Raw genomic sequence first — 57,671 nt, forward strand, 5'->3', positions numbered from 1 at the left:
AACCTGATAATGATCGTAAAATGCATCTTTCGGGTACCCCCACGTTACAACCAAGCCTTTGTTAGAAAGTGAGTTAGCAACAAAATGGAAAAACTCTTGTGAGTAAAAATGAATCAACTTATCGGATAACAAACCAGGTAAATCAAGAACAATCAAATCGTATTTTTTTTTATTGTTCCTCAGGTAAGCAAAACCATCTTCGTAATAGGTATGAAGGTCCTGATAATAAAAAGCCTGCTGGTGCATATTTCTTAGCAGAGGATGGTGCTTCGTTAATTCTGTAAACTGCTTATCGATATCAACATGATCGATAGAAACCTGATAAGGCATCAACTGCTTAACGGGCAACCAGTCTCCACCACCTATCAGTAAAACGTTAAGCTTACGACCAGACTGTACCTCAGATAAGTACGCCATCGGCACATCAATTAAACCATGGTGATAGTCATCTACCCAACTACTGCACATTTGCACATGCTTATCGAGATTCATACACTGGTCGGGCTCATCTGAATAGCTGCGGTAAATATCGTAAAAAATAACTTCCTGGTAAGGAGTACGGTGATACCCTGTCACCTCAATTTCTTCTACCTCATCATCCATAGACCAGTAATCATCTGTAATCACTTTAGAGTAATACGTTTTGTAAGTTTGGTCTTCTAGGTTATCAATATCCGACCATAAGCTAGCGTATCCAACCACAATTATAGCCAATGCGATAACGATACCTCTTGCGGTATCACGGGCTGACATGAGCAAAAACAACATAGCTGCCACTAAGTTAAGCGCACCTATAATCACAGCAGTTTTAATTAAACCTAGTTCAGGGTAGAAATAAACGGCATACAGCACAGAGCCGATTAAACTACCAATATAATCAAACCCAAGCGTTGTCGAAAAAGCCCCGTCTTCCTGCTCCGACAAATCAGATAACAAAGGTAACTCTAAGCCAGACAATAAGCCTACTAAGGCAATTGGCAAGTGCGACAGAATTAACAATAGCAAATAACCGTTCTCTGAATAAAACGGTTCATAAGCAGTGCTATTTAAACCAATAATAAAAAACAAACCAGCTGGGCCAATGACACACAACATCAGCTCAACAAGAATAAAATTTCGTTTGATTTTATTAATATTTAGGAATCGATACAGTAAAGCTCCGACACCTAAAAATAATAAAAACAAACCAATAGTGATAGAATAGCGAACAACCGTGCCACCAAAAGTAATGGTTAACGCCTGGGCAAAAATAAGTTCATAGGTAATACTGCAAAGAGCAACAATAACTACCAAGAAACTATGATTTAACTTTTTAAATAAATTCAATTTTACACCGAGTGAAGACACAACCAAAATTACAACATATCAATACTAAAACAGATCATTACAATTACACATGAGAACGATCGAACAACTGAAACAAACCTGAGCAATAAACAATGTCAGAACTCAAAAACAAATTTCTTATTCAAAAGAATAAACTCCAACTACAATCTCCTATAGATAAGATAACATTTAGTTTACTTAGTACTCTTGACGTCCAATAAACAGCAGGAAGAATATAATCTAAAAATAATATTCAAATAAAATAATTTATTTTAAAAACGTTTACGATATATAAACTTCAATAAAAAATATAATAGAAAATAACATACTGAAAGCCCAATAAAATACTTAGCAATACTTCCCATCCAATCATGGTCAATATTTTTATAGTTAGAGGTTTTTCAATTTAGATATCAGCATCCTTAACTTCTATTTTAGCACTAGGAAAGCTACCTTTCAAAAAAACAAACATTAATTCAAATAAAGATCCAACTTCTTTTTCATTTATTTCATATACTGAAACAACAAATCGTTTTTTATCCATTAAATCAGAAACCTTAAACAACCTAAGATCATCTTCATTTCTTAGCTCATAGAGTATTGAGCTTAAACCACTCGGAAACTTCTTCGACTCATTTTGGATTGCTAACTTATTTCTATTCGCGAAATCCTGCACAACCTTAAACAACTCATCTGAAGACTCTTGCTCAAACTCAATATATATTGAGCTATCAGCATGAATATTTTCGTAAGAACACCCTGAATTAAACATAATAGAAACAGCCAGTAGAGTTTTAATCAAAGAATATTTACAAAATTTTATGACTTGTACGCTTCTGAGTACACTAATCATTAAAATGCGCTCCGAATATTATTATCCAAACTATCAAATCCTGACTTATATAAATCAATATTTAAGCCGGCTCTTAACGCTCTAGAAAAAGGAACACCACCTAACCTAAATGAGCTTGAGCTAGTAATTCCTTCTCCAATAGACTTAACATACACAGAGCCACCTCTTACATAAACCGAACGACTAACATAACCATCAGAGAAAATATGATCCGAATGTGTAACATTATAAAGAGTCATATTTGCATCATCCACAACATGGGAAACAGTGCCTCCATTCAGACCTGCAAATACAATTTTTGTCTCATCCCCTGTTGCCACCTGCTTTGAGTTATCCCACCCAGGAGCTGGATTTTTCTTTAATTCACCCCAAACGGCTCCAGCAGAGCAGGTCTCTGATAACGAACAAATTTCATTATTCATTTCATAGCGATGATAATAAGGATCATTTTCGTCGTAAGAAGATTCATACTTATGAGATTCAGAATTATACAAATGCACAATGGCTCCAATCATCGCTCCTTGAGCAAAGTCACCACCAGTAGCCGCAGAAGCTAAGCCTCCAAACGTGGCCGATACAGCTGTCCTTGCAGCCACATCCCCAAACCCTGCTCCATCAAGAAGACCTGCGCTTTGCATGGCAACACCAGACGCATGACCAGCAGCACCCGCTAACGCACTGCCCCAGAAATTTTTATTGCGCACCCAGCCTATGGTGCCCTGAGCTGCGCCGTGATACATCACTTTGTAAGCCCAGTCACTGTCACTGACATTGACATTACCAATCTTAAATGCAACGCCCGCCGCCACGGCCGAAAGTGCCGCTGACCGCAGTTCGGTGCCGGAAATGCGGCCAGACAAGGCTGCAGACGTCACCAAGGTTGTCGCACCCGCTGTAGCAGCAGCACCCGCAACGGTAGTTGGCTCAACAGCCCCCATGGTAGCCGCGGCTAACAAAACAGACGACAGTGTTTGATGAAACTGAGAGTCCGAGTAAGTGTGCGCCATTACAAAATAAATCGCAGCGATGGCCAACGGATTATGTCCGGATGGATCCGTATAAGTAGCAGGATTGTTATAGACATAACTATAGCGATTATAAGCTTGAGGTTTATTTACATCAGGAATGACGCTATCCGGTGTCATAAAGCGCCCCATCGCAGGGTCATAAATACGCGCATTCATATGAACCAGCTGTGAATCTTCCAGCATTTCATGGCCGGTAAAGCCACGCAGCCCATCAATAACACTGTTGACGGTTAACGCACGAGCCAATAGTTTGAACTCTTCATCAGATAATGGCACATCAGAAGCCTGCTCCGCCTGCTTCACCATTGCCTTAAAGAGGCCTGCAGACATACCACTGCTCATTATCTGATGCGTAGCCGCACGAGCTTTAGTCATGCCTGGCATTGTCGCACCACTGGATGCCGTCATCGCATTACCCGCTGAAGGTACCAACATATAATCTGGTAAAGCTTCCCCATAAGGTGTGAAACCCTTACGACTCAAGACTTCTGCTTTGGAGCCAGTAACAAGGACACCTGTTCCCAACATGTCTCTGTGGTAATAAGAAGCAAAATCGACAGGGCGTGAAATGTCATCACCTGCCGCATATTCATAGCGCTCAAGTGTTGCCACTGATTCGTAGCCATTACGAATATGGATACGGTGAATCACATCACCATTATTTTTAACGACTTGCTCATAACCAGGCGCGACATAATAAGTTGTACCGCTGCTATCAACACGTTTCACTCGGTTATTGCCAGCATCGTAACCAAAGGTAGTCACCTTGCCATTTGCATTAATACGCTTGGCCTTGCCAAAGCTACTCCAGTCGTAAGTTGATCCTTTAGCCGAGGTAACAAAGCCTTTCTCATCGAAAGTGATCGCTGCGCCTTTATGGCTGGTAATTTGATAAGGTTTGTCAACATCACCAAAATGGTTCAACTGCGTGCCTGATTGCTTATGGGTCAGATTACCTAACCTATCGTATTCATAATCGTAGCTATAGTTTTTTCCATGTCCGGCACGCGACCAAGAGTCGAGCATGTCTGCGTCATAGTTAAAAGTATCTGTATAGCCGCTAACACTATCCTCTATCGATTCAACATAGCCTCTGTCATTAAATTCATAATGTATATCGGACAGCACATGATCATTCGCATTCTGTGTTGTGATCGAATCTAAGCCGCCGGTGCTGTGATCAAACTTACGAATCGTGCGCAAGCCATTACCATAAATTTCATCCTTTAAGCGTCCGTCGGTATGCCAATTTAACGCAGACCAAACAATCAGTTTAGAATCCGAGCTCATCAACTCCGATTGGCTCTGTGCCAAGGACTTCAAGCGATCAATGGAGCCAAGTTGCTGCACCTGATTAAACAGAATATCGTAGGCTTTTTTCTCGGTGACTTTATCCTGACGTAAAGTCGCCAAGCCATCATTTTCGGTATCAAAACCCTTAGATTCGTTGGCGGCTAATCGAGAATAATGCTCAAACCGCTGTTTATAATGAGCCAACAACTGGCTAAGATTCGAAGCTTTGTAGTTGTCCACTGCTTCACTAAAGCCGCCACCATTATTGACTGCCAGCTTTTTAAGAGCTGTGGGGTTTTCACCCCTATAGTCTGTTTTAGGTAAACCGTTGATATACCATTTACCATCACTATGTTTTTTAATGTTGGCTGCTAAACTAGCTTCTGATTTTTTTGCGAAAGCGGTGTATTTTTTCTTTTTATCGTAGAGCGCTTTATAGTTATTAGCTATTTCTAAATATAATTCTTTTGGCAAATATTCTTTGACTTTACACCACTCATAAAATTTTGTGGTTACGTTCTTATATTTATAACCAGATTTTGCTGAACCTGTTTTAACACGTTTAGTTTCACTTCTTAGATACTTGCCCTGAGAGTATTTTGGATTAATCCTGGTACCACTCTTACCTGCGCTAATACGAAAATCACTCCACGTTGCGCGACACACTTTCGTATTTTTAGTTGTAGCAGATAACTGGTTAAATTCGAATTTTTCCATATTAACAGGGTAAGAATGATAGCGAGTACAACGCTTAAATATTCCAAGCGTTGTCTTCTTTTTCGCGCAGCCCCCTTGGTATTCAAACTTATGAGTATTGCCTTGTAATCCTTTATATATGAAACGGCGAACAGCATAATGTCCAGTATAGTTTTTGGATTTTTTCACATAGTCTTGCCACACTCTATAATTAGAAGACGCTTCATTAGAGTGCTGTAGTGCTTTTTTACGCAGATCTTTTACCAACTGATTGGCACTGCCGATGCTTCTTTCATACGTATCTGCTTTCGCCGAAAACTCGACTGCACGGGCTTCATGGGCAGTAACCCTTTGCAGCGCATCCGTAATCAATTTCTCTAAACTCTTGATACGAGCCAAAGTTTTAGTAAAGTCATCCTCTAAGCCATTAAAATCAAATGACTTTAATGCTGACGCAGGTAAAGAATAGCTTTGTAATCGACCGCCATCGTTATAGCTTTTATATAAAGGGGTTGGCATATCACCATCAGAGTTAAGTATCACCTGACTATTGCGACCAATTTGATCGTACTGGTGCTTGGTAACAATCTTTCGACCATCAATATTTAACGTGACTGTATTTAATCTTCCTTTTGGATCATAGGCATACAACCGTTCATTCCCGATCCCAACTTCTTTCTCAAGCTGACCAATGCCATTGCCAGAGTTGTGGTAATACCAAGATAAAGAGCCTTCAGGTGTGGACTCTTTTACTTTACGTCCAATAATGTCGTACTCAATTTCGATAACATTATTCTCTGCATCTTTCTGCCAATATAGCTCACCAAAAGCATTGTATTTGTATGCCCAAGTACCACTGGCAGAATCGCTCATGGATCGCTTATGGCCGCGATCGTCATAGAATATTTCTATTGTTTTCTCGCCCATATGGCTAGTTGTTGCTAATAAACCATCACTGTAAAAAGTATGAGAAACTGTCTTGCTATCTTCTGTGATAGATTCGGTCTTACCAAAAATATTAGTCTTGACTGATTTCTCAAAATCACCGAACGCAGTGGTAACGGTGAAACGGTTGTAATTTGATGTCGTAACCCTAATATTTTTATCAACTGATATATCCGTGATTGTATTTGCACGGCCGAAGTCATCGTAATTTGTGATAACCCATTCCGGTAACATTTCTGCGTCATTTTCGGAACGGACTGGGCGAGAAACCGCCTCAATTTGCCCATGACGATTATAGCTTTTGTAAACAATGGCCTTCGTCGTATCATGACCACTCTTTGATATTAAACTTGAAGATCTGATACCCCGTCCTGTACGGTCAAAGTAAGTAATAGCTTCTGCACCATCAGCTGACGTTTTGGTGACTCGATAAACAGCGGCTGAGCGAGTTGCACTAGTTGAGGAATAACGATTTTGGCTTACGCCAGGTAGCCTTTCAATTTTTGTTTCATTCCAGCTACCATCGTACATATCAGTTCGCTCGATACGACATGCATCATCATACTTATGCGTAGCAATTAATCGTTTTGCGATATCATATTGTTTCTCTACTGCGCCACAACGTGGGTGATACACTTGGCTTGAAATTAAACCTAACGCGTTTTTTTCACTCAAAAGCCTACCAACTGAATCGTACTCATATTGAGTGGTTCTAGATTGTGTCTTTGAATCATTAACCTTACCGGTTACGGTTGTGCTCTTAACCGTGCCGTTGTCATAGTATTGATAATCGGTTCTCAGGGTCATATTAGAATCTGCTTCAATCACCTGATATTGAAGTGAGCCATTATCATAATATTCAAAGTTTACCGTTTTCGTGACCTCAGACTGACCGGTGAAATTATGTCTAACTACTGTTTTAGTAGGCTTAGCCAACACCCATTTATCAAGGTTATGTCTAAATTTTGACGTCGTAATAATACTATTAACTTCAGTATCTTGCCGCGAAGTAACAATCGTTTTTCGTGGATAACCCAGCGTATCAATATCCTTAAACTCGGTAGTCACCTTCCTCAATTCTTCCTGTGACACTGGGTCATATTCAGTGGACTCTTTGGAAAGCGCATTCAATCTTTTAGACACACCTTCAGCTGTATCCGTAATAGCAACATTATTCACTTTATGAGAAACAAGAACACCGTTACTATAATTTGATATCTCGTATTCTTGACCCGCTAATTCACCCACGGTATAAAATTGTGAGGTCATTGTACGGTTAGCAGAAAGATCGTGTCGTTCTATCTTTTTAAATATAGCTTTACCTGTCTCGTTATCGTATTGAAGATCCGAGTATTTATACTCAACATGGTTATAAATAGGGTCCCCTGACTGATCATCCACGCCACTATCAACTCGAATGGTATCGACAAGTAATGATTTAGGTGTAATAGAATTACTCTGAGTTACTGCATAAATATTTTTTGATGATGCCGACGCGTAATCGAATTTTATCTTCGATTCCAAAGGCGTGATAACTTCGGTCAACAACGAGACAGGCTGAGCATGATGATTCGAATGACATTCGATGCCATTCACCGTTCTGGTACAAAATTCGCCCTTCTCATCCCCATTCAAATCATTAGTAAAAAGAGGAGCCGAATAGACACTTACTGATGAGAAGAAATAAAATTTGGTAGATACACCAAATCTTTCTCTAAGCCAATTTCCATAAATCTTAATTTTTTCTAGATGAACATCACTATCTACGACAAACCCAAAGCGTCTTTCTAAATCATGGAAAGAATCACCTTTATTGTAGGCACAATATTGGCCAGTATTATATTGGCTACAAATATCTTGATGTCCATCACCATTAACATCAGCAATGTGAATGCCACTTAGAAGAGCATCAACACTACCATCAGTTTGCTCATCTTTGAAACTAAGCACAGCCACTGGCGCCAAAAAGCTTTCTTCATTATTAAATGCGCAACGGTAAGTTTTTTCTGAATAAAAACAGTAATCTAGAAGGCCATCACCATTCACATCAAGAAAACGAAAACCGAGACTTACATCATTATTAACTTCTTTTTTTGCATTCGCTGACGGCTTATCATCAGCCCTAGAGATAGAGGAATAAATTGGCACATCAGAATCAAATATAGTATCAGAGAACTGATTCACACCGTTTTTATAGAAGCCAACATGACACTGAACTCTTCCACTGTCTTCAAAACAAATATCAAGAATGCCATCAGCTGTAATATCAACAAGAAGTGGAGAAAAGACACGGTAATCTGAAGTTTTAATATTAGGAACAGTGCGCCGCCCCTGCATTTTCATACCATCTTGATAGGCATATGATCGTTTATCACTCAGATTGCCAGTAAAATTGATCACTGTACCATCAAAACGAGAACCATTATTCTGGTAGCACTTCAGATTTTTATTCCCTGACTGCACACTACAAAAGTCAACGACCCCATCTTGTGTAACATCAGTAAACTGATAATAACGGTCTGCACTGATCCCTGTTTTCCATGTTGTTACTCGTCCGAAACGTTGAGAAGATTCGTCATATATTGCACAGCGAACATCATTTCTAACAACAATACACAAATCTTCTCTATTATCATTATTAAGATCAACAAAGTTTAGCCTTTTAAAATGCTCTGCATCCTCACTCAATATAGCTTGACGAAACCAGTTCATATCATGTTCTGAATACCCGAAACCTGAACCATAAGCCTTCAAGCTTGATGAGTCAGCCGCACCACTACGACAAAGAAGCTGATCATCTTTACTATAAAAACAAAACTCATCAACACCATCATCATCGAGATCTACCGTAGTAACCCCAAAAAATAAACCGTCATTGCCCGAAAACTTATTAGTCTCTAATTCGGAGTTGGTTATCACAACAGTGCGATCATCGGCGTCAGCGAATCCATTTCTTGGTTCAATATAATCTTGATACTTAAACTGCATAGGCTCAGTACAATTTGAATCACCAACAGCATAACAACGCTTAAGGGTGCTTAAGCGATCAACAACAACTGACTTATACCCATTAGTTTTCTCATATCCAAAAACATACTCATAGAGAAATACATCATCATCGGTGCTGATTTTTACATTATTGATAGGACCAACATGCCCAATTTGGTTCCCGCCGCCATATATTGGTGCATTATCCGCTACCTTTTTATAATCAATACTAACGACATAACCTGGGTACCGAATTTTTTCCAATTGTTGCTTGTCGCCGTATTCATATACAACAGCATTAGAGAAAACATCTTGCTTATTCGTTAACAGCCAAGATCTTGATATTTCACTATATCCAGCTTTAAAACCATAGGTATAACGAAATCCTTGCTCATCATAAACCTCCCATTCATCAGGATTAGCATGAGTACCTTGGGTAATAGTGACCTTAGTATTATCATCGATGTATTTACGATAACTGCCATCCGAATGCTTAACCAACACACTACCGTCGAGGCAGTACACAGAATTTTGCCCGATTTCAATTCCAGACATCACTCCGTGCGATAGTTTTTGAGTGGAACAGCGTCCAATTTTTTGGGTTAAACCCAAGGTAAAGCTCATACCAGCATTTGAGAGCCCACGACTTTGGTTGTAGCTCAATACTGCACTCGGCTGGATACCATGGAGGGTCTTAGGGAATTCAAGTGGAACAGAGTACGCCAGCTCTCCTTGAATGTTCGCAGCATCACCGACTATATCTTCAACTATTGGATTTTCAATCGCTGAAACTTTAGTCGAAATAACAACCAATAAAATAATGAGATAACAACGCATATTATTTAACAACTTCATTACTTACCACCAATCCCTGGGTATTCATTTTTGAACTCATCTGGAGTAATACCTAGATTTGAATCCATATCATTCATTCTTTCGATTAGTTCTGCGTCTGAATCTAGCAGTTGCTGACTTCTTATCTCGGCATCTTGATTTGACAATTCAGATTCATTTATCCATTGGTCAATTTCTTCTCCACGTTCGATGAAGTCCTGATACGACTCTTCTTGTTCTGAGGCGATTTGAAAGTCATTAATGAAGTAAAGTAAAGTGAAAATTAGTAAGCCTAAAGCAGCGACAAGCAAAGAAATTTTAATTCGGAGTGGAAATTTATGTGACAACTCAAAACATCCTTTTAATCGAGAGCTGCGCATAATAATTATACTTTTAGCAAAAAGCAATTTATGAAATGACTCACAATATAAAAGTGAAGGCGTTCTCAATAACTATGATTCCTTTATTGAGATATCTAAATATACGTAGAGTTAATAAATGTTATAATAATGGCCTTAACAGCAACAAGTAACATGGACGAAATTCAAATGAATAGCGCAGTCAAATCACAAAGTATTGGGTTAATGGAGCGCGACGGTAAAGAGTTTGCTGGACTGCATGTTATTGTTGATATTTATGGTGCTGAAAAGCTGGACGATCCAGACTACGTGGAGACTGTTCTACGCAAATGCATTGATCAATGTCAAGCTACCTTACTTAATATGACACTGCATACATTCCCCCCAACTAATGGTGTGACTGGTGTAGCATGTCTATCAGAGTCACACATCAGCGTACATACTTGGCCGGAGCATAAGTATGCTGCATTTGACATATTTATGTGCGGTAATTCTGAACCTGAAATAGCCGCCGATATAATTATCAAAGACTTTGGTGCTTCGTCTTATACAATTCAAAAAATTCAAAGAGGGGAGCCTATCGAAATGAATAAAAATAAGATTCTAGGCACGAAACATGATGTACAGATAATCAATAGTCATTCATAAGTATTAGTTTCGGCTAATTTAAAAAATAATTTGTGGCAAACGATTAATATTGCTTTAGTTGAATTAAATCTAATTCAAATGGGATACATCTAAAAAAAGGTAAATCAGCCTGGATTATTCATTATAATAAAACGACCTTAGATTCGGTTATAATTATGAGATAGGGCACATAAAAGATATTGTACTTGAGGCTGTAGATAAATCTGTGTAACTGCTTATCATCAAAGCCAGAAATGGCTAAGGATAGGCAGCAATGAACAAAGAAGCACTAGAAGCCTTTGCCCGCGAAGCGGCAAAGGGTATTAAAACAGAACAAGACCTTAATGAATTTCGTCAGATGCTCACTAAAGTGACAGTTGAGCGGGCTTTAAATACTGAGCTTGATGAGCACCTTGGTTATGAACGGAATGAAGAATCCTCTAACTCCAATAGCCGCAATGGCACCACCAGTAAAACTTTACGCACCGAAGATGGCCAGTTTCAACTAGATACCCCTAGGGATCGCGAAGGCTCTTTTAATCCTAAATTAGTAAAGAAAAATCAGACTCGGTTTACCTCGATGGACGATAAAATTTTATTTTTATACGCCCAAGGCATGACCACACGAGAAATCGTTAAAACGTTTAAAGAACTGTATAACGCAGATGCCTCTCCAAGCCTAATTTCAAAAGTCACTGATGCGGTCATTGAAGAAGTGATTGAATGGCAATCTCGTGAATTAGATGCGGTGTATCCCATTGTTTATCTTGATTGCATCGTGCTTAAAATTCGTCAGGACAAACAGGTGATCAATAAATCAGTTTACCTTGCCTTAGGCGTCAACATGGAAGGCCACAAGGAGTTATTGGGCATGTGGCTATCTGAAAACGAAGGGGCTAAGTTCTGGCTAAATGTTCTGACTGAGCTGCAGAATCGTGGTGTGAAAGACATTCTCATTGCTTGCGTGGATGGCCTGAAGGGCTTTCCAGATGCTATCAATGCCGTCTATCCAGAAACGCAAATTCAGCTGTGTATCGTGCACATGGTTCGTAACTCAGTGAAGTACGTTCCTTGGAAAGATTACAAAGCCGTCACCGCTGATTTAAAGAAAATTTACCAGGCCGCGACTGAGGAAAGTGCCTTGCAATCACTGTCTGATTTTAGTGAGAAGTGGGATGGTCAATATCCACAAATCAGCCGATCTTGGCGTAATCACTGGGAGAATTTAAATACGCTTTTTAACTATCCTGCTGATATCAGAAAAGCCATTTACACAACCAATGCCATTGAATCTCTGAACAGCGTTATTCGAAAAGCGACGAAAAAACGAAAAGTATTTCCAACAGAAGAGTCGGCTAAAAAAGTGGTTTACCTTGCGGTACGACAAGCTTCGGAAAAGTGGACTATGCCCATAAGAAACTGGAAAACGGCCTTGAACCGATTTATGATCATGTTCGAAGACCGTTTGAAAGATTACATTTAAAACTGGCGGTTACACAGAATGGCTTACATCCTCTTGTACTTCTCTCAATACATAATCTAACACTACTCTAAATCAATGATGATATAATTTTTTAAACACACAAAATTCCAATCAATTAATGAATGCGAAAAAAGTAAGGTAGCAGCATAATAAACAATCGTTACATTAACCGATTGAGCATCTGCTAAAGACATTTATTAATAATTCACAGAGTATCAACATCTACAGATTTTATTCTTTACCGTTCACACTTTCATTTCCTGCTCACTGACTATCGAGTTTAAAATCCATATAAGCTCGGTAATTATTTGAAAGACCCAGCCACCGTCGTTTAATAGCACGATCAAGTGTTTTTAATAACCCATGCTTTTTACGCGCAATATACACCCAACCATCTTCAACTAACTTACCTATAAACCCGGTACTAGTGGCTAGCCTTGCTTAAATACTTCACCCAATTAACATAGCGTCATAAGACTAGCATTAGGGTCAATTTCGAAAATTAGTAACGGATTACTTGTTAGCTGAAACACTATCGGATCATGCTCCTTTAGAAATTCGAAGTTACTCGCATGAATTATGCTTGAGCTAATCTTACCCTTGTATAGCCCGCTCATTTCATATTCAGATCATAAGCAATATATTTGGTGCTTTTGTGCAAACCTCTGTATACATAAGACTCATGATTTTCACTACAATGATTCCACTCAAATAAAATAGAACTCGAATAAATTCCTTCGATTTCACCCCTTACCCACACCCCTATATTCCCGTACAATTGCCCTCTTTATTTTTATCTATTACCTAATATAAGAGCAGTCCCATGGCCGCCAGTAAAACTGCCCCAAAGCCCATGAATACAGACAAAAACGCCGAACATACCCCAATGATGCAGCAACTACCTAGGCATCAAGGCGGAGCATGAGAATCAGCTTGTGTTTTACCGCATGGGCGACTTTTACGAGATATTCTTTGATGATGCGAAAAAGGCCTCGCGCCTGCTTGATATCACCTTAACGGCACGTGGCAAAAGCGGTGGTAAGCCAATTCCTATGGCGGGTATTCCGTATCATGCCGCTGAGGGCTATATCGCCAAGTTGGTGAAAATGGGTGAATCCATTGCGGTGGCCGAGCAAATTGGCGACCCTGCGACTAGCAAGGGGCCGGTTGAGCGTAAGGTTGTGCGTGTGATTACACCTGGCACTTTGACCGATGAGAGCTTTTTGGATGAACGACGCGACAGCTTATTAGTGGCGGTAAGCAGCTTTAAAGATGGCCGCAGCGATAAGGTAGTCCATGGTATTTCGTCATTGGATATCAGCTCGGGCCGTTTTACGGTTATCGAGGTGCAAAGCGAAGAAGCATTACTGGCCGAAATCGAACGTCTGCGCCCAGCTGAATTACTGATAAGTGAAGAAAAGGATTATCCAGAATCCCTTAGCAAACGTGCAGGCTGCCAAGCCTTACCGGCATGGGAGTTTGAGTTCGAGACGGCATTTCGCCTGTTGACCACTCATTTTCAAACCAAAGACTTGCATGGCTTTGGCTGCCAAGACTTTAAACAAGCCATTGAAGCCGCAGGCTGTTTGATTCATTACGCACAAGAAACCCAGCGTACGGATCTACCCCATATTCGCATGTTGCTGGTCGAGCAAGCTGACGACGCCATCGTGTTAGATGCCGCCACCCGTAAGAATTTAGAAATCGACGTGAACCTGAACGGCCACACAGATTTCACCTTGGCTTGGGTGTTAGACCGCACCGCCACGGCCATGGGTTCGCGTTTATTACGCCGTTGGTTGAACCGCCCTCTGCGTGATCAAACAACATTAGAGCAACGCCAAACGGCCATTAGCGCGATGATTTCAAGCTACGGCTATGAAGATATTCACGGCGTATTAAAGCAGATCGGTGACATCGAACGTATTTTATCGCGCGTGGCTTTGCGCAGTGCTCGCCCACGAGATTTAGCCCGCTTACGCGATGCCTTAGCTGTATTACCCGCCTTGCAAAATGCCATGAGCAGCGTGGATGCCGAACCCGTTGCGCAACTGGGTAAGCGCATCAGCACGTACCCAGAACTCGTAGCAACGCTACAAAAGGCTGTGATCGAAAATCCACCCGTGGTGATTCGTGAAGGTGGCGTCATTGCCGACGGTTATGACTCAGAACTCGACGAACTGCGCGGCCTAAGCGAGAACGCAGGCCAGTTCTTAATGGATATCGAAATCCGTGAAAAAGAACGCACAGGCTTAAGCACCTTAAAAGTGGGCTACAACCGTGTACACGGTTATTACATCGAGATCAGTAAATCACAAGCGGGTGAAGCCCCTACCGAATACATTCGCCGTCAAACACTCAAAAATGCTGAACGTTTTATTACGCCAGAACTTAAAGAGTTTGAAGATAAGGCACTTTCTAGTAAGAGCCGCGCGTTATTCCGCGAAAAGGCTTTGTATGAGCAATTAGTAGAGTCGTTAGCGCAACAACTGGCTGGCCTGCAAGATACATCCAGCGCCATTTGTGAGGTCGACGTATTATCAAACTTAGCCGAACGTGCCATCACCCAGCAATACGTGCGCCCGCAGTTAAGCCAAGAGCCTGGCCTGAATATTGAACAAGGCCGCCACCCTGTAGTGGAAGCCATGATCGAAGACCCATTTGTGGCCAACGATGTAAGCTTCCATGACCAGCGCAACATGCTGATTATTACCGGCCCGAACATGGGCGGTAAATCCACCTACATGCGCCAAGTGGCCCACATTGTATTGATGGCCCACATCGGCAGCTACGTACCGGCTCAGTCTGCCAATATTGGTTTGGTGGATCGCATCTTTACCCGTATGGGTTCCAGCGATGACGTGGCCGGTGGCCGTTCTACCTTCATGGTTGAAATGACCGAAACCGCGAACATCCTGCACAATGCCACGCAGCATAGCTTGGTATTAATGGATGAAGTGGGCCGCGGTACCAGCACCTTTGATGGCTTGTCATTGGCTTGGGCGTGTGCTGAGCATCTGGCACAGCAAGTGGGGGCTTACACCCTGTTTGCCACTCACTACTTTGAAATGACCCAGCTTAGCGAGCAAAACCCAGCCGTGGTCAACGTACACCTAACCGCCACCGAACATAACGATCACATTGTATTCTTACACCATGTAGAAGAAGGCCCAGCCAGCCAGAGTTACGGCTTACAAGTGGCCAAGCTTGCTGGTGTGCCTGAGCATGTGATTGATCAGGCCAAGTTCAAATTAGGCGCGCTAGAACAAACGCAAATCAATGATGGCCAACAACCTGTTAAGCCTCAACTCAGCGCTGCGCCTGTAATTCAAGCACAAGCGAACGAGCCAGTGGTTTCGCCTATGCCCTCTCCTATGCAGAGTGACATGTTTGCTACGTCGCCGTCTAAAGTTGAGCTTGCCCTTGAGAGCATGAACCCAGACGAGCTAACCCCAAGGCAAGCCCTTGAATTGCTGTATGAACTAAAACAATCGCTCTAATTTATCCAAATAGCGGTAAAACCGATTAAGCTCATTATTTTAATCGGTTTTAAAACTATAGAAAAACCCTGTATAAAGGGCACACAATTTACAAAGCAAGGTTTTAACCTTGCCCCTTGGCTTAAGCATCTCTAGAATGACGGCCAAAATAGATGGCAAGTGATCCTGAATTGCCCACAAGAATTTGATGAGATCGAGAAAACGCTATGACATTCGTTGTTGTTGAAAACTGCATTAAATGCAAATACACAGACTGTGTAGAAGTATGCCCTGTAGACTGTTTCTACGAAGGCCCTAACTTCCTAGTTATCCACCCTGACGAATGCATCGACTGCGCATTGTGCGAACCAGAATGCCCAGCCGAAGCTATTTACAGTGAAGATGAGATCCCAGCTGGCCAAGAGCACTTCATCGAGCTTAACGCTGAGTTAGCCGAAGTATGGCCGAACATCACCGAGATGAAAGACAAACTACCGGACGCTGAAGAGTGGGATGGCGTTGAAGGTAAAATTGATCAGCTAGTGCGCTGATTCTGCGAAAGACGATCAATGGGAGACGTTAGATAGCTCTCCCAATAATTAAACGGCCTCCGGGCCGTTTTTTTATTGCCATAAAGTAGCGATTAAAAACAAGCTCCCCCTTGAGCTCAAAAAGAATAGAAGGGCTATAAAGTATTAGCCTTATTAAAAAACAAACCATAGGGTGGACATTGCCCACCGTTTGTTGTCAGGCAGTGCCTGACCTACAGGTGTTTTGAATTATTCACTCGCAGCTGCAGAGTTTAGATAGAAGCAATCAAGTAAGTTGATTCTACGAAAGACGATCAATGGGAAACATTAGATAGCTCTCCCAATAATTAAACGGCCTACGGGCCGTTTTTTTATTGCCATAAAGTAGCGAATGAAAAACAAGCTCCCCCCTTTAGCTCAAAAAGAATAGAAGGGCTATAAAGTATTAGCCTTATTAAAAAACAAACCGTAGAGTGGACATTGCCCACCGTTTGTTGTCAGGCAGTGCCTGACCTACAGGTGTTTTGAATTATTCACTCGCAGCTGCAGAGTTTAGATAGAAGCAATCAAGTAAGTTGATTCTACGAAAGACGATCAATGGGAAACATTAGATAGCTCTCCCAATAATTAAACGGCCTGCGGGCCGTTTTTTTGTGTGAAATAAAAGCTCAAAATACTAACTACAGAGCTGATGCAAAATGCGCCATAATTTCTGCTGTTGTCATTTCTTTTGTTTGATTAGAAAAGCAATAGTAGCTAGGTCTAGCATCGCTAAAGTACTGCATATCCATCTCTAGCCCTTTTAAATTGGGGAAAAGACCAACAGTCATATTGTAATCGCCGCTTTCTTTAAATTTATAAAACAAATGGGTACCACACTCAGAGCAAAATCCGCGAGATGCCCAAGCTGATGATTCATATAACTTGACGTTTTCATCACCTTCAATTTTAACCTTTGTACCGCACTTTACAGCGAAATATGGTGCGCCGCCCCAAGTTCGGCACGATTGGCAATGACATACCGTAAATTTAGGGTCTATTTCTTCTGCGGTAATTTTCACTGCACCACAGAGGCATTGAGTTTTAGATTGGGACATTTCCGCTGCTCCTTAATAAATATTTAAAACTGACACAGACTACAACTGGTGAATTACGATAGCTTGTTAAACATTTTGTTACTAATCATGTGGGTGCTCGTCAAATTGCTTGGCGCTATCACCAATTTTGAACCAACAGGGCTTTTCAGAAACAAATTCATGAAATGCATTTTCAAGTTTAAGTTCGCTATCAATACAGTGTGCTGAAATAGGAAATGATTCTTCTTGTGACAATATTTCACCCAAAGCCGTACCACAAACACTGCAGAAGCATCGGTTATATTTATAGGGTGGTTCAGCGTTAAATGTGGTTATTTGATCACGACCTTTCGTTATCTCAAGTGCTTCAGATTTTACAAAAACTAAACTGCTTGCTCCCACTTTTCGGCACCGACTGCAGTGGCACATGCCCATCATACTAGGGGCTTCAGATAAGCTAAATTGAATCGCTCCGCAACAGCAGCTTCCGTTAATCATATATCACCTCAAATCATCAATTATTCATGAGTGCTTAAAAATATCACGACACTGTATAAATATACAGTCAAATGTAAAGTGGTTTTTTACCCTTGATATTACTAATAGCAGACTATTGGCATTAACTCTCATGGCATTGATGATATTAATGATTAAGGTGAGTGGTGAACGATTTGAAATTTAAACATGTAGGGCGGGCATTGCCCGCCAACAATTGGTGCGTTTAACCATGTGTCACTTTTTATCACGCACAAAGTAGCCGCCTATTCCCTCATTAAATACGCCACTTTATGCAGACGAATAATAATAGATTCATTCATCGACTATTCGCACCATATCATATTTCGACTTTTGGTATCGCGAGCAAGCTCGCTTCACACTCTGGATTAATGGCGTAAAATAATAGTGTATTAGGGGGGATTGAATATCACACTAAGATAAGAGAATCGGGCGACGAATTATGGCATTGCTTGATGCAGCGCAGCGCGCTGTGATTTCAAACTACCTTGCCATAACGGGTGCATCGCTTTTAACAATGCCACCCATTACTTAAATAAAGAATTACTTCTTATTTTTGTGCTTCGGTTTTTTAGGCGCGTTTGCTTTTTTTGATTTAGTAGCCGCCGGTTTACCTGATTTAGCTACGGCAGGCTTTTTAGCTTTGCCAGACGTTACTCCACTTGGCGCGCTTTGTTCGGCTTTCTTTTGACTGCTTTTATTCGTGCGATTAGGACGCTGTTTTTTAGACACGCTTTTAATCAACGCATCGCGGTTACTCACTTCAAAGCCTGGTTGGAATACACGGTTAATGCGACTGCCAATTAAACGCTCGATATTATCTAGTGTACGTTCTTCTTCACGGCTCACAAATGAAATAGCGTTACCTTTGTTACCAGCACGACCTGCACGGCCAATACGGTGAACATAATCTTCGGCAAGGTATGGCAGGTTAAAGTTTAATACGTACTCTAATCCTTGAATATCTAAACCACGGGCTGCGACTTCTGTAGCGATTAAAACTTGAATATCACCGGCTTTAAAATCGGCCAGTGCGCGTCTACGAGTGCCTTGGCTTTTATCACCATGACAAACCGCAGAGGTCACCTTGTGTAATTTTAAGTCCGATAGTAAACGATCCGCTTGTTCCTTGGTGCTGGTGAATACCAATATTTGAAACCAATTTTTCTCAGTTAACAAATCCATAAACAAATCAATTTTGCTGCGCTCGTCAACCGGATACACAACATGCTTAACGGTTTCGGCCGTTACATTTTGCCTAGTCACGCGAATGTCTAAGTGATTATTTAATATCTTATGTGCCAGTTCGTTTACGGCAGGTGATATCGTCGCCGAGAACAATAGGGTTTGACGTTTTTTGGCAACGTGCTGAAAAATAGTCCCAACTGCATCAATAAAACCCATGTCTAACATACGGTCGGCTTCATCTAATACCACAAATTCGGCACCTGATAACTCAACGTTACACTGGGTGATGTGCTCCATTAAACGCCCTGGTGTTGCAATTAATATATCCACACCAGCTTTTAATTTGCGCTCTTGACCACCCATTTTTACGCCACCATATACTGCTGTGACATTAAGAGATAAAAACTGCGCGTAGGCGCCAATGGTTTCGGCTAATTGCTCAGCCAGCTCTCGGGTTGGGGTAAGAATAATGGCTCTTGGGCTTTTAGATTCGTCGGTACGTGGCTTGTCGATCATTTGCTGCAATATTGGCAATGCAAATGCCGCTGTTTTACCTGTACCGGTTTGTGCGTTAGCGAGCAAGTCTTTGCCGCGACGCGCAGGTACAATGGCTTGCTCTTGCACAGGGGTCATCTCGGTATAGCCACAGGCCTCTATGGCTTGCAGTAATTCGGGGGCTAAACCTAAAGATGAGAATTTCATGGCAATACCTATCGCTATTAATACGGCTAATAGACAGAATTGCCATGTGTAGCCTAAATCGGGGGCGAATTATAAAGGATTTATAAACAAAACGCTGAACTGATTATAGTTAAAACAGTGAGTGGCGCTGCGCTTATAGCGGTTATGCCGAATCAAGTTAAGCTCGTGAAGGGCTAGGCCGGTATTACAGGGCATTAATGCTTAAACCACGTAAATCATCACGCAATGAGCCATCACAACGAATGCTGTCACACGTAATCTAAGCCCTAGATAATAGTGTGGCCGAGATACGTGACGCATAACAAGCATCTCCAGCACATAAAGTGCGATAAAGCCCAATGCAAAGGTGATTAAAGCAGCCTGCGTACTGGCCAATAAGAATGCAAACCATGCAGTCAATGTCACCGTATTTGAGGCTAGCGCTACGCGTTTAACATCAATAGATTGATTCACCACCTGCCCCCACAGCGTGCCGCCCATGAAGCTCAAAATCACTAAACTGTAGGTGATAAACCACTGAGTACCGTCGACGCCTAAAAATGGATAATTGAACAGGTCGAGCCCAATAGCTAAAAAGAAGGGGACCGCGCCCAAATAGGTCAGTAATTTCATTAAGATAGCGTTAGGCATCATTCACCTGCAATTTATGCTTTTAGGAAATACGTTTTTGCCATTAAAATGGTTCACTCATGCTTCGCTACAAATACCGAAGCACTATGAACGAGGTTGCCTAAGCGCTAAAAAATGGAATATTCAAAAATACACACGCTCATGGCCGTTATTCTTATTTTAAATATATTGGCATCATTTTATGTTGGCCGTGCCGTTATTTATGATAAAGCCCAAAAGAAGATTCAAATCATTTTGATTTGGTTGTTCCCGTTTTTTGCAGCCACCGGATTTAGCTATTTTCTTTGGTGTGAGAGAAGACAGGCGAAGCTAAAAAGAAAAAGACAAGTGGGCAACGGTACTCATTTATCTAATGCAGACGCTATTTCTCACGCGAGTGCTTATTATCAAAACAAATAATGACCAGCCAATAAAAAAGGGTAAATGTTTTCACATCTACCCTTCTTGTTTACACCCTAGGTGTCATCCTGACTTAGCCATCCTGGCTTATTCCCTATATCGTCCTTCACGTCCTGTTTGCAATCGTCCTTAATTGCTTGCTATTCCGTGTCGGTATTCCCTAACCTTTGAAATTAAAAATAGTCCGCTTTATTCCATTAGCAAGTCATTTCACGCCAACTTGCATAATTACACGGCTTTTTATGCCTTAAGTCGAAGATACTAGGCTATCTAAGTCACGCTATTCTTCATCGGCAATATCCGACCACCATTTTTGAAAGAGATTTTCTTGATCCACCATGATGGGTTCACCCATTTTGGGTGTATGCACTTGTAATCCCTTTTCTTCGCCCAGAGTCGAGACTTGCTCTAGCGGATCTTTCCAATGGTGAAACGACAATTTAAACGTGCCGTTATGCACAGGCAGCATCGCTTTACCGTTTAAATCCATATGAGCTTGAACGGTTTCAGCCGGAAACATATGCACCATGGCCCAGTCAGGGTTGTAAGCACCGTTTTCCATAATGGTTAAATCAAACGGGCCGTATTTTTCACCAATGGCTTTAAAGCCATCAAAGTAGCCACTGTCGCCACTAAAGAAAATACGGTGCTTTGGCGAGTTGATCACCCAAGAGCTCCATAAGGTGCTATTGCGGTTAAATAATCCGCGACCAGAAAAGTGCTGGGAAGGTGTACTTGTAAATGTAAATTCACCAAATTGCTGAGATTGCCACCAGTCCATTTCATAGATGTTTTCACTGGGTACACCCCAATCCAACAAATACTTGCCCACACCTAATGGCACGACAAAATGCTCTGTAATACTGGCTAAACGCTTAATGCTGCCCTCATCTAAATGATCGTAATGGTCATGGCTAATCACTACGGTGTGAATATTGGGTAGTTTATCCACATCCAGCGGCACAGGGTGAAAGCGCTTAGGACCCACCCACTGCACTGGGCTCGTACGCTCTGAAAACATAGGGTCAGTTAAAATATATTGGCCCGATAACTTCATCAGTATCGTACTGTGACCCAAACGATAGACAACATCATCTTGCTGCTCATTTAGTTCTTTTAAATCAATGGGTTGAATCGGTATTAAACCAAACGGCTCAGTATTAGGGTGACTTTCAAAGAAGAACCGCTGGGCAATAGTAAAAAACTTACCAAAGCTAAAATCCTGTTCGGTATTGATTGAATTATAAAAAACCCCATCAGAATCATAATGATCACTTTGCCATTGCTCGCTAGGCTGGGACGCACAGGCCATTACCGTAAAACTGACCACTAAAAATACAACAAAAAAGCGATTATTCATGCACAAAGCCACTCACAGTCTAAACTTAACGAAAGCCTCAATACTAAAGCATGATGATGCATTTTAATATTAAGCAATATTTTGCGTTGCTCACGTTTATTATTCTCACCTCACCAAGCTTGGCTCAAGATAGCTTAAGGCTAGGTATGACTAACCTTAAGCCCTTTACCTACCATGAGGACAATACGTTCAAAGGCATTGCTATTAATCCCGTGAAAAAAGCCTTACAAGCAAGTGGGATTAAATACGAATGGGTGTTTATAGAGGATTATTCACTATTACTAAAAGCCATTCGTAATGACATTATTGATGGCTTTTTTATTGCCACTAAAAATGTTGAGCGTGATAAATACGCTAAATTTAGCAAACCGATTTTTATAGATTATTACAGTTGGTTTATTTTAAAAGATGCACCGTTTGATTTAGATTCTGATGACTTTAAAATCAACGCTAAAATTGGAGCGATGGTTAAAACCAATTCTCACCGCCTCACTATTCGACGCGGGTATCAAGTGTACGGTCAACCACCGCGATTGCTCGCACAACAATTTATTCATGGTACATTTGATGCTGTATTTGCGACACAATCCCCTTTTATGTATGAATTAAATGCCATTAATTTTTCAAAACGTAAATACGATATTGTGATGGAATCTGAACGCCCGTTTGGTATGTATATTTCGAAAAAATACTTAAGCCGTTACCCTGACACCTTAGAAAAAATAAATAAGCACATCATAACGCAATAGATTTGGTAAAATTTAGGCGAAAAAAAACCAGCTTAAAAGCTGGTTTTTTTTATTAGCTGATATTACTCAGCCGATGCTTCTTTACGTTGTGCAGGCTTACGATCGCGCGCTTTAGTGCCGCTACCATCTTTAGCCTTGTAACCTTCTTTTTTAACACGCTTAGGTGCTTCGCTGCCTTTTGCATTGATATCTTCAATGTTTAGTGGGCGACCACAAATGCGGGTTTTCTTAAGATGATTAACCACTTCGCTTGGCATACCGCTTGGTAAATCAACCGTTGCGAAGTTGTCGAAAATTTCAATGTGACCAATGAATTTACTTTCGATGTTAGCTTCGTTAGCAATCGCACCAACAATGTTGCCTGGCTTAACGCCATCTTTATAACCAACCGCTAAGCGGTAACGGTTCATTTCAACATCTGGATTATCTTTAAGCGGCATTGGGTTTTTATCCAATGGCTTATCGGCATCACGACCACGACCTTCACGACCTTCACGTCCACCGCGTTCGCCACCACGTTCACCGCGGCCACGACTTTCACGGCCACCACGATCGCCACGATCATTACGTTCGCTGCGCTCTTTATATTCACGAGGCTTACGCTCGCCTTCACGAATAAACAAACGCTTACCGTTTTGGCCCATTTCTGCAAGAGAAACAGCCACATCAACCGCTGTTAGATTTTCGTTTTCAGCAATCACTTCTTCAATGATTGATTTGAAAATTTCTGTATCCAAACCACCTACAGACGCTAAGATACGGGCCTTGAAACGTTCACGACGTTTTGCGTTTACATCGTCTGCACTTGGCAATTGCATTTCAGCGATTTTTTGACGAGTAACACGCTCAATAGTGCTAAGCATGCGACGCTCACGTGGGCGAACAAACAAGATAGCGCTACCGGTACGACCAGCACGACCAGTACGACCAATACGGTGAACATAAGATTCAGCGTCATATGGAATGTCGTAGTTAATTACATGGCTAATACGTTCAACATCAAGACCACGTGCCGCAACGTCCGTTGCTACTACGATATCAATTTGGCCTTTCTTCAAACGATCAACGGCACGTTCACGTTGTGCTTGGGCAACATCACCGTTCAATGCTTCACACTTGTAACCTGAGTTACGTAAGTATTCGGCTACTTCTTCGGTTGCTTGTTTGGTGCGCACGAAAATCATCATGGCATCCATATCTTGGGTTTCACAAATACGTAGCAGACCTTCGTTTTTGTCTGTCTCACGTACTAACCAAAATGATTGAGCAATTTTGTCGTTTGTCGCTGTTTTGTTTTCGATGCGCACTTCAACAGGCGAGTTTAAGTGTTTTTCGGCCACTTCTTTAATTTGACGAGGCATAGTTGCTGAGAATAAAGCAACCTGACGCTGTGCAGGTACGTGCTCTAGAATCCAATCAACATCATCAATGAAGCCCATGCGTAGCATTTCATCAGCTTCGTCTAGTACAACTGCTTTGATGTCATCTAGCTTTAGCGTGCCACGACGGATGTGATCCATCACACGACCCGGCGTGCCCACTACAAACTGAGGGCCATTTTTTAATGCACGGAACTGAGTCGAGAAATCTTGACCGCCGTAAATACAGGTCGTTTTGATGCCTGGAATGTGTTTCGCGTAAGTTTCAATGGCAGCTGCTACTTGCTGAGCTAGCTCACGAGTCGGCGCTAACACTAAAACTTGTGGTGCACGTGCGCTTGCATCGGTACGCGCTAAAATAGGTAAAGTAAACGCGGCTGTTTTACCAGTACCGGTTTGGGCAAGACCTAAAACGTCTCTGCCCTCTAATAAATGTGGAATTGCTTGTAATTGGATTGGGCTTGGGATTTCGTAACCCTGCTCTTCAATCGCGCGTAAAACGTTAAATGGTAGACCAAGACTGGCGAAGCCAGTAGGAGTATCAGACATGCAAAAAAACCTGCTTTTTGGGGAATACATCTAGATCGGCACGGGGAGGCACGGGGCACTCAATGACGGCGCGATCAAAATTCATTCACATTAAATTTTGACCATTGATCCCGTCATCCCGCTACACAGCTAGCCTCGAACGGCAGCTTAATCTGTTAACACAGTAGAGTTGAGGCAAAAAAATTGGCTCACACTCGAATAGGAAATTGGGAACACTCTGGTTACGGCGCGCATTGTTACACTTTTGGCGGCTTTGCGCCAGAACTAATCCTAAATGACTGCATGTTTTTTGAACAATCATTGAAATTTATATCTGAAAGCTAAACTGCCAGCCTTGCTCGCAGGCGTAACCTTGGCATACGAATAAGCCCGGTACCGCCACCACTTCGCCGTTTTTAAGCAGCACAGGCCAAAAGGGGCGCTGCCATGGTGGAATATCAAATTCTTGAAACCATTTCTTTAATGCCTTATTCGGACGATTAATCGGCCGCGCCTTTAACCCCCCCTGATAAAGCGCCAATTGATATTCACTGGGCTTTAAACCTAAACCCGGTTGCCAGCTTAATTTACCCGCGGGCAAATTAGGGGGACTAGCACCGTTAAAGTTTTGCATGAAGGCACTGGTGTCCACTTCAGGTAAAGACGGCATGACATAAAGTTTACCATTGTGTCGGCGCACTTCATTCCCCTGCCACCGAAACACAGGTTCTGCATCAATGCGCGCATTCATGACATCCGTCAGCAACACTTTAATTTGTTTATCCGCAAGCAATGGGTAGCGATTATGATGTTCAAGCCACTTACGAATCAGTTGACACTGAATACTCCACGACTGACGCCCCAATTTATTGCTATCCAAGCGCCCTTGATTATCAACGACCTGTTGATAAATAGGATCGATTAAGTCATTCAGTAACGTGTGCTCTGTTTGTAGAATACTAATGGTTTTAACAATACTTTGATTCGCTTGCGGGTAACGCATATTTAGCATGGGCAATAATTCATGGCGCCACCAGTTACGGTCAAAACTCACATCGTCATTGGATTCATCATCGACAAATGGCAAAGCAAACGCTTGCGCATAGGCCTCGATTTGCTCACGGGTAATTGACAATAGCGGGCGTAATAAGCGCCCATGATGGAAGACGCGCTCGCTGTCCATTGCCGTTAGCCCTGTCATACCCGAGCCGCGCATTAGGCGCATCATAAACGTTTCAATTTGATCGTCTTGATGATGCCCTAACAAAAGAACATCACCAAAGAGTACATATTTTTCAAACACGTCATAACGCGCTAAACGGGCGGCTTGTTCTAAGCTGCCGGACTCAGTATTCACAGAAATACGATCGCTGACAAAATTGACCCCCAAGGCTTTACACTGGTTTTCACACAAGGATAACCAATCATTCGCATGGCTCGACAAACCATGGTGCACATGAATGGCAATAATGGGCTGGGGGAGTTTTAATTGAGCTAGCGCGTGCAATAGTACCGATGAATCAGCACCACCACTGAACCCTACAAGTATGCGTTTTGGCTTCGCTTGCGCAATACACTCTGCCAATACATCAGAAATCTGCGAACTCATAATGGGCGGCCGATGTCTCTGAATTTTTCGAAGCGTTTGGTCAGTAACGTCTCTAAATCAATCGGTAATAACGAAGACAGTTGATGCTTAAGGGCTTGCTTTAAAATAGCGGCCGCTTCGTTTAAGTTTCGATGTGCACCACCAGCTGGCTCGGTAATCATTTGATCAATTAACCCAAGCTCCAATAACCGTGATGCCGTTATTCCCATTGCCGTTGCGGCTTCTTGAGCATGGCTGGCATTTTTCCACAAAATAGAGGCGCAGCCTTCTGGGCTAATCACCGCATAGGTGCTGTATTGCAGCATCATCAATTGATCGCATACTCCAATAGCAAGAGCACCGCCACTGCCACCCTCGCCGATCACCGTAGAAATAATGGGCGTGCGTAAGCGACTCATTAACGCTAAATTTTCAGCAATGGCATTGCTCTGTCCGCGCTCTTCCGCGTCAATGCCAGGGTAAGCGCCGGGTGTATCAATAAAGGTAATCACAGGTAGATTAAAACGTTCAGCCATTTGCATCATACGCGCCGCTTTGCGGTACCCTTCTGGGCGTGGCATGGCAAAGTTACGTTTCATTTTGTCTTTTAAGTCGCGGCCTTTCTCTTGGGCAATCACCATTACGGCTTGGCCGTCTAATTTTGCAGGCCCACAAATAATCGCCGCATCGTCAGCATAAAGACGATCACCATGAAGCTCTTCAAAGTCATCAAAAATAAGCGGGATATAATCTAAACTGTGCGGGCGCAACGGGTGGCGAGCCAGCTGCGCGTTTTGCCAAGGGTTGATTCGAGAAAATACACGCTGCGTGACAAAATTTAGCTCTTCTTCTAACCCGCTGATTTCGGCTGCGATATTCATATTATTATCCGCATCGGCAAGATGCTTTAAATCATTAATACGCGCTTTTAAATCCGCAATGGGTTGTTCAAAGTCTAAATAATTTGGGTTCATGTACCACTCATAGCCATTTTAGTATTAGTCGTCGACATCTTAGTCATAGCAGCATTCAACGCTGTCTTCACCATAATGATTTTTTAATCGATACAACAAATCATCACTTGGCTCTACTTTGTATTCTTGACCTAATTGTAGGTTAGCTTTGGCGGTTTCTCCGTGATATTGGACTAAAACCGGGCTGCCCTGCGCTTGGAATGGTTGTAATGTATCATTTAATTGGCGCACAAAATGTTGACCAAGTTCATGATGCTTTAAGGTCAAGCGTATGCCTGAGCTAAAATTGCAACGTGCTTCACTGATATTCCACATATTAATCAAGTTAGCGCCTAACGAGTCGTTGTAGTTATCATGCTTGACTTCGACTTCTAACACCACCAAATGATCGACGATCATTTTCTCTCTAAATTTATCGTACACATCACTGAACAAGCGCACATCTAAACGGCCGCTGCGATCATCGATGGTCAAGATGGCCATGTTACCGCCACGCTTTGTTTTCATGACGCGCTGCGCCACAATAATGCCAGCAATTTTTTGCGGCTTTTTGTCGGCTTGAATATTGGCAAGCTTGGTGCGCGCCATTTTACGCACTTCTTTTTCGTATTCATCAAACGGGTGGCCCGTCACAAATAAACCCAAGGTATCTTTTTCACCTTGTAGTTTTTGTTTGGGGTTCCAGTCGCGTACTTTATTTAAATAGTCATCGTATGGATTAACGTTGGCTTCTTCTTCAACTTCACCAAACATGTCCATAATGCCTGCGGCCGCATTTTTGGCATTCTGATCAGCGGCCTTGAGTGCGTCTTCGATTGTTGCAAACAGAACCGAACGATTAGGGCCAATGGTATCAAACGCACCACAGCGTACGAGCGCTTCCATTACTCGTTTATTTAATTTGCTTTTATCAACCGATTTACAAAAGTGGAAAATATCAATGAACTGCCCTACTTCGTTACGCGCTTTAATAATCGCTTCAATTGGGCCTTCACCCACCCCTTTTACGGCACCTAAACCATACACAATCGAACCCGCTTCATTCACAGTGAAACCAAATTCAGATTGGTTAACATCCGGCAGCACAAGGTCGATGTTCATATCTCGACACTCTTCAATGAAGATAACGACCTTATCGGTATTCTGCATATCAGAGGTTAATACCGCCGCCATAAACGGCGCAGGGTAATGGGTTTTTAACCAAAGGGTTTGATACGACACAACCGCATAGGCGGCGGAGTGCGATTTGTTAAAACCATAACCGGCAAACTTTTCTACCAAGTCGAAGATCTTCATGGCTAGGTCGCCATCAACATTAATAGACTCAGCACCTTCGCGGAAGGTTTGACGTTGCTTCGCCATTTCTTCTGGTTTTTTCTTACCCATGGCTCGACGCAACATGTCTGCGCCGCCCAGCGTATAATTCGCCAAAACCTGTGCGATCTGCATAACCTGTTCTTGATAAACAATTACGCCGTAGGTGGGTTCTAGAATTTCTTTTAGACTGTCGTGCTGGAAATCAGGGTGTGGGTAGGCCACTTCTGCGCGACCGTGTTTACGGTTGATAAAGTCATCGACCATGCCGGATTCAAGTGGGCCCGGGCGGAACAAAGCCACCAGCGCGATCATTTCTTCTATGTTGTCTGGCTCTAAGCGGCGAATCAGATCTTTCATACCGCGCGATTCCAACTGGAACACGGCGGTTGTTTTGGCTTCTTTTAATAAGGTGTAAGAGGCTTTGTCATCCAGTGGAATCTCTTCAATGAACAGCGGCTCTAGATCGGTTTTCGCGCGAGTCGCATTAATGGTTTTTAATGCCCAATCGATAATCGTTAGCGTACGTAAACCCAAGAAATCGAACTTTACCAAGCCCGCGCTTTCTACATCGTTTTTATCAAATTGAGTAACCAGACCTTTGCCTTCTTCATCACATAAAGTGGGTGAAAAGTCGGTTAATTTTGTAGGCGCGATCACCACACCACCGGCGTGCTTACCGGTTTGACGAGTGATGCCTTCAAGTTTTGTGGCCATCTCCCAAATTTCTAGTGCTTCATCGTCTTCTTTTAAGAAGTCGCGCAGAATCTCTTCTTGCTCGTAAGCCACCGCCAGTTTCATACCTGGGTCAGCTGGGATCATTTTCGAGAGTTTATCGGCTAAGCCATAACTTTTACCCAGCACCCGCGCCACATCACGTACCACAGCCTTTGCCGCCATGGTGCCATAGGTTACGATTTGCGATACTGCATCACGACCGTAATGATCGGCCACGTAATCAATCACCATTTCACGTTTTTCCATACAAAAGTCGATATCAAAATCGGGCATGGAAACACGTTCAGGGTTCAAGAAACGTTCGAACAGTAAGTCGTATTCAAGCGGATCAATATCGGTGATTTTTTGTGCATAAGCCACCAGCGAGCCCGCACCTGAACCACGACCTGGACCAACTGGCACGTCGTTATCTTTCGCCCACTGTATGAAGTCCATTACGATTAAGAAGTAACCGGGGAATCCCATTTGAATAATGATATCCAGTTCGAAATCTAAGCGGTCGATGTATTCTTGACGGCGTTCGTCATAATCGCTTTGGTCTTTGTCTAAAATGAACTCAAGACGCTCTTCTAGGCCTTCATAAGAAACCTTACGGAAAAAGTCGTTCTCGGTTAAGCCATCAGGAATGGGGAATTCAGGTAAGAAATATTTGCCCAATAAGACTTCAACACTGCAACGCTGTGCAATCTCGACGGTATTTTCAATGGCGCTTGGAATATCGGCGAACAGCTCAGCCATTTGCGCTTGGGTTTTTAAGTATTGTTGGTCGCTGTAACGCTTCTCACGTCTTGGGTCATCTAGCGTAACGCTGTCGCCGATGCACACTCGGGATTCATGAGCATCAAAATCTTCTTGATTCATGAAGTGCACATCATTGGTGGCAACCACTGGGCATTGCTGCTCACGGGCTAATACTAAGGTTTTTTGCACTAGCACTTCATCATTAGGCCGACTGGTACGCTGTAACTCTAAATAAAAGCGCCCAGGAAAATAGGCTTGCCATTGTTTTAAACGGCTCACCGCTAATTCGGTTTTGCCTTTTAGCAAGGCTTCACCAATGTCCCCTTGCTGAAAGCCAGACAAGGCGATCAAACCCTCACTGCGCTCAGCGAACCATTCAAATTTTAGTTGGGATTTATCATGGTGTTGATTTTTGGTGTAACCAAAACTCACCAATTCAGTGAGATTGCGGTAACCCGTTTGATTTTGTGCATAAAGGGTTACGCAGTAAGGATTCGCCGGATCATCTTCGCGTTCGATGTACACATCTGACGCCAAAATAGGCTTAATACCAGAACCTAGGCAAGCATTATAAAATTTGACCAAAGCAAACATATTGCTTTGGTCGGTAATGGCCAAGGCAACTTGACCATCACCCGATGCCCCTTTAATGAGATCTTTAACGCGAACGATGCCATTGACCAAAGAGAACTCGGTGTGAATGCGTAAATGTACAAATGAGTCGGCCATGGTTTACCCCTTAAAATCTGGGCCTATTGTAACCAAGGGCTTCTCTAAATAATACACAAGAGGAGCCTAACTCACGCTCTGTTGCTCGCATTCATAGACTTTTTTAGAATCGATTTTGTAAAGCCTCTAAAAACGATTCAATACGGGCCGCATTGGCGCCTAAATCACTTTTGCCCACACGGCTCATGCTGCGCACATCCACACGTGTTTTGGCCGGTACGTCTACGTTTTGCTCTGGCGTGGTGAAGGCTTCCATGCGAATCACAATGTCGTCTTTAAAGCCAAATAGGAAACTTTCATCCACGGCTTCAAGGGTAAAAGGTGACTGCGTGGTGTTGCTAGCAAGTACAACCCAACCTAGGTCTTTTACAACGTTTTGCGCCTGCGCTAAAACCGATTCAACCGGCTGGTTTAGCTCTAATGTTGTCAAGTTTGGGTAACCCGCCACCTGTAACTGAGCAACCGCATCACCTTCGTAGTCAACTGGGTGGTCATCGCTGGTACGGTCCGCCACCGCCGCGACAAACTGCGGTGGGTTTTGTATGTCGGTGGTGATGTCATGAATAAACGGTAACGTGCGAGCCTTAATGATATTTGAACCCAGCAAACCTAACGGAATCGCGGTTAGCACAATGGAGATCAAGAGTGCTTTGGATTCGCTATCTTGCCCTTTTGAAAGCTTAAAAATCGACAATACTAAGACAATAAATCCAATTAATGCACTGACAATAAATATTAAAAAACTATTGCGAAAATGCGTGATATCCAGACGAGCAGCCATAATGGCTAACGGATATAAAGCCAAAAGAATGACCGCCAGCCACTGCAGTTTATTTGCTGGGATTTTATTCAACATACCTTGCTCCTTTATTTAAACAGCCCCTTAAGATAAAGCAGACCGTTGTTAGTTCACGTTCTACTCTCAATTCACTTTAGGGCAGTAACGATCGTCTGTGCTCACGGCCGTTTTATGATAATTCAAACACATGACCTTTGGCGATACGGCTTGTCCTTGCTGATTGTTACCCCAACAGTGAAAGCCTTTGTGCGTGGTTTGTTTAACAAACGCTTCACCTTCATACAAACTCATCGTGCAGGTAAACCCATTACCGGCCGCAATGCTGCGTATATTGTTTTGCACGTCTTGAGGTACGTCGAGTAGATCCGCTTGGTTTGCTTTATCCCCAAAACAATCCGCTTGAAGGTTGCTTTGTGTGTCTGTGCGCTCACTCACCTGATCAAGAATACATGCGTGACGTGCACCGGCTGAGATAAAAACTGCCTCACTGTATACATCTGGCGCTTTCCAGCTTGATGATCCTGTATTTCCCCAGCAACTCACTTGGCCTGCACTTATGGCACAGACAAAATCAAAACCCACCGCAACATGGCTAACCGCCCCAAGGGTTTCTGGGATATTGCCTTGCCCTGCACTTTGATTACCCCAGCAACGCAAAGAGTCATCCTCATCAATGGCACAACTGGTATTACCACCCGCCGCTACCCATTTAGGATTATTTAAAGACGGCACATCGGTTTGTCCTTGTGCATTATCTCCCCAGCAATACACACCATAGCTGTCTACGGCACAATTATGATTGTCGCCACTGGCCACCACATACGGTAACTGCAACCAATGACCTCTACGGCTTTCAACTGTGGTCGCGACGTCAGGGTTAAGGGTTTGCCCAAATTCATTATCGCCCGCACAGCCTACTCGTCGGCCACCAAAGTCGCTTAATGTGGTGCACACGTGGTCATCGCCGATGCTCAGCATTTTGTACGAGCCGGTAATGTTTTCGGAGACGTAATCACCAATAATACGATTACCCCAACATTTTAAATAACTGGTGCTCAGCGCATTTAACACACCGTAAGCGCAAGCTCGGCCATTTCCGGCCATGAGACTGTATTGCTCAGACAAATAAGGGGCTAGTTGATCTTCTTTGCCGCCATTGACGTTTATTTCAAGGTTGGAAGTGTCGCGGGTGAAACTAATGCTGTCGTCTTCGCTGCCACAGGCCGCCAGACACAGCAGCACGATGGCTACTAGGTATTTATTCATAGTGTTCACTTATTATTTTTATTTGATCAGTGAGTGTAACGCTTAAGTGGGTGCAAATCTTTGATGAGTCGCTCATCACCGATTGGTACCCACTTAAAATTTTACTGCTGTGCGTGCTTTAAATCTTTTTCTAATTCTTTCATTTTATATTGGCAATCGGCTAATTGCTGCTTCAATTGCTCACGTTCAGTTTGGGCATCCTCTAATAAAGATTTTGCCGCTTTTAGATCGTCTTCGTATTGGTTTGCTCGGTTATTCGCAGAACGTGCAAATAAAAGGTAAGCAGTCACCAACCCCAAAATAAACGTCCCAGCTGCAATGAATGGCATAACGCCTCCTTTGATTACGTCAAAAATATTACACTTTTGTTTATCCCCAGTTACTGTGGATAACTCTGTGAATTAGTTTGTGATAAACGCCGCTAAACAGCGCAATATCACTGCCCCGCTTAAAACGTTCATATTTTAACCAACCCCTTTAAAACCCTTTAAAATCAACACTTTGTGTATTTTTAATAGTCTTTTTTTTCAGGCTGCTCGCATTTTATACACATTTTCATATTGACGATCTATTTTGTGCATAAAGTTGGTCAGCTTGTGCCGCTGTCAATCATTTTTGAAAAGAATTTCAAAGTGTATAAAAATTAAACGGCTATTCGTCAATTAAATGGTGGGCATCATGAGCCATTCGAAATGACGCGATCAATGTTTTTTATACACGCTTGCACAGAACGGAATTGTTGCTGCCAAACGTGTTCAGCCATAGGCAATATTTCGCATTTACTTGGCAAAACGTGCTTACATTCAACCATGCTCATAAATGTAGGCAACATAACAAACTGCAGCCATTGCTCAAAGGATAACGTGTCCACACAAAACGGCTGAATACTGGCAAGTGCTTGTGTATTAGGTTGCTCTGCTGACCAAAGCTTATGATGTTGCATTTGCGTAACCAGTTCATCTAATGCACTGACAAGCGCACTATACCGTGCATCACTCAAACGGACTCTCCGTGCTATCATTGTTGACCGCCGATATTATGCGTGAATCACCATGTTTAGACAGCAGATAAACCGATTTTTTAATGCCCTTACTTTTTATAGTCGTATACCCGGCCCCAACTGGGTGGATTACAGTGACCAACAGCTTAATCGCGCCAGTGGCTATTTCCCGTTTATAGGGTACTTATTAACGCTTTGGTGTTATGGCATTTATGTTTTGTGCGCCCAAGCGCTGCCCCATGATGTGAGTATTTTGATCAGCATGATCTGTGGCATTTTATTCACAGGGGCATTTCACGAAGACGGTTTTGCCGACTTATGCGACGGCTTTGGCGGAGGTTATACCCAAGCCGATATTTTACGCATCATGAAAGACAGCCGTTTAGGCACCTATGGTGTGTGCGGTTTAGTTATTGTGTTATTGCTAAAGTGGCGCGCATTAAGTGACTTACCTGTCGCTTGGTTATTCACAGGCTTATTAGTGGCCCATAGTTTAAGCCGAGCATGGGCAATCAGCCTGATTATGGTCATGCCTTATGTTCAGCAAGATGAGGCCAGCAAAGCCAAACCCATCGCCAAGCAATGGTATAAACAGGATATGTTGCTCGCGTGGTGCTTTGCACTCGCGCCCCTTTTTTTATTGCCCGCTTGGATCAGCATCGGTTTACTGATAGCTGGATTTGCTGTGTTTTTACTGACTTGGCGCTGGTACCAGCAACGCTTACAAGGTTATACCGGCGACGCATTGGGCGCGAGCCAGCAGGTGCATGAAATTATTATTTATCTATTTTTACTGGGTGCTTTGACTTACTAAATCGCGGCACTTTTTGCCTCACAAACGTGTGATCTTAGGTATAATGCCCGCCTTTATCTAATAGCGTGAAGGCACCCCATGGAATTAAACGAATATTTAGCACAGCTTGACGGGCAATATCGTTTATATGATGTGGGCCGTCGCATTCGTAAGGTTGATAAAGCCCAGTTTAAACAGTTTGAATCCCTCGAAAGCGCGTACCCTCACCCGTATTTACAACATGCTTGGCTCGCGCTTTATATCAGCCCACCCAAGCAGCCTGACAACGAAACCCTGATGTTTCTAAAGTGGCCATTAGACGAACAAGGCAAGTTAGTCCCATATGTTCGCGATGATTTAGTCCACAGGCTGATGAAGCTGAGCGACACACCATTACAAGCGGATACCGAAATCGAAGACCCGCTAAAAGATAACCCGTTTGCGTTTAAGCCCGACGACGTGCGCTTAGCCAACTTGCACGCCATGATTCAAGCCAGCCAGCACCGCAAATCCTCTGAGCGTTGTGATGCTGTTGTTAAATATTTGCAAGCAGGCTCACTGAATTCTGAACATTTGTCTAAATTTGAAGGTTTAGGCTTGCAGGGCATTGCCGATGTGAGCGCCCGCTTAAATGAACACAAAGCCAGTCTTAAAACCTGCCTGCCTCATATGCCAGCGGAAGCGTTACTGGCATTCTCGCAATGCTTAGAACATCAAGCTGTACCATTGGACATGGCTCAAGTCATGGTGAAACGATTTAAGCAGGACTTAGCCGCTGCCGGTAACGTCATTACAGTAGAAGCTGCGATGCGCATTATAGGCGCATGTCACAGTGACAGTGTGCGCATTGACACTTGGCAGACTTGGTTTGCCAGTGACTATGCCAATAACATTGCGTGCATGCTGGCCTTTGCGACACGCAACTATGATGACCTTGCGTTTATGCCCGAACGCATTGATGAGTTTTTGGTTAATCTTGCCGAGCTTAATCAAGATGTAGACAACTCATTCACAGCGTTTACTAAAATCGTAGGGGATCTATTATTCTTACCCGGCATTCGTAATGTATTACTCAACGCGTTACGCAAAGAAGACCGCCCACCTGTTTTAACTCAAGCAATGCAGGCTTTAATGAACAGTAAACGCGCATGATTTGCCCGTGCCAACGTCAACAGGCCAACCCACGTGTTTACGCTGAATGTTGTGAGCCTTTTCATCAGGGCGTCACCGCACCCACGCCCACGCATTTAATGCGCTCACGTTTTAGCGCTTATGTTTTAGGGTTAAGCCAATACGTAAGCGAGTCATGGCATGCATCCACTCGTCCAAGCGACTTACAATTAACACCGGATAATAACTGGTTAAAATTAGATATCGTCAAGGCGCAAGGCACGCAAGTGCATTTTAGCGCCTATTTTAACGATGATAATACATTTGCTGCATTAGAAGAGGTCAGCGACTTTGTATTTGAAGGTGAGCGCTGGTTTTACGTAAACAGTAAAACCGAAACACACACAGTGAGCCTTGGGCGCAATGATGTGTGTTTATGTGGCAGCGGTAAAAAGTTTAAAACGTGTTGCGCCTAAGCGTACTAAAGAGATCTCCACTTTTTTGCTTTCATTTGTTCACTCGTTTTTTAGCCAGCCAATCGCTCACCGCTTTGCCGGTTGGTCCTGGCCATGTTTTTAGTTTATGTAAAGGGATGACTCTGTAATCATCTAGCTCATGATTCAATGTAATCGCGCCTTGCGCTTTCACGGCATATGCAATGATCAACTGGTTTTTTCGATGAAACATATAATGCCCGACAAACTGCGGGTCATACGCGTTTAAACCCAACTCTTCTTGGGTTTCACGTAGGGCGGTTTGCTCCGGTAATTCATGAGGATCCACATATCCTGTGATCACACTCAGTATGCCTTGTGGCCAAGTAACATCGTGCGCTAACACTACACCATCAGGGGTTTCTACAATAATGGCCACCACAGGTGTTGGGTTATCAAAAAAACCAAAGCCGCAGGCTGCCGCACACACCTTTACTATTTGGGTTTCTATTTTTCGATCTTTTGTCTTTGATCCACACTGCGGACAATAGCGATATTGAGGGGCAATAAAATCACTCATGGGGCTCTCTATGTTTATCTCATTATTATTTTCTTTGGGGATTGAACCAAATTAGCAAAATTTGTCCAAATATCATTGACGATAACACGCTCAACATTGTTTAACGCTTTCCAATAAGCGTTTATTTATGGCAAGGTTAAATACATTTTTATATTGATCGAATCACGCTAAGTAATGAAGTCTGCGTTACGCTTTACCATTTTACTCAGTCTGCTTTTACACCTTTTGGTTTTTACCCCTTGGTTTTTAAAAGACACTATTCCTTTGCCCCAAGAAAAGCCTGAAACAACAGTTGAATTTACCTTGCAGCCACAAGCAACGCCACCTGAACCAAAAGCTCAGCCCAAGCAACAAATAAAAACCCACACACCACCGCCGCCTCGACACCTTGAAGATGACATCACAAAATCGAATACCAGTAATGGTTTAGCCGAAACACCCAGAGGCCAACCTCTGCCACCCACTGAGGGGGAACGTAGCGCACAAGATAATTTACAAGCACAAGACACCCCAGCTGAGACATCACCTAGCCCCACAAGCACGCGGGTCAACCCCAACAGTCCATTACTGAGTGACTTTTTAAAAGCACAAGAAATCGCTAAACAGAACAAACAAAAGAAAGGACTTAACCTTCAAGAATTAACCGAAGATGATTTAGCAAGCAATGCCGTGGAGTCTTCTCAAAGCAAAGACGAAGAGGAAAAAGCGCGCTGGTATAACGAGGTGCTTAAACGCATAGAAGAACAGGTTAATTTTGTGTGGGTAAAACCACAAGGCATCACCAGAGACACTTGGGGTATTATTCGATTAGATATTGATGAGTATGGTTACTTAATAGAGGCTCGGGTCCATTTACCCAGTGGTAACCCTCAGCTTGATCGCTCGGCCATTCGCGCCGTGAATCAAGTGTATCGCTACGACATTCCACAATCACAAACGTTGTCTCGCTTCTATCGCCACCTTGAATTTCGTTATCGTGGTGGCGAATAGCATGTCTTTAAGTCGCTAAGCTTAGTCACGATCCTTAGGGGTCGACATACCTTTTAGAATCATGCCCCATGTGCCCATCACTAAGCCGACAATTGACAGCAACATCCCGCTATTCACCCAAAAGCCATGACGAGTCATGAAAGAGGTAAACTCATGATTGTTCTGCTTGTCACATAGCCCTTTCACATAATCCCAACTGCCGCCGTCGTCTAAACAACGGGCAACGTCTTGAGCTTCAAGCATATATAACGTAATTAACACCACGCAGGGTAAAAACAGTAAAATCATGCCCCATCGCAACATTTTTGCCTCCTTTTCTTAGTACTTTTAAGTATATCGGTGGAAATTAGCACAATCAGACCGATGCAAGCATTGCATTATCCCATATGCCTAGGCAATAATGGCCATGAAATACTGAATAAAAACAAAAAACTGAGTATTGCCTATGAGAACCCCATTCAAGACGGCATTGGCCTGTTTGTTAGCCTCTGTGGTTTCAAGCGCAGCAATCGCCGATGCAAAAATCGATGCGCTATTAGCCAAAATCGATGCGGACATCAGCGCAAAACGCTTAAGCACACCCTCCAGTAATAATGCTATTGAGAAAATTTGGCAATTTAAATCCATCGCGCCTTACGATCAACGCATCAACAGCCGTGTTTACAAAGTGGGTTCTATTTATGTTGAACTGGCGAACAAGTCCATCAAAACCAAAAACTTCACACAAGCACAGTTATATTTAGACAACGTGTGGATGGTGGCGTATTTAACACCTGGCCTTGAAGCCGCACAAGACACATTAGACAAAGCCTTTAACGGCTCATCATCGATTGCCAAAGCGAAACCGGTTAAGCAACAAGCAAAACCGGTCGCGGTTGCCAAAAAAGATGACTCGAAAGCAAAGGCGGCACAAGCCAAAAAGATTCGAGCACAAAAAGAGAAACAACTAGCAGCTGCGCGCCTAGCCAAACAAAAAGCGGATAAACAATCCTCTGATCGTCGTCGCCTAGCCGAAGAAAAAGAGCGCAAACTGGCTCAACTGCGCAAAGAAGAACAAGCGAAACGTGAAGCCGCCGCTAAGCTTGCAACCCTTAAAGCCCAACGTGAAAAAGCCAGTGCAGACGCAAAAGCCATTGCGTCATCTGAAGAAACGTCTAAAGCCATTGCTGACTTCAACCTTGATCAAGAGTTAATTGACGGTCGCGAGACCCGCGAAATTCGCACAGCTTTAATGCCGATTTGCCAAGAAATCATCGATAACGAAGCATCGGTTGTCTTGCATACGCGTACTACTCAAGATTATCGCTGGTTAACCGTTCGCTTAACCCTGTGTGTACGCCGTATCGATAAGAACTTCCGTTTGCGTCACAGTCATCAACAAGTGGCCGACCAAACACCAAGCATCAGCTTACATCCTGGTCGCAGCATGTCTTTGCTGAAGAAAGTACGCAGCTAACTTATTCCATACGTTTAAAGAGACACAAAAAAACCGGCTATTGCCGGTTTTTTTACGTTTGGGGATCAGCTTAGCTAGCCCGTTAAATCGGCGATTAAAACACGATGGTTTTATTGCCATGGCGCACGACTTTATCCTCAAGGTGTAAACGCACACCACGGCTTAACACCATTTTTTCAACATCTTTACCCAATCGCACCATGTCTTCTACGGTGTCTTTATGACTAATACGAATCACATCTTGATCAATAATCGGCCCTGCATCCAAGTCTTTGGTGACATAGTGGCACGTTGCCCCTATTAGCTTCACACCACGCTCAGCCGCTTGATGATAAGGCTTCGCACCCGCAAACGACGGTAAGAAACTGTGGTGAATGTTAATAATACGCCCTTCATAAGCCGCACAAACATCCTCCGGTAATATCTGCATATACCGAGCAAGTACAATGCTATCAGCCTTATGCTCAGCGATAAGCTGACTAACACGATAAAAGTGCTCAGCCTTATTGGCTTTATCAACTGGCACGTGAAAAAACGGAATACCATGCCATTCAACCAAGCTACGTAAATCGTCATGGTTGGATATCACACATGGAATATCACACTTAAGCTCGCCACTGTGCCAGCGATGTAGCAAGTCCACTAAACAATGGCTTTCTTTTGACGCAAGCAATACTAATCTTTTATTCTCAGCACTGTCGGTTAATGCCCACTCCATAGAGAATTCCTCTGCAATAGGGGCAAATTTTTGCTTAAACTCTTCTAATGAAAACGGCAAAGATTCTGCTTTAATCGAATGGCGCATAAAAAACCAACCGCTAACAGGGTCCGCATAATGATTTGCTTCTATTATCCAACCGCCATGGCTTGAAACAAACTGACCTACTTTTGCCACAATACCCACACCATCAGGGCATGAAATGGTTAATCGAAATGTACGTTGCATATTTTCACCTTAAAATCCTGAGCACGTTATAAACCCAAAGCGCTTCAAACTCAACGTTCCCTTGAATATACATAGGATCAACCGCACAATGTGCGCAAGTATTCCGTTTAGAAGAGTTAATATGCGTTCCTTTTTTTTATTCCTCGTTATCGCTATCCAAGGCTGCAGCTCCGCGCAACAAGTACGCTTATATGATGGCCCGGCCATCGGCAACGATAAAGAGGTGCAATTAATACTGCCCCTTAATTTTGAATTAATCAGCCTTGATTCACAGCCTGTCGCCCAATTCGCGCAAACCTTTCGCAACCATGATTTAACCATCAAACTCACACCGGGTGAGCACACACTGGTATTACGCTATAGCGACATTTGGCAAATTGATGCCGATAATCATGAAACCCTGAGTACCGGACAAATTACATTTATCGACACATTCTTGCCTGGTGAAACATTACGCATTCAAACGCCACCCGTTGACACCCTGAACCAAGCTAAACAATTTATCAAAGACCCTAACGTTAAAATTGTCACAAAACAGCGAACAATCAACGGCAGCCATTTAGAAAAAGAAAACCCACTTGTCTTTAAACAAGATGAAAAAATAGAAAAAGTTACCTATCCTCACTTTAAGCAATTGCAATTTTGGTGGCTAAAAGCCAGTGAATACGAAAAGCGCCAATTCAAGCAATGGTTAACATCCACACCTTAGGAATTTGCTATGCCCTTTATCATGATTGATCAAGGCAGTGCCGCGATTCGCCAATACACAACACCAAAGCAGTCGGGCACGGCGCCATTAAGTGCAGCCAATCCTAGCCGTGCAGTAAAAGGGAAACCTGAATCAGGCTCTCAAGCCTATCAGCAACAAGCGGCGTTAAACAAACCCAAGCAAAAAATTTTCCAAGCGTTTGAAATCATGAGTCAGCCCGTCATTAGTTTGGACATTGACCATCTTGATTTAAAAACCGCGTGGCAATTAATGTTGCAACATAAAATAAAACACCTGCCTATTACTCAAAACGGCACGCTCAATGCAATCGTATCTGAAGGTGACATTTTAAAGGCACTGGCGTTTAAGCAAAATCAATCACAGTGGTTGCAACATAAGGTATATGCTGCAACCGAAACAACCGACATTCATCAACTGGCCCATGTGATGTTTGATGAGCACATCGGTTGCTTACCCATTGTCAGTGAAGAACACTTAATATTAGGCATGGTGACACGCAGTGATATTTTAAAACTCACTAGTCAGTATGGTGTGATGGAGTTTTGGGCATAAAGGTATAACATAAACAAAACTAACCACTGCATATCACCAGTGCTAAACTAATTTGAAACTATAAGAAGATGGATGATCTATATGGCTGTAGAAAAAGTTCGTATTACCCCTCGTAAAGCACTCAGAGTTTTATCCCGCCACGAAGTCAATCGCTTAAAAGATGTTAGCCAAGGCGGCCTACACGAAATTTTCAAACGCTGTGCATATGCTGTTTTAAATTGTGGCAGCATGGGCGATGACTGTATGGCCGAGCAAAAAGAATACAGCGCGTTTGATATCCAAGTGATTCAGCTTGATCGCGGTATCGTCTTAGACTTATATAACGCCCCAGATGATGCATTCGTTGATGGCGAGGTTATTTTTGGTATTCGAGAGCATTTATTTGCCGTGCTCAGAGATATTATTTACACACACGATGAAATTATTAATAACCCCAGTTTTTTAGCATCTAACGACCAAGAACAAAACAGCGAACAAATCACCAATATGGTGTTTCATATTTTACGCAATGCCAGCATGCTGCGTTACGGTATGACATCGGACTTAGTCGTTTGCTGGGGTGGTCATAGTATCAGTCGAGAAGAGTATGACTACACCAAAGTCGTTGGATACCAACTAGGCCTGCGTGCATTAGATGTTGGTACTGGCTGCGGCCCTGGTGCGATGAAGGGCCCAATGAAAGGGGCTACTATTGGACACGCTAAACAGCACAACCGACGCGGACGTTACGTGGGTATTACTGAGCCCGGTATTATTGCAGCCGAAGCCCCTAACCCGATCGTGAATGAACTGGTTATACTTCCAGATATTGAAAAACGCCTAGAAGCATTTGTGCGTTGCGCCCACGGCATTATCGTCTTCCCAGGTGGTGCTGGCACCGCTGAAGAAATTCTTTATCTACTGGGCATATTGCTTCACCCTAAAAATAAGGACATTCCATTTCCGCTTGTCTTTACTGGCCCTAAATCATCAAAGGCCTATTTTGAACAAATTGATTCATTTATCGCACAGTGTTTAGGTGACGAGGCTCGTAAAAAATATACGATTATTATTGATGATCCTGAAGGCGTTGCGGTTTACATGCGTAACAACATCAAAAAAGTGACTCAATTTCGTAAAGAAAATAACGATGCATTCTTTTATAACTGGATGCTTACAATTGACAAGGAGTTCCAAACCCCTTTCATTCCAAGTCATGAAAATATGAGTAAATTAAATCTGTCTTTGGATCAAGAAATTCATATTTTAGCCGCCAACTTACGCAGAGCCTTTAGTGGTATTGTGGCAGGTAATGTTAAGCAAGATGGTATCTTAGCGGTAAGAGAGTTTGGTCCGTTTGAAATACACGGCGATACAAAAATCATCGCGCCGATGGAGGCGCTGCTGAGTAACATGGTAAAACAAAATCGAATGAAGCTGCCTGGCGGCAGTACATACGAGCCTTGTTTTAGAATTGTGAGTTAACGCCATCTCAACAGACATAAAAAAACCAAGCTTAGCTTGGTTTTTTTATGTCTTGAATATATTAAGTATTAATGATCAAACAAAAGTTTAAGCTTCTCATCAATGGCTTCATCACCAATCTCTTTACTCAAATCGACCTCATAAATACCATCGTATTTACGACGTAAAATTTCTTGGTTGGTTTCTTTATCCAAGATCACCGATGGTTTCAACAATACAATTAGGTTTTGTTTAACATGCTTCTCACTGGTCGAACGGAACAACCAACCAATAATTGGAATATCACCAAGAAATGGGACCTTACTTTGGCTCTCTTCAACGGCATCACGAATCAAGCCACCTAACACAACAATCTCACCGTCTTCAGCTAAAATTTGTGTCACGATAGAGCGTTTGTTCGTAATTAAATCGGACTGACCTTCTACTTTAGTGGTTGATACAGACTCTGTACTTTGCTCCACTTCTAAGCGAATGAATTTACCATTTTGCACATGAGGAATAACTTTTAATGTTGTACCAATATCTTTACGTTCGATGGTGTTAAATGGGTTTGAATTTGAGGTACTCGATTGCTGCTGCCCCGTCACGAACGGGACGTTTTGCCCCACTATAATTTCAGCCTCTTGGTTATCAAGTGTCATGATACTTGGTGTACTGAGTAAGTTTGCATTACTGACTGACTCTAATGCTTGAATCAGTACCGCAAAGTCGTTTGAACCCGCCTTGCCTGCACCACCTAATGTTAAACCTGAACTTAAAGGGATTTTAGTTGCTGCTCCACTGCTAAGACCTGCAATACCAGAAATAAAGTCTGTCATACTGACACCGCCATCACCAAAACTAGTGGCACTTAAAGGGGTGTCACTGCTGCCGTTAGAAACCGCATTAGCATCAACCAAGGCCGTTTGTACGCCCACTCGATCATCAACTTGACCCGTTACTTCTAAGATAGCGGCTTCAATTAATACTTGAGCACGACGAATATCGAGTTGAGAAACGATTTCTTTAATTTCAGACATGGTAGAAGGTTCGGCACGTACCACTAATGCATTTAAGCCAACATCCGGGTGAATACTCACACCGCTTGCGGCTTGGCTTTTGCCTTTCTCTTCTTTCACATCACCCATTAAGTTTTTAAGAAGGTCTGCCATTTCTTTTGCATCAGCGTGCTGCAAGCGAATTACCGAAGCCTTACCTGAAAACTTAGACGGTTTATCTAAGCTTAAAATAAGTTGTTTTACTTTTTCACGTGCGCTTTTTTCACCACGAATAATTAGGCGATTGGCGCGTTCATCTGCAACCACACGAATACGACCCGCAACACCACTGGCTTCTTTGGTTTTACCACCTTGGCTTACTTTTTCTGGATCGAGACTTGTTAAGATATCAACAATGTCACCTACCCACGCTTCTTCCAACTGCACCACTTCTAATTCTGATACGCCTGAACCATCTAAGCGTTCAATAATTTTTTCTAAACGACGAACGTTAGACGCGTGATCTGTGACGATTAACGCGTTAGCACTTTTAACACCGGCTAAATGACCGTATTTTGCAACCATCGGGCGCAAGATAGGCACAAGATCGAGAGCCGGTGTGTCTTTAATTTGAATAACCTGAGTGATTAACTGCTCACTTTGCTTTGTGTTACGCAGCGCAGTGGGCATACCACCTTCTTGCTTTGTATCGTTTTGCTGAACGATTTTAATAATGCCGCCTGCCGGAATAGCGGCAAAGCCATGTACCTGTAAAACAGATTGAAACATTTCATACACATCTTCTTTCGACATAGATGTATTTGAATCAATTGTTACCTTACCCTTTACGCGAGGGTCGATAACGAAGCTATAGCCAGTAATATTGGCCACCTGAGAAATAAAGGCTTTGATATCCGCATCTTTTAAACTCACTTTCCATGTTTGTTCGTCGTCAGCAAATGCTAGCGTGCTTGGCAGCAACACTAATAAAATGACGGCGTGAATCCAATTTCTTATTTTCATATTCAAAACCATAATTAAAACGCGTGGTTAATAGTCATACGTCGACTGCCACGTTCAATGACAATACTGGCACTTCCAGATGCGTAAACTTCATCAATAATTGTTTTATCCTGTGAAGGATCACCAAGAGAGTGACCATTCACAGAAATTATTTTATCACCTGGTTTCATACCAATCCCCATTAGCATTGTCGAAGACGGTGTTAACACGTAACCATCCCCTGTTGATTGCAATCCTAGGTTTTCCATCGCTTGCGACGGATCTTCAAGTTGGTCTTTAGCAAAACCGACAAACTGCTCTGCGGTTCGAATACCGCGGAGTTCTTGCTTAAATTCTTTACGATTCGAGCCATTTGATTTTCTAGTATCTCTTTCCGCCACTCTAGGTGCACTAGCGGTAATGCCCTTAAGTGCTTTTTGTGTGTCTTCAAAGGTTAGCGTTTCAAATTTGCCGCTATTATCAAGTATGACCTTGTCCTCATATACTTGAGATAATAAAGCACGACCTTGTACGCGATCACCAATCTTAAAAAACTCACCATTACGACCCTGCTCTGAAATAATCGCGCTGGAGTGTGTTTTATCTTTTGCAACAAATACGCCCATCAACAGTAATCGTAAGCGTGTTTTAGGCGCATCAATTTCTTGCTCGGTTGCTAAAGGGGCTTGGGTTGCACTGCCAAAAATATCCAGCTGTGCCAAGCCATAAGATTGGGGTAGCGCAGATGTTTCCGTGTGTGCTTGAGTCGCTTCGGGCAAAACCACAACTGGCTGATCAATAATCAGCCAGGTCAAAACCGCTAGCTGATAAGACACGCATAGACCCAAAATCCACTTTGCGGCCGTAATGCTGGGTTGAAATGCTTTATGTTCTGTCCAATGCACAAATAAACCTTATTACTAGCGAGTAAAAATACGCTCAGAAACTTCAAACACGATGGCATCAGCCGATACTTTGTTAGGCCATTGTTCGCCCACTAAATCGATCATCGCTTTTCGTACCGCCAAATTAGCCCAGCCATCTTTTTTCAGGCTAACGCTTGCCACTTGCACACCATCCGCTGTGGCTGCATTGGCTTTTAATTCATTATTTTCACTGCTTATTTTAGCCACTAACATGGGCAAATTAGCAGAGGCCATCTTACGGCCTTTAGGATACTGGACTTGCCCACCCAACCAAACCACTTGCCCGCTGGCTTGCGAACTTTCACCTGTGGCAAGATTATATTCAATATCGGTGTTATTTAACTCAATATCGCCATTAATTTTCGTTTTAGATTGTGCGATCACTTGGTTAATAAAGCCTGCGGTCACAAGACCACTGGTTTTTTCTAAATGTATAGATTGGTTCAAACCATTAAACGTTACGAGGCTTTTCACATCGAACACACTGGAATCAACAGATAACTGAGCTTTAACACTCCCAGTTAGTAGACTTAACGGTTGCAGTGACCACTTGGCATCCACTTGACCTGTCATATTATGCTTAATAACAACCTTGCCCTGCCAAACAGTGCCGGACACGGCTAAGACTTCAACAGGTAAGTTACTGGGCTCAAGCACACGATAAAGTACATTCAATGGCATCAATGCAATTAAACAAACAATATAAACCGTGATACATACGGCAATTAATCGACGATTTCCTTTGGCCTTGGCCACTATGTTATAACCTTGTACAAATTCTAAGGGGCACCATTGTAAAGCAGGCGAGCCGCACTGTAACGCCACTGTATGACAAAAAAGTGAAACAAAACGGTAAAAATTCAGAAATTATTCGACTAAGTGAGCCAACGCACAAAAAATCATCAACATCTGAAAAAATATTGGCCAAAAAAAAGGCCTCCAATAGGAGACCTCTTCTTAAACAAAGGGTTCAGGTGAATTACATCATTCCGCCCATACCACCCATTCCGCCCATTCCGCCCATATCTGGCATACCGGCACCTTTCTCTTCTGGAATCTCTGCAACCATTGCTTCCGTAGTGATCATTAAACCACCAATTGAAGCCGCGGCTTGTAGAGACGAACGGGTCACTTTCGCAGGGTCAAGGATCCCCATTTCGATCATGTCACCGTAAACACCAGTAGCGGCATTGTAACCAAAGTTACCTTCGCCTGATTTCACTTTATCCACAACAACCGAACCTTCGTCACCTGCGTTCGCAGCGATTTGACGAATTGGTGCTTCCATTGCGCGTAGCGCGAGTGCGATACCCACGTTTTGATCTTCGTTATCACCTTGAACCGTTACATGGCTTAGGGCACGAATCAGTGCAACACCACCACCGGCTACTACGCCTTCTTCAACCGCAGCGCGCGTTGCTTGTAGCGCATCTTCAACACGGTCTTTTTTCTCTTTCATTTCGATTTCAGAACCCGCGCCAACCTTGATAACAGCAACACCGCCAGCTAATTTCGCTAAACGCTCTTGCAGTTTCTCTTTGTCGTATTCTGAAGTAGACGCATCGGCTTCGCTACGGATTTGGTCACAACGCATTTTCACGTCAGACTCAGAACCGGCACCGTCAACGATAACTGTGTGCTCTTTATCAATAACCACTTTTTTAGCTGTACCTAGATCGTCTAGAGTCGTGGTTTCTAAGCTCATGCCCACTTCTTCAGAGATCACTTTACCGCCAGTCAAAATAGCGATGTCTTGCAACATGGCTTTACGACGATCACCAAAACCAGGAGCTTTAACAGCCGCTACTTTGAACGTGCCGCGCATTGTGTTTACAACAAGAGTTGCTAGCGCTTGGCCTTCAACGTCTTCGGCTACGATTAATAGAGGACGGCTAGACTTAGCAACCGCTTCTAGTAATGGAATGATTTCTTGTAGGTTGTCGATTTTTTTATCCGCTAAAAGAATCACAGGATTCTCTAGCTCAACATTCATTTTTTCTTGGTTGTTGATGAAGTAAGGTGACAAGTAACCACGGTCAAACTGCATACCCTCAACCACTTCTAGCTCATCTTGCAGGCCTTGACCTTCTTCAACTGTGATCACGCCTTCTTTACCAACGCGCTCCATAGCTTGAGCAATTAAGTCACCCACAGTGCTATCAGAGTTTGCAGAGATAGTACCTACCTGAGCGATGGATTTTCCATCTGCGCATGGTTGCGCCAATTTAGCCAATTCTTCAACAACCGCAGCGGTAGCTTTATCAATACCACGCTTAAGATCCATTGGGTTCATGCCAGCGGCAACGGATTTAAGACCTTCGTTGATGATCGCTTGCGCCAATACTGTCGCAGTTGTTGTACCGTCACCGGCTTTATCGTTTGCTTGTGACGCGACTTCTTTAACCATCTGCGCGCCCATGTTTTCGAACTTATCTTCTAGCTCGATTTCTTTTGCTACCGATACACCATCTTTGGTGATGGTGGGTGCACCAAAAGACTTATCTAAAACAACGTTACGACCCTTAGGTCCTAAGGTTACTTTTACGGCGTCCGCTAAAACGTTAACACCCGCCAGCATTTTTTTGCGGGCGCTATCACTAAAAATTACTTCTTTAGCCATGATTCAATTCCTTAACAATATATTTTGACAATGAATAACGTGAATTGAAGATTAAGCTTCAATGATGCCGTAGATTTCGCCTTCGCTCATAATCAATAGCTCTTCACCATCGATTTTTACAGCGTTAGTACCGTATTGACCAAACAACACAGTATCACCCACTTTAACGGCTAGGGCTTGTATATCACCATTTTGTAAAACGCGGCCAGTACCGACTGCTACGACTTCACCTTGGTTTGGTTTTTCCGCAGCTGCACCAGGAAGCACGATACCGCCAGCCGTTTTAGTTTCTTCTTCTTTACGACGAACAACGATTCGATCGTGTAACGGACGGATTTTCATTTACGTATCTCCAAACGAGTTTCAGTGTTGAATGGCTAAATCAGCCAATTCTTTTATTATTTTAAGGTGACAACATGTCACCTTATTAAAATTTGTGAACTTAAGATGGGGGCAGTGAAATATATTTCAACACCTTATTGCCATTTTTTTCAATTAATCTTCGCGACGGTATTGCCCTTCGATGACATTTCCATGCTCATCGGCTTGACGGGCTTTTGTTCCTGCTCCCTGAACAATAATGCCTTTTTTCAGAATTGCAGCTGCTAAACCATTGCGAACAAAAGGCAATAAGCCAATTAAGCCAAGTGTATCGGTCACAAACCCTGGAATTAACAACAATGCGCCACACACAAACACCATTAGTCCACTCAAAACAGTCTGCGCTGGCATTTGTCCTTGTGCTATTTGTTCACGCACAAGGCTTAATGTGCGAAAACCTTGCGTCTTAATTAAAAACATTCCCAAAAATGCTGTCGCCAATGTCATAAACACTGCGTTCATCGCACCTAGCTTCCCACCAACCTGGGCAAAAGCAGCCACCTCAACCAAAGGCAAAAGTACCAATAACAATAAAAATCTCATAATTTCTCTCTTTTTTATCAAGTTATCTTAATGGTGGTGTTGTTTTTGCTTTTCAAGGATAACCACCGATTTTTTGACGCGGAGTCATCATGCAAGAACTGATCGTCATTTTAGATACCAGCATCAAGGTCACCCTTGGTGCCATGATCGCCGGCTTATCTGGTTACTGGCTATCGGGGATGCGCCTTAAGCACAACCGGGCCCAGCAGCGCCTAGACCACCAGCGTGATTTATTAGAAGGCATTGCGCAACAAGCAGAACAAGTTCATCACGTATTTATGAAGTATTTCGAATTAATCAACGAATACATGAACGCGACAAAAAACCGTTACGACTGGCCGCAAAGCCGCCGCAGCGAGCTGTATCTGGTGCTCGACGAGCTCGTACACAGCTTTAATGAACTCACCGCCGCTGAGTCTAAGCTGCTGCTGCTCAATGAGAAGCCCTTATATAAAAGCCTGCGTAAATTTCGCAGTAAGGTGATCTTTTTTCGCCGACATTTTTATATCGACAAAAAAGACTTAAACGAGCAAGAAGCCCAAGATATTAAACGTGAAGTCAGTAAGCTGAGGGAGCAATTTTTTGATGCCCTAAGCAACCGTTACGCCGAAGTGTAAACTCTCCTGTTATGTTGTATAGACCGCTTGCCCCGAGGTTTCCTCGGGGCTTTTTTATGCATAAAGCAAACATAAAACCTGCCTTGCCAATCGTATTTACACACCCGCGAATTGACTCCCTCCCATCTCACCTTATAATGCGCGCATCTTAGGGGAGTAGCCTGCCAGTTTTTCTGGTGATGTCGTCAACATAATTAAGCCCTCAATGGCTTATGGTGGCATCGTGTTAGCGTACTATGTACTCGACATCGGCAAGACTTAAGGTAAATAGCCACCCAATGGCGGGAGGTTGCTATTTGCCTTGGTTCTTATTCCCGCTGGAGCCTTTCATGGAATCGTTACTCATCTCGACCACAACCGTGGCACTTGCCGAAACCGGTGATAAAACCCAACTTCTCTCTCTACTATTAGCCACCCGTTTTTCTAATAAACACGCCATTATTGCCGGTATTTTACTTGCTACTATTATTAATCACGGCTTAAGCGCTTGGCTGGGCCAATACTCGATTCAATGGTTAAGCGAAAGTTGGGTACAATATTTGGTTTCAGGCAGTTTTATCGCAGTGGGCCTTTGGGTATTAATACCTGACAAGCTCGATAGCGAGCCTAACTTAATGGCGCATTTAGGGCCGTTTTTTGCTACCACGCTTTTATTTTTCTTGGCTGAAATGGGTGATAAAACTCAAGTAGCCACTATTATTTTAGGGGCCCAGTACCAAAACGTGCTCTTGGTTACAATTGGCACCACCGTCGGCATGCTGATGGCCAATATCCCAATCATTTATTTTGGCGACGCTTTAATGAAACGCTTACCGCTTAATATGGTTCGTATCATTGCGGCCAGTGCATTTATTCTATTGGGCTTCGTTTCTGCTTTTTGGCCAGCATAAACAATGAGATTGGCGAGTCCCTAAGAACACGCTAATGTAGCGTCAATTTTCACTATATTGAGAGTAAGTCATGCAAATAGAAAACAGCGTTATCGTGATTACCGGCGCCGCACAAGGTTTAGGCCAGTCTATGGCACTGTACCTTGCCAATAAACGCGCAAAACTGGTACTGATTGATTTAGACGAGCAAAAGCTCTCGCAAACTCAATCTTTATGTGAGCAAGCCGGCAGCCCTAAGGTTAAATACTATTGTTGTAATGTCGCACAAGAAGATGCTGTAGAGCAGGTTTTCAGCCAAATTGCACAAGATTTTGGCGCGCTTAATGGGCTTATCAACAACGCAGGTATTCTTCGCGATGGCTTGCTCATTAAGGAGAAAAACGGCGAGCTTACTAAACTTCCGCTCAATCACTGGCAAAGCGTAATAGACGTCAACTTAACTGGCGTATTCTTGTGCGGTCGTGAGTTTGCCTATCAAGCTGCAAAGCTGAAGCAAACAGGCTGTATTATCAATATTTCGAGTATTTCGCGAGCAGGTAATATGGGGCAAAGCAATTACAGCGCCGCAAAAGCAGGCGTGGCGTCATTAAGCGTAGTCTGGGCAAAAGAACTCGCGCCTTTTAACATTCGCAGCAACGCCATTGCGCCAGGGTTCATTCGCACTGATATGACCGCCAGCATCAGAGAAGACATTCTTGCCAAAATGACCAACATGATTCCGGCCAAGCGCATGGGCGAAGCCGATGAAATAGCCCAAAGCGTGGCTTTTTTACTTGAGAATGATTACATGAATGGCCGCATTATCGAGTTAGACGGGGGTCTTCGCCTATAAGATAAAGGGTGGCATAGAAACCTGCACATCGCCAAATCAGTACTAGACTTACATTAGGTAACACTTTTTCCTAATGGAGGACAGTTATGTCGATGGGTTTACGCGCCAAATTATTAGCCATTATTGGTTCTGGCATACTCGGTGTCGGTATCATTAGTGGCATTTCATTTTTGTCACTATCCGACCAGGTTTCTGAATTTGAAGATGTGCTGGGCCAAGATGTGGCTTCAGCGCTGGCCGCAGACGCCATGGCAATCGAATTTAAAGTGCAAGTTCAAGAGTGGAAAAACGTATTACTGCGTGGCTACGACGATACCAAGCGTGAAAAATACTGGGGAAAGTTTCAACAGCAGCATGACAAGGTGCAAGCGCTGGGTAATAAAGTTATTCAGCTAACCGTAAAAAACGATACCAAAAAACTCACACAAGAGTTTTTAGCCGCTCATAAGGTTTTATTCGATAAGTACAAAACCGGTTATAACGCCTTTTTGGCCGCTGATAAAAACCATATCGAAGGCGATAAAGCCGTATCGGGTATTGATCGCGAGCCCACCAAAATGGCCACCGCCATCACTGAACTCGCTTTCAAGCAAGCACAAGCACACAGTAAAAGCACCACAGCCGCTGCTAACAACACAGTCGTTTATGGTTTGGTTGTCATTTTAATCACTATGGTCTCGTTTTTTATCATCGCCTCTATGCTGATCAACCGCTGGATTTGCCAACCCATTACACAAGCTGGTGTATACATCACTGACTTATCACAAGGTAAATTAGAATTTACTGTCACCCCACTCAGTGGCGATGATGAGATTGCACAAATGTATTCAGCGGTTGCTCAATTGCAAAGGAACTTGAATGAAGGTACCTCAGCCATCAGTGATTCGATTAATCAGCTAAGCGAAGGTGCACAGTCATTGCACGAAATTGCCAGCACCATTCAAACTGGCACTCAGAACCAATATCAGCGTACTGATCAAATGGCGACGGCAATAACCGAAATGTCGGCCGCATCAGCCGAGGTGGCTCGACACGCACAAGAAGCCGCAAAAGTGGCCAATAATGTAGAAAAATCAGCCTCTAAAGGGGTTGGTATTATGCGCCACGCCATTGCCACCATTAACGCAACCAGTGAACAAATCGCCAGTACCGCTGAAGTGGTTCGCAATTTAGAAGTCGATACAAAAAATGTCGGCACAGTTCTCGATGTTATCAAAGGCATTGCAGAGCAAACCAACTTACTTGCCCTTAACGCCGCGATTGAGGCAGCACGCGCAGGTGAGCAAGGCCGCGGCTTTGCGGTTGTGGCAGATGAAGTGCGCACACTTGCTCAACGTACCCAAGAAAGTACTGCCGAAATTCATACACCATCATTGAGAACGTACAAAACGGCGCTCAAAATGCGGTAACCGCCATTGAGTCAGGGCAAACCCGCACAGAAGAAAGTGTCACTCAGGTGAATCAAGCCGGTGAGACGATTGAAAAAATCAGTCATGACATTAAACAAATATTAGGGACTAACGAGCAAATTGCTCAGGCGGCTCAAGAACAAAGCACCGTGGCAGATGATATTTCACAAAATGTAAATGAGATCACTTCGATTGCTGAAGATAGCTCAAAATACGCTAAACAAACATTAGATTTAAGCGAATCATTAAAAGGAATGTCACAAAAATTAAGCTCTCAAATCGTCAAACTCAAAGCCAGTTAGAGTGGGGCTGACCTGCATACATGTGATAGTATGCGGGCATGAATTTCGACGACATTATTTACATTGCTCTGAGCCAAGTGCCATACGGTCATACCGTCAGTTATGGTGCATTGGCTCGATCTGCGGGCTTTCAAAATCACTCACGACATGTGGGTCGGCTGCTAAAAAACTTACCGAAAGATACTCAACTACCTTGGCACCGAGTGGTCAATTCACAGGGGAAAATTAGTTTGCCCGAAGGCTCTGACAGTTACAAAGAACAGCGCGCTAGGCTTTTATCTGAAGGCGTGCCTATTATCAAAAACAAGATTAAAAAGCCGCATTTTCTTGGTTAACGCTGCGCTCCGTAATATCTAAAGATCGCTGCACCATGACAACCAGCACCAATATTGGTAAACCAATTAAACCCGTAAAAATGAAGAAACCTGGATAGCCAATACTTTCCACAATACTGCCAGAGTAACCCGCTAGCACTTTTGGAATAAGGGTCATAAGCGATGAAAAAATGGCATATTGCATTGCCGTAAACTTCACATTCACCAAACTCGATAAAAACGCAATAAACGCTGCAGTCGCAACACCGGCCACTAAGTTGTCAGCTGATACAACGGCGTATAAAACCATCATATTTTTACCCGCAAAATACAACACGATAAACATCATGTTAGTGATAACCACCAACAGCGCGCTCACAAATAATACTCGCATTACGCCATAACGCATTACCCAGACGCCCCCCATAAAGCCGCCGACAATGGTCATGGCCAAACCAAAGAACTTCACCGCATCCGCAATCTCTACCTTGGTAAACCCTAAGTCTTGGTAAAATAAATTACTCATCACCCCCAATACGATGTCACTAATGCGATACAGGCCAATTAAAGCCAACAACCACCACGCCGTTTTAACACCATAATCATCAAAGAATTGCTTAACGGGTGAAACATAACTGTTGACTAACATTTGACGATTGGCCACACCGGTTACAATACAAAGTTTGCCGAATACAAACGCGACCATTAGTGCAAAGGACAAGCGCAGTAGCTCAATAATAAAACCTGATAATGCCTTGTTACTGAGCACATCACTTAACACCGCTTTTAATTGATTAGACACATCTCGAGTCAAGTAAAAACAGACAACAAAGCCCGCTACACAAATAAAGAACGCGCCTAACAACCCGAGATATTCATTAGCAGTATGAGAAAATTGAGATTCCCGTTTAATGGGTTCTGAAATCAAAAATGTGGCAAATACACCCACAAGACCCAGTAATGCCATAGTAAAATAGGTTAATTGCCAAGCTTCGTAGAGGTATTGTTCTTTGGTTGAGCCTAAATAACTGGCTAAATATAACGCACCAGCGCCAGCGACAATCATTGCTATACGAAAACCCGCAATGTAAGCGGCACTTAACAGACCTTGCATATCCGCACTGGCTACTTCTATTCGATAAGCGTCAATTGAGATGTCTTGAGTGGCCGCACTGAAGCCTAACAAAACAGCCCCGATGGCCATCCAAGTAAGGTGGGTTTCTATCACCGGATTAGAAGAGGCCATCAAGCAAATAGCACTGATAATGCCAAGCTGAGCAAGCAATAACCATGAGCGACGTAAACCCAATAGTTTGGTTAAGAAAGGAAGCGGCAGGCAATCAACTAAAGGCGCCCAAACAAATTTAAAACTGTAACCCAGAGCCGCCCAACTGAAATATGTGACGGTGGATTTGTTAATCCCCGCTTCGCCCAACCATAACGATAGAGAAGAAAAAATCAGCATTAAAGGCAAGCCAGCTGAAAAACCCAGTAACAGCATAAAGAAAACTTGACGCTGAAAGAGCGCTTTAAAGCTTTCACTCCAACTGTGCTTAACCTCTAAAGATTTAATCACCGTTAATCTTTAAAGTTTTTAAACTGTAACGGCATGATGATGGTTTCATCGCCTTTCCAAAGCGCCATGGCTTCTTGCAGGTCGTCACGTTTTTTGCCCGTCACACGGATCGTCTCACCTTGAATGGCAGCCTGCACTTTTAACTTATTATCTTTCACCATTTTTACCATTTTTTTACTTAGGTCTTTATCAATACCTTGCTGCATGGTGACGGCCATTTTTACAAGCTTTCCGGCACCGGTCAGCTTGCCGTATTCAAGGCAACTTACTTTAATGCTGCGCTTAATTAGGCACGCTTCTAAGATCGGTTTCATTTGATCAATATGAAACTCTTCATTGGCGGTTAGGGTGATAACGCTATCATTTAGGTCAAATGAGGCATTCTTACCTTTTAAGTCGTAACGACGTTCGACTTCACGGTTGGCTTGCTCAACAGCATTACTGGCTTCATGGCTATCAATTTCTGAAACAACATCAAACGATGGCATGGTTATCTCCTAAAGAATCGTTTTTTACATATAGTGCTCAATTCTAACGAGCTACTAGAAAAATTCATGTGTTATTTGCAAAGTAGTCAAAAACTGACAATAAAATCACACAAACTCTATTAAATTGGTAAAAAAGCCAAGGGCTGTCTATTTTTTAATTATGAACAAAAAAATTAGCCTTGATTTAGCTCAACATCATTACTACTTACACATACCCAGTGCGCAACAACAACGATTGTTTCACTGCGTGTTTGCCTATGATGCATTACTGCAAACCCTCGAGCAGCATCCTGATATCGAACTCTATGGCTATTGCCTGTTCCCAGATAGTTTACATCTTTTAGTCTTCAGCCATAAACCGCCTAGCCATTGGTTAGAGGCTTGGTTAATGAATTACAATCAATGGCACCAAGATACCTGTCATGACACTGGCTATTTATTTGATGATGAACATATTCATCAAGTATTAATACAACCAAAGCACCTCTGTAAAACATTACGCCATATTCATTATTTGCCCGTGCAAAACAAATTATGCAGCTCCCCCGAACAATTTTCATACAGCTCTTATCATGATTATATCGCCAGCCAACAAACAGGGGTCAATACAAGCCCTGTTTTAGCTACACTATCACCTCATTACGGCCAACGCCTGCGTCGCTTTCATGACTATATGGCAATACCGAACCAAGAGGATCAATCCCTATTTCATCAGGGTAGCCATGATTATTACTTAGCTTATGCTGATGCGCATTTTGTCATGCAGGCAAGAGCTAATTACCAACACAAACTCAATGAAGCCCCCGAGAGTGAATGGGTGCTACTGTGGCAAAGCTGCATGAACAGCCTAGTCGAACAAAGTAACTTAGAACCTGAGTATTGGCTAGGCCAGCAGCGTCATCATAGCCTACCAGATGCCCACTATATTTTATCTTGGCTATTTACCAGCGTGGCGAAGGGCCCGCTGTACATTGCCGCAAAGCAATTAGGAATTGATGAGTCCACATTAAAATTGAAAATTAATTCTATCCACTTACACCACCCTGCCAAATATTTACGGTATATTGAGCGCTCTTGGAAAACCGCCACCGTTTAACACATCACTATGCATGATATTTACATTTTAGGTTCAGGTGCCATGGGCAGCTTATGGGCCAGCTACTTTTATCCAAATAGCAGCATTCACTTCATTAGTCGTCATCATGACAATAATGATTATGAATTTACGATTGAGCCTTATAAGACACATATAAAAGGCCATATTCTCAGCGCAAATACTATAAAAGCAAGCATCCAATCGTTAGTGGTTGCCACAAAAGCCTATGACGCCTTATCGGCAATAAACAGTATTAAATCTCAACTTACTCCAGATGCAAACGTTGTGTTATTGCAAAATGGTTTAGGCTCCCAACAAGCCATAGCCGCTGCGTTTCCTAAATTGCGTTTGTATGCATGCAGCTCAACAGAAGGCGCTTATAAAAAAGACCCTAATACACTGGTGCACGCGGGCAAAGGTATCAATATTATCGGGGCTTTGACTGACGCCGCAACGCAACAGCATTTACAACAATGGATGCCAACAACACACTATCAATGGCAAGATGATATTAATCACGTGCTGT

Annotated in this window: 48 protein-coding genes and 2 pseudogenes (2 of these 50 cut by a window edge); 22 read left to right on the forward strand and 28 right to left on the reverse strand. The window is 43.0% G+C overall.

The features are described from left to right. The 4 genes from ACU6U9_RS00185 to ACU6U9_RS00200 form a co-directional block, all read right to left on the reverse strand. Positions 1-1,326, reverse strand: partial view of a spermidine synthase gene (locus ACU6U9_RS00185; RefSeq protein ID WP_446733077.1) — the 5' portion only. Its footprint begins 288 nt before the window's first position; only the first 1,326 of its 1,614 coding nucleotides appear in the window; it begins with the start codon at positions 1,324-1,326; the stop codon falls past the left edge of the window. Positions 1,327-1,732: 406 nt separating this feature from the next. Continuing rightward, positions 1,733-2,179, reverse strand: a complete 447-nt coding sequence (locus tag ACU6U9_RS00190; RefSeq protein WP_446733078.1) for a hypothetical protein — start codon at positions 2,177-2,179, stop codon at positions 1,733-1,735. Beyond that, on the reverse strand, positions 2,179-9,984 hold the full coding sequence (locus ACU6U9_RS00195; RefSeq protein WP_446733079.1) for an RHS repeat-associated core domain-containing protein: 7,806 nt from the start codon (positions 9,982-9,984) through the stop codon (positions 2,179-2,181). Before ACU6U9_RS00195 ends, ACU6U9_RS00190 begins: the two co-directional genes overlap by 1 nt. Continuing rightward, the gene (locus ACU6U9_RS00200; RefSeq protein ID WP_446733080.1) at positions 9,984-10,343 is read right to left on the reverse strand and encodes a hypothetical protein; all 360 of its coding nucleotides are present in this window, start codon (positions 10,341-10,343) and stop codon (positions 9,984-9,986) included. The genes ACU6U9_RS00195 and ACU6U9_RS00200 overlap by 1 nt, the downstream gene beginning before the upstream one ends. Positions 10,344-10,472: 129 nt before the next feature. Between ACU6U9_RS00200 and speD the strand changes: the two genes are divergently transcribed. From speD to fdxA, 4 genes and pseudogenes are all read left to right on the forward strand, one after another. Beyond that, positions 10,473-10,970, forward strand: a complete 498-nt coding sequence (gene speD / locus ACU6U9_RS00205) for an adenosylmethionine decarboxylase (protein WP_446733081.1) — start codon at positions 10,473-10,475, stop codon at positions 10,968-10,970. Between the two features lie 253 nt (positions 10,971-11,223). Then, positions 11,224-12,432 carry an IS256 family transposase gene (locus tag ACU6U9_RS00210; protein ID WP_446733082.1) on the forward strand — a complete coding sequence of 403 codons (1,209 nt, stop codon included), beginning with the start codon at positions 11,224-11,226 and terminating at the stop codon, positions 12,430-12,432. 853 nt (positions 12,433-13,285) lie between these two features. Beyond that, positions 13,286-15,932, forward strand: a pseudogene (mutS, locus tag ACU6U9_RS00215) (DNA mismatch repair protein MutS). Positions 15,933-16,138: 206 nt separating this feature from the next. Then, entirely contained in the window at positions 16,139-16,462 is a 324-nt protein-coding gene (gene fdxA / locus ACU6U9_RS00220; RefSeq protein ID WP_446733083.1) for a ferredoxin FdxA, read from the forward strand. A gap of 659 nt (positions 16,463-17,121) precedes the next feature. On the opposite strand, the gene ACU6U9_RS00225 is transcribed toward fdxA, so the two are convergent. From ACU6U9_RS00225 to ACU6U9_RS00240, 4 genes are all read right to left on the reverse strand, one after another. Next, positions 17,122-17,538 (reverse strand): GFA family protein, encoded by a 417-nt coding sequence (locus tag ACU6U9_RS00225; RefSeq protein ID WP_446733084.1) that lies wholly within the window; start codon positions 17,536-17,538, stop codon positions 17,122-17,124. Positions 17,539-17,619: 81 nt separating this feature from the next. Then, complete coding sequence (locus tag ACU6U9_RS00230) at positions 17,620-18,015, reverse strand: GFA family protein (protein ID WP_446733085.1); 396 nt, start codon at positions 18,013-18,015, stop codon at positions 17,620-17,622. A 561-nt stretch (positions 18,016-18,576) separates the two neighbouring features. Then, entirely contained in the window at positions 18,577-19,923 is a 1,347-nt protein-coding gene (locus tag ACU6U9_RS00235) for a DEAD/DEAH box helicase (RefSeq protein ID WP_446733086.1), read from the reverse strand. Positions 19,924-20,124: 201 nt separating this feature from the next. After that, the gene (locus tag ACU6U9_RS00240; protein ID WP_446733087.1) at positions 20,125-20,535 is read right to left on the reverse strand and encodes a DUF3429 domain-containing protein; all 411 of its coding nucleotides are present in this window, start codon (positions 20,533-20,535) and stop codon (positions 20,125-20,127) included. 132 nt (positions 20,536-20,667) lie between these two features. On the opposite strand from ACU6U9_RS00240, the gene ACU6U9_RS00245 reads away from it, so the two are divergent. Beyond that, on the forward strand, positions 20,668-20,952 hold the full coding sequence (locus ACU6U9_RS00245) for a hypothetical protein (RefSeq protein WP_446733088.1): 285 nt from the start codon (positions 20,668-20,670) through the stop codon (positions 20,950-20,952). Positions 20,953-21,232: 280 nt separating this feature from the next. Here ACU6U9_RS00245 and ACU6U9_RS00250 read toward each other — a convergent pair whose 3' ends face one another. Then, complete coding sequence (locus tag ACU6U9_RS00250) at positions 21,233-22,312, reverse strand: MBL fold metallo-hydrolase (RefSeq protein WP_446733089.1); 1,080 nt, start codon at positions 22,310-22,312, stop codon at positions 21,233-21,235. A 146-nt stretch (positions 22,313-22,458) separates the two neighbouring features. Between ACU6U9_RS00250 and ACU6U9_RS00255 the strand changes: the two genes are divergently transcribed. Continuing rightward, positions 22,459-23,061, forward strand: coding sequence for a substrate-binding periplasmic protein (locus ACU6U9_RS00255; RefSeq protein ID WP_446733090.1), 603 nt, complete (start codon positions 22,459-22,461; stop codon positions 23,059-23,061). Positions 23,062-23,123: 62 nt separating this feature from the next. On the opposite strand, the gene ACU6U9_RS00260 is transcribed toward ACU6U9_RS00255, so the two are convergent. The 8 genes from ACU6U9_RS00260 to ACU6U9_RS00295 form a co-directional block, all read right to left on the reverse strand. Next, positions 23,124-24,989 (reverse strand): DEAD/DEAH box helicase, encoded by a 1,866-nt coding sequence (locus ACU6U9_RS00260; protein ID WP_446733091.1) that lies wholly within the window; start codon positions 24,987-24,989, stop codon positions 23,124-23,126. Between the two features lie 307 nt (positions 24,990-25,296). Beyond that, a complete protein-coding gene (gene tilS / locus ACU6U9_RS00265) occupies positions 25,297-26,577 on the reverse strand; it encodes a tRNA lysidine(34) synthetase TilS (protein ID WP_446733092.1) in 1,281 nt (426 codons plus the stop codon). Then, a complete protein-coding gene (locus tag ACU6U9_RS00270) occupies positions 26,574-27,530 on the reverse strand; it encodes an acetyl-CoA carboxylase carboxyltransferase subunit alpha (protein WP_446733093.1) in 957 nt (318 codons plus the stop codon). Before ACU6U9_RS00270 ends, tilS begins: the two co-directional genes overlap by 4 nt. Positions 27,531-27,569: 39 nt before the next feature. Beyond that, on the reverse strand, positions 27,570-31,052 hold the full coding sequence (gene dnaE / locus ACU6U9_RS00275; RefSeq protein ID WP_446733094.1) for a DNA polymerase III subunit alpha: 3,483 nt from the start codon (positions 31,050-31,052) through the stop codon (positions 27,570-27,572). A gap of 103 nt (positions 31,053-31,155) precedes the next feature. Next, entirely contained in the window at positions 31,156-31,908 is a 753-nt protein-coding gene (locus ACU6U9_RS00280; protein ID WP_446733095.1) for a DUF1499 domain-containing protein, read from the reverse strand. Positions 31,909-31,974: 66 nt separating this feature from the next. Beyond that, on the reverse strand, positions 31,975-33,117 hold the full coding sequence (locus ACU6U9_RS00285) for an RCC1 domain-containing protein (protein WP_446733096.1): 1,143 nt from the start codon (positions 33,115-33,117) through the stop codon (positions 31,975-31,977). Positions 33,118-33,218: 101 nt separating this feature from the next. Then, entirely contained in the window at positions 33,219-33,446 is a 228-nt protein-coding gene (locus tag ACU6U9_RS00290) for a hypothetical protein (protein ID WP_446733097.1), read from the reverse strand. A 347-nt stretch (positions 33,447-33,793) separates the two neighbouring features. Beyond that, a complete protein-coding gene (locus ACU6U9_RS00295; RefSeq protein WP_446733098.1) occupies positions 33,794-34,117 on the reverse strand; it encodes a YqcC family protein in 324 nt (107 codons plus the stop codon). A gap of 52 nt (positions 34,118-34,169) precedes the next feature. Here ACU6U9_RS00295 and ACU6U9_RS00300 point away from each other — a divergent pair, with 52 nt between their 5' ends. The 3 genes from ACU6U9_RS00300 to ACU6U9_RS00310 all read left to right on the forward strand — a co-directional run bounded on the left by ACU6U9_RS00300 (position 34,170) and on the right by ACU6U9_RS00310 (position 36,496). After that, complete coding sequence (locus tag ACU6U9_RS00300) at positions 34,170-34,931, forward strand: adenosylcobinamide-GDP ribazoletransferase (RefSeq protein ID WP_446733099.1); 762 nt, start codon at positions 34,170-34,172, stop codon at positions 34,929-34,931. A gap of 78 nt (positions 34,932-35,009) precedes the next feature. Next, positions 35,010-36,062 (forward strand): DUF3549 family protein, encoded by a 1,053-nt coding sequence (locus tag ACU6U9_RS00305; RefSeq protein WP_446733100.1) that lies wholly within the window; start codon positions 35,010-35,012, stop codon positions 36,060-36,062. Next, on the forward strand, positions 36,059-36,496 hold the full coding sequence (locus ACU6U9_RS00310; RefSeq protein ID WP_446733101.1) for a YchJ family protein: 438 nt from the start codon (positions 36,059-36,061) through the stop codon (positions 36,494-36,496). Before ACU6U9_RS00305 ends, ACU6U9_RS00310 begins: the two co-directional genes overlap by 4 nt. A gap of 31 nt (positions 36,497-36,527) precedes the next feature. Here the strand turns inward: ACU6U9_RS00310 and ACU6U9_RS00315 are convergent, their stop codons facing one another. Continuing rightward, complete coding sequence (locus tag ACU6U9_RS00315; RefSeq protein WP_446733102.1) at positions 36,528-37,034, reverse strand: NUDIX domain-containing protein; 507 nt, start codon at positions 37,032-37,034, stop codon at positions 36,528-36,530. 174 nt (positions 37,035-37,208) lie between these two features. Between ACU6U9_RS00315 and ACU6U9_RS00320 the strand changes: the two genes are divergently transcribed. Continuing rightward, complete coding sequence (locus tag ACU6U9_RS00320; protein ID WP_446733103.1) at positions 37,209-38,024, forward strand: TonB C-terminal domain-containing protein; 816 nt, start codon at positions 37,209-37,211, stop codon at positions 38,022-38,024. Between the two features lie 21 nt (positions 38,025-38,045). Here ACU6U9_RS00320 and ACU6U9_RS00325 read toward each other — a convergent pair whose 3' ends face one another. Continuing rightward, positions 38,046-38,327: a hypothetical protein gene (locus ACU6U9_RS00325; RefSeq protein WP_446733104.1), complete on the reverse strand. Its 282-nt coding sequence runs from the start codon at positions 38,325-38,327 to the stop codon at positions 38,046-38,048. Positions 38,328-38,469: 142 nt separating this feature from the next. Between ACU6U9_RS00325 and ACU6U9_RS00330 the strand changes: the two genes are divergently transcribed. Beyond that, positions 38,470-39,480, forward strand: a complete 1,011-nt coding sequence (locus tag ACU6U9_RS00330; RefSeq protein WP_446733105.1) for a hypothetical protein — start codon at positions 38,470-38,472, stop codon at positions 39,478-39,480. 94 nt (positions 39,481-39,574) lie between these two features. Here the strand turns inward: ACU6U9_RS00330 and purU are convergent, their stop codons facing one another. Then, on the reverse strand, positions 39,575-40,426 hold the full coding sequence (purU, locus tag ACU6U9_RS00335; protein ID WP_446733106.1) for a formyltetrahydrofolate deformylase: 852 nt from the start codon (positions 40,424-40,426) through the stop codon (positions 39,575-39,577). Positions 40,427-40,547: 121 nt separating this feature from the next. Here purU and ACU6U9_RS00340 point away from each other — a divergent pair, with 121 nt between their 5' ends. The 3 genes from ACU6U9_RS00340 to ppnN all read left to right on the forward strand — a co-directional run bounded on the left by ACU6U9_RS00340 (position 40,548) and on the right by ppnN (position 43,172). Then, positions 40,548-41,135: a DUF2057 family protein gene (locus tag ACU6U9_RS00340; protein WP_446733107.1), complete on the forward strand. Its 588-nt coding sequence runs from the start codon at positions 40,548-40,550 to the stop codon at positions 41,133-41,135. A 9-nt stretch (positions 41,136-41,144) separates the two neighbouring features. Then, positions 41,145-41,708 (forward strand): CBS domain-containing protein, encoded by a 564-nt coding sequence (locus ACU6U9_RS00345; RefSeq protein WP_446733108.1) that lies wholly within the window; start codon positions 41,145-41,147, stop codon positions 41,706-41,708. 72 nt (positions 41,709-41,780) lie between these two features. Continuing rightward, complete coding sequence (ppnN, locus tag ACU6U9_RS00350; protein ID WP_446733109.1) at positions 41,781-43,172, forward strand: nucleotide 5'-monophosphate nucleosidase PpnN; 1,392 nt, start codon at positions 41,781-41,783, stop codon at positions 43,170-43,172. A gap of 68 nt (positions 43,173-43,240) precedes the next feature. On the opposite strand, the gene gspD is transcribed toward ppnN, so the two are convergent. The 6 genes from gspD to ACU6U9_RS00380 form a co-directional block, all read right to left on the reverse strand. Further along, a complete protein-coding gene (gspD, locus tag ACU6U9_RS00355; protein WP_446733110.1) occupies positions 43,241-45,172 on the reverse strand; it encodes a type II secretion system secretin GspD in 1,932 nt (643 codons plus the stop codon). A 14-nt stretch (positions 45,173-45,186) separates the two neighbouring features. Beyond that, entirely contained in the window at positions 45,187-46,056 is an 870-nt protein-coding gene (locus tag ACU6U9_RS00360) for a type II secretion system protein N (RefSeq protein ID WP_446733111.1), read from the reverse strand. Positions 46,057-46,071: 15 nt separating this feature from the next. Beyond that, positions 46,072-46,833, reverse strand: coding sequence for a type II secretion system protein N (gene gspN / locus ACU6U9_RS00365; protein ID WP_446733112.1), 762 nt, complete (start codon positions 46,831-46,833; stop codon positions 46,072-46,074). A gap of 223 nt (positions 46,834-47,056) precedes the next feature. Beyond that, positions 47,057-48,700, reverse strand: a complete 1,644-nt coding sequence (groL, locus tag ACU6U9_RS00370; RefSeq protein WP_446735035.1) for a chaperonin GroEL — start codon at positions 48,698-48,700, stop codon at positions 47,057-47,059. A gap of 48 nt (positions 48,701-48,748) precedes the next feature. Further along, complete coding sequence (locus ACU6U9_RS00375; protein ID WP_446733113.1) at positions 48,749-49,039, reverse strand: co-chaperone GroES; 291 nt, start codon at positions 49,037-49,039, stop codon at positions 48,749-48,751. A gap of 153 nt (positions 49,040-49,192) precedes the next feature. After that, positions 49,193-49,621, reverse strand: coding sequence for an FxsA family protein (locus tag ACU6U9_RS00380; RefSeq protein WP_446733114.1), 429 nt, complete (start codon positions 49,619-49,621; stop codon positions 49,193-49,195). A gap of 89 nt (positions 49,622-49,710) precedes the next feature. Between ACU6U9_RS00380 and ACU6U9_RS00385 the strand changes: the two genes are divergently transcribed. The 6 genes and pseudogenes from ACU6U9_RS00385 (at position 49,711) to ACU6U9_RS00410 (ending at position 54,006) form a co-directional block, all read left to right on the forward strand. Then, positions 49,711-50,238: a hypothetical protein gene (locus ACU6U9_RS00385; RefSeq protein WP_446733115.1), complete on the forward strand. Its 528-nt coding sequence runs from the start codon at positions 49,711-49,713 to the stop codon at positions 50,236-50,238. Positions 50,239-50,567: 329 nt separating this feature from the next. Continuing rightward, on the forward strand, positions 50,568-51,128 hold the full coding sequence (locus ACU6U9_RS00390) for a TMEM165/GDT1 family protein (RefSeq protein ID WP_446733116.1): 561 nt from the start codon (positions 50,568-50,570) through the stop codon (positions 51,126-51,128). 70 nt (positions 51,129-51,198) lie between these two features. Then, a complete protein-coding gene (locus tag ACU6U9_RS00395; RefSeq protein ID WP_446733117.1) occupies positions 51,199-51,960 on the forward strand; it encodes an SDR family oxidoreductase in 762 nt (253 codons plus the stop codon). A 1,097-nt stretch (positions 51,961-53,057) separates the two neighbouring features. After that, positions 53,058-53,322 (forward strand): annotated as a pseudogene (locus tag ACU6U9_RS00400) (methyl-accepting chemotaxis protein); the annotation flags it as partial. Between the two features lie 52 nt (positions 53,323-53,374). Then, on the forward strand, positions 53,375-53,671 hold the full coding sequence (locus ACU6U9_RS00405) for a hypothetical protein (protein WP_446735036.1): 297 nt from the start codon (positions 53,375-53,377) through the stop codon (positions 53,669-53,671). Positions 53,672-53,709: 38 nt separating this feature from the next. Beyond that, positions 53,710-54,006 carry an MGMT family protein gene (locus ACU6U9_RS00410; RefSeq protein WP_446733118.1) on the forward strand — a complete coding sequence of 99 codons (297 nt, stop codon included), beginning with the start codon at positions 53,710-53,712 and terminating at the stop codon, positions 54,004-54,006. Here ACU6U9_RS00410 and ACU6U9_RS00415 read toward each other — a convergent pair. Continuing rightward, positions 53,981-55,561: an AmpG family muropeptide MFS transporter gene (locus tag ACU6U9_RS00415; RefSeq protein ID WP_446733119.1), complete on the reverse strand. Its 1,581-nt coding sequence runs from the start codon at positions 55,559-55,561 to the stop codon at positions 53,981-53,983. The two genes, ACU6U9_RS00410 and ACU6U9_RS00415, sit on opposite strands and share 26 nt — an antisense overlap. A 2-nt stretch (positions 55,562-55,563) precedes the next feature. Then, on the reverse strand, positions 55,564-56,049 hold the full coding sequence (locus ACU6U9_RS00420; RefSeq protein ID WP_446733120.1) for a YajQ family cyclic di-GMP-binding protein: 486 nt from the start codon (positions 56,047-56,049) through the stop codon (positions 55,564-55,566). A 160-nt stretch (positions 56,050-56,209) separates the two neighbouring features. On the opposite strand from ACU6U9_RS00420, the gene ACU6U9_RS00425 reads away from it, so the two are divergent. Continuing rightward, positions 56,210-57,145, forward strand: coding sequence for a hypothetical protein (locus ACU6U9_RS00425; RefSeq protein WP_446733121.1), 936 nt, complete (start codon positions 56,210-56,212; stop codon positions 57,143-57,145). Between the two features lie 9 nt (positions 57,146-57,154). After that, positions 57,155-57,671 carry the 5' portion of a ketopantoate reductase family protein gene (locus tag ACU6U9_RS00430; RefSeq protein WP_446733122.1) on the forward strand. 350 nt of this gene lie beyond the right edge of the window, so the window shows 517 of its 867 coding nt (coding positions 1-517); its start codon is at positions 57,155-57,157; its stop codon lies off the right edge, out of view.

This window comes from Pseudomonas sp. HK3 (assembly GCF_052920985.1).

Bases quoted from the DNA above. Each gene is read 5' to 3' on its own strand.
- ACU6U9_RS00190 (WP_446733078.1), bottom strand. From the start codon at position 2,179: ATGATTAGTGTACTCAGAAGCGTACAAGTCATAAAATTTTGTAAATAT.
- gspD (WP_446733110.1), bottom strand. From the start codon at position 45,172: ATGAAAATAAGAAATTGGATTCACGCCGTCATTTTATTAGTGTTGCTG.
- ACU6U9_RS00255 (WP_446733090.1), top strand. From the start codon at position 22,459: ATGACTAACCTTAAGCCCTTTACCTACCATGAGGACAATACGTTCAAA.
- ACU6U9_RS00325 (WP_446733104.1), bottom strand. From the start codon at position 38,327: ATGTTGCGATGGGGCATGATTTTACTGTTTTTACCCTGCGTGGTGTTA.
- ACU6U9_RS00320 (WP_446733103.1), top strand. From the start codon at position 37,209: ATGAAGTCTGCGTTACGCTTTACCATTTTACTCAGTCTGCTTTTACAC.
- ACU6U9_RS00290 (WP_446733097.1), bottom strand. From the start codon at position 33,446: ATGCCATTCATTGCAGCTGGGACGTTTATTTTGGGGTTGGTGACTGCT.
- ACU6U9_RS00395 (WP_446733117.1), top strand. From the start codon at position 51,199: ATGCAAATAGAAAACAGCGTTATCGTGATTACCGGCGCCGCACAAGGT.
- ACU6U9_RS00340 (WP_446733107.1), top strand. From the start codon at position 40,548: ATGCGTTCCTTTTTTTTATTCCTCGTTATCGCTATCCAAGGCTGCAGC.
- ACU6U9_RS00380 (WP_446733114.1), bottom strand. From the start codon at position 49,621: ATGAGATTTTTATTGTTATTGGTACTTTTGCCTTTGGTTGAGGTGGCT.
- tilS (WP_446733092.1), bottom strand. From the start codon at position 26,577: ATGAGTTCGCAGATTTCTGATGTATTGGCAGAGTGTATTGCGCAAGCG.
- ACU6U9_RS00285 (WP_446733096.1), bottom strand. From the start codon at position 33,117: ATGAATAAATACCTAGTAGCCATCGTGCTGCTGTGTCTGGCGGCCTGT.
- speD (WP_446733081.1), top strand. From the start codon at position 10,473: ATGGCCTTAACAGCAACAAGTAACATGGACGAAATTCAAATGAATAGC.
- ACU6U9_RS00260 (WP_446733091.1), bottom strand. From the start codon at position 24,989: ATGTCTGATACTCCTACTGGCTTCGCCAGTCTTGGTCTACCATTTAAC.
- ACU6U9_RS00345 (WP_446733108.1), top strand. From the start codon at position 41,145: ATGCCCTTTATCATGATTGATCAAGGCAGTGCCGCGATTCGCCAATAC.
- purU (WP_446733106.1), bottom strand. From the start codon at position 40,426: ATGCAACGTACATTTCGATTAACCATTTCATGCCCTGATGGTGTGGGT.
- ACU6U9_RS00200 (WP_446733080.1), bottom strand. From the start codon at position 10,343: ATGCGCAGCTCTCGATTAAAAGGATGTTTTGAGTTGTCACATAAATTT.
- ACU6U9_RS00250 (WP_446733089.1), bottom strand. From the start codon at position 22,312: ATGAATAATCGCTTTTTTGTTGTATTTTTAGTGGTCAGTTTTACGGTA.
- ACU6U9_RS00390 (WP_446733116.1), top strand. From the start codon at position 50,568: ATGGAATCGTTACTCATCTCGACCACAACCGTGGCACTTGCCGAAACC.
- ACU6U9_RS00305 (WP_446733100.1), top strand. From the start codon at position 35,010: ATGGAATTAAACGAATATTTAGCACAGCTTGACGGGCAATATCGTTTA.
- ACU6U9_RS00245 (WP_446733088.1), top strand. From the start codon at position 20,668: ATGGAATATTCAAAAATACACACGCTCATGGCCGTTATTCTTATTTTA.
- ppnN (WP_446733109.1), top strand. From the start codon at position 41,781: ATGATCTATATGGCTGTAGAAAAAGTTCGTATTACCCCTCGTAAAGCA.
- ACU6U9_RS00280 (WP_446733095.1), bottom strand. From the start codon at position 31,908: ATGTTGAATAAAATCCCAGCAAATAAACTGCAGTGGCTGGCGGTCATT.
- ACU6U9_RS00410 (WP_446733118.1), top strand. From the start codon at position 53,710: ATGAATTTCGACGACATTATTTACATTGCTCTGAGCCAAGTGCCATAC.
- ACU6U9_RS00385 (WP_446733115.1), top strand. From the start codon at position 49,711: ATGCAAGAACTGATCGTCATTTTAGATACCAGCATCAAGGTCACCCTT.
- ACU6U9_RS00310 (WP_446733101.1), top strand. From the start codon at position 36,059: ATGATTTGCCCGTGCCAACGTCAACAGGCCAACCCACGTGTTTACGCT.
- ACU6U9_RS00315 (WP_446733102.1), bottom strand. From the start codon at position 37,034: ATGAGTGATTTTATTGCCCCTCAATATCGCTATTGTCCGCAGTGTGGA.
- ACU6U9_RS00230 (WP_446733085.1), bottom strand. From the start codon at position 18,015: ATGATTAACGGAAGCTGCTGTTGCGGAGCGATTCAATTTAGCTTATCT.
- ACU6U9_RS00425 (WP_446733121.1), top strand. From the start codon at position 56,210: ATGAACAAAAAAATTAGCCTTGATTTAGCTCAACATCATTACTACTTA.
- ACU6U9_RS00375 (WP_446733113.1), bottom strand. From the start codon at position 49,039: ATGAAAATCCGTCCGTTACACGATCGAATCGTTGTTCGTCGTAAAGAA.
- ACU6U9_RS00420 (WP_446733120.1), bottom strand. From the start codon at position 56,049: ATGCCATCGTTTGATGTTGTTTCAGAAATTGATAGCCATGAAGCCAGT.
- ACU6U9_RS00210 (WP_446733082.1), top strand. From the start codon at position 11,224: ATGAACAAAGAAGCACTAGAAGCCTTTGCCCGCGAAGCGGCAAAGGGT.
- ACU6U9_RS00195 (WP_446733079.1), bottom strand. From the start codon at position 9,984: ATGAAGTTGTTAAATAATATGCGTTGTTATCTCATTATTTTATTGGTT.
- ACU6U9_RS00270 (WP_446733093.1), bottom strand. From the start codon at position 27,530: ATGAACCCAAATTATTTAGACTTTGAACAACCCATTGCGGATTTAAAA.
- ACU6U9_RS00225 (WP_446733084.1), bottom strand. From the start codon at position 17,538: ATGTCCCAATCTAAAACTCAATGCCTCTGTGGTGCAGTGAAAATTACC.
- fdxA (WP_446733083.1), top strand. From the start codon at position 16,139: ATGACATTCGTTGTTGTTGAAAACTGCATTAAATGCAAATACACAGAC.
- ACU6U9_RS00235 (WP_446733086.1), bottom strand. From the start codon at position 19,923: ATGAAATTCTCATCTTTAGGTTTAGCCCCCGAATTACTGCAAGCCATA.
- ACU6U9_RS00330 (WP_446733105.1), top strand. From the start codon at position 38,470: ATGAGAACCCCATTCAAGACGGCATTGGCCTGTTTGTTAGCCTCTGTG.
- dnaE (WP_446733094.1), bottom strand. From the start codon at position 31,052: ATGGCCGACTCATTTGTACATTTACGCATTCACACCGAGTTCTCTTTG.
- ACU6U9_RS00300 (WP_446733099.1), top strand. From the start codon at position 34,170: ATGTTTAGACAGCAGATAAACCGATTTTTTAATGCCCTTACTTTTTAT.
- ACU6U9_RS00240 (WP_446733087.1), bottom strand. From the start codon at position 20,535: ATGAAATTACTGACCTATTTGGGCGCGGTCCCCTTCTTTTTAGCTATT.